58 protein-coding genes, 1 tRNA gene and 1 pseudogene (2 of these 60 cut by a window edge) are annotated in these 52,769 nt (G+C 70.0%); 37 read left to right on the top strand and 23 right to left on the bottom strand.

All coding sequences use genetic code 11. The features are described from left to right. The 3 genes from ACH4TL_RS39590 to ACH4TL_RS39580 all read right to left on the bottom strand — a co-directional run. Positions 1–1,122: the 5' portion of a mannosyltransferase family protein gene (locus ACH4TL_RS39590; RefSeq protein WP_398328223.1), read on the bottom strand. 105 nt of this gene lie to the left of the window's left edge; 1,122 of the gene's 1,227 nt are visible here — the first part of the coding sequence; it begins with the start codon at positions 1,120–1,122; its stop codon lies off the left edge, out of view. Between the two features lie 76 nt (positions 1,123–1,198). Further along, on the bottom strand, positions 1,199–1,618 hold the full coding sequence (locus ACH4TL_RS39585; protein ID WP_398328225.1) for a hypothetical protein: 420 nt from the start codon (positions 1,616–1,618) through the stop codon (positions 1,199–1,201). After that, positions 1,608–2,111, bottom strand: coding sequence for a SigE family RNA polymerase sigma factor (locus tag ACH4TL_RS39580; RefSeq protein WP_398328228.1), 504 nt, complete (start codon positions 2,109–2,111; stop codon positions 1,608–1,610). The genes ACH4TL_RS39585 and ACH4TL_RS39580 overlap by 11 nt, the downstream gene beginning before the upstream one ends. 218 nt (positions 2,112–2,329) lie before the next feature. On the opposite strand from ACH4TL_RS39580, the gene ACH4TL_RS39575 reads away from it, so the two are divergent. From ACH4TL_RS39575 to ACH4TL_RS39555, 5 genes are all read left to right on the top strand, one after another. Further along, positions 2,330–3,385, top strand: coding sequence for a teichoic acid biosynthesis protein C (locus ACH4TL_RS39575; protein WP_398328230.1), 1,056 nt, complete (start codon positions 2,330–2,332; stop codon positions 3,383–3,385). A 65-nt stretch (positions 3,386–3,450) separates the two neighbouring features. Next, positions 3,451–4,818 carry an FAD-binding oxidoreductase gene (locus ACH4TL_RS39570; RefSeq protein WP_398328233.1) on the top strand — a complete coding sequence of 456 codons (1,368 nt, stop codon included), beginning with the start codon at positions 3,451–3,453 and terminating at the stop codon, positions 4,816–4,818. 171 nt (positions 4,819–4,989) lie between these two features. Continuing rightward, a complete protein-coding gene (locus ACH4TL_RS39565) occupies positions 4,990–6,642 on the top strand; it encodes an RDD family protein (RefSeq protein WP_398328237.1) in 1,653 nt (550 codons plus the stop codon). An 87-nt stretch (positions 6,643–6,729) separates the two neighbouring features. After that, positions 6,730–7,314: an RDD family protein gene (locus ACH4TL_RS39560; protein ID WP_398328240.1), complete on the top strand. Its 585-nt coding sequence runs from the start codon at positions 6,730–6,732 to the stop codon at positions 7,312–7,314. Positions 7,315–7,387: 73 nt separating this feature from the next. Then, the gene (locus ACH4TL_RS39555) at positions 7,388–7,894 is read left to right on the top strand and encodes an RDD family protein (RefSeq protein ID WP_398328243.1); all 507 of its coding nucleotides are present in this window, start codon (positions 7,388–7,390) and stop codon (positions 7,892–7,894) included. On the opposite strand, the gene ACH4TL_RS39550 is transcribed toward ACH4TL_RS39555, so the two are convergent. Beyond that, a complete protein-coding gene (locus ACH4TL_RS39550; RefSeq protein ID WP_398328246.1) occupies positions 7,880–8,149 on the bottom strand; it encodes a hypothetical protein in 270 nt (89 codons plus the stop codon). The genes ACH4TL_RS39555 and ACH4TL_RS39550 overlap by 15 nt on opposite strands. A 330-nt stretch (positions 8,150–8,479) precedes the next feature. On the opposite strand from ACH4TL_RS39550, the gene ACH4TL_RS39545 reads away from it, so the two are divergent. Then, the gene (locus ACH4TL_RS39545; protein ID WP_398328249.1) at positions 8,480–10,867 is read left to right on the top strand and encodes an immune inhibitor A domain-containing protein; all 2,388 of its coding nucleotides are present in this window, start codon (positions 8,480–8,482) and stop codon (positions 10,865–10,867) included. 112 nt (positions 10,868–10,979) lie between these two features. After that, positions 10,980–11,291 (top strand): hypothetical protein, encoded by a 312-nt coding sequence (locus tag ACH4TL_RS39540; RefSeq protein WP_358633111.1) that lies wholly within the window; start codon positions 10,980–10,982, stop codon positions 11,289–11,291. Positions 11,292–11,347: 56 nt separating this feature from the next. On the opposite strand, the gene ACH4TL_RS39535 is transcribed toward ACH4TL_RS39540, so the two are convergent. Both ACH4TL_RS39535 and ACH4TL_RS39530 read right to left on the bottom strand, forming a co-directional pair. Next, entirely contained in the window at positions 11,348–11,932 is a 585-nt protein-coding gene (locus ACH4TL_RS39535) for a nicotinamidase (RefSeq protein WP_398328253.1), read from the bottom strand. Between the two features lie 100 nt (positions 11,933–12,032). Beyond that, positions 12,033–13,367, bottom strand: a complete 1,335-nt coding sequence (locus ACH4TL_RS39530) for a nicotinate phosphoribosyltransferase (RefSeq protein ID WP_398328256.1) — start codon at positions 13,365–13,367, stop codon at positions 12,033–12,035. Positions 13,368–13,448: 81 nt separating this feature from the next. Between ACH4TL_RS39530 and clpS the strand changes: the two genes are divergently transcribed. The 8 genes from clpS to ACH4TL_RS39490 all read left to right on the top strand — a co-directional run bounded on the left by clpS (position 13,449) and on the right by ACH4TL_RS39490 (position 19,049). After that, complete coding sequence (clpS, locus tag ACH4TL_RS39525; protein ID WP_063735273.1) at positions 13,449–13,760, top strand: ATP-dependent Clp protease adapter ClpS; 312 nt, start codon at positions 13,449–13,451, stop codon at positions 13,758–13,760. After that, a complete protein-coding gene (locus tag ACH4TL_RS39520; protein WP_398328258.1) occupies positions 13,760–14,377 on the top strand; it encodes a DUF2017 domain-containing protein in 618 nt (205 codons plus the stop codon). The genes clpS and ACH4TL_RS39520 overlap by 1 nt, the downstream gene beginning before the upstream one ends. 223 nt (positions 14,378–14,600) lie before the next feature. Beyond that, on the top strand, positions 14,601–16,007 hold the full coding sequence (locus tag ACH4TL_RS39515; RefSeq protein WP_398328261.1) for an amino acid permease: 1,407 nt from the start codon (positions 14,601–14,603) through the stop codon (positions 16,005–16,007). Between the two features lie 80 nt (positions 16,008–16,087). Continuing rightward, complete coding sequence (locus ACH4TL_RS39510) at positions 16,088–16,510, top strand: Mov34/MPN/PAD-1 family protein (RefSeq protein WP_398328264.1); 423 nt, start codon at positions 16,088–16,090, stop codon at positions 16,508–16,510. Between the two features lie 91 nt (positions 16,511–16,601). Then, positions 16,602–16,718, top strand: a complete 117-nt coding sequence (locus ACH4TL_RS39505; RefSeq protein ID WP_398328267.1) for a putative leader peptide — start codon at positions 16,602–16,604, stop codon at positions 16,716–16,718. 130 nt (positions 16,719–16,848) lie between these two features. Continuing rightward, positions 16,849–17,127, top strand: coding sequence for a MoaD/ThiS family protein (locus ACH4TL_RS39500; protein WP_398328270.1), 279 nt, complete (start codon positions 16,849–16,851; stop codon positions 17,125–17,127). Then, positions 17,127–18,077: a PLP-dependent cysteine synthase family protein gene (locus ACH4TL_RS39495; protein WP_398328273.1), complete on the top strand. Its 951-nt coding sequence runs from the start codon at positions 17,127–17,129 to the stop codon at positions 18,075–18,077. The genes ACH4TL_RS39500 and ACH4TL_RS39495 overlap by 1 nt, the downstream gene beginning before the upstream one ends. A gap of 219 nt (positions 18,078–18,296) precedes the next feature. Continuing rightward, the gene (locus ACH4TL_RS39490; protein ID WP_398328276.1) at positions 18,297–19,049 is read left to right on the top strand and encodes an MBL fold metallo-hydrolase; all 753 of its coding nucleotides are present in this window, start codon (positions 18,297–18,299) and stop codon (positions 19,047–19,049) included. Positions 19,050–19,131: 82 nt separating this feature from the next. Here ACH4TL_RS39490 and ACH4TL_RS39485 read toward each other — a convergent pair whose 3' ends face one another. Next, complete coding sequence (locus ACH4TL_RS39485; RefSeq protein WP_398328279.1) at positions 19,132–20,370, bottom strand: PTS transporter subunit EIIC; 1,239 nt, start codon at positions 20,368–20,370, stop codon at positions 19,132–19,134. Positions 20,371–20,584: 214 nt separating this feature from the next. Here ACH4TL_RS39485 and ACH4TL_RS39480 point away from each other — a divergent pair. From ACH4TL_RS39480 to rdgB, 4 genes and pseudogenes are all read left to right on the top strand, one after another. Further along, positions 20,585–20,860 (top strand): annotated as a pseudogene (locus ACH4TL_RS39480) (glucose PTS transporter subunit EIIB); the annotation flags it as partial. Positions 20,861–20,933: 73 nt separating this feature from the next. Further along, on the top strand, positions 20,934–21,659 hold the full coding sequence (rph, locus tag ACH4TL_RS39475) for a ribonuclease PH (RefSeq protein ID WP_398328282.1): 726 nt from the start codon (positions 20,934–20,936) through the stop codon (positions 21,657–21,659). A 64-nt stretch (positions 21,660–21,723) separates the two neighbouring features. Next, positions 21,724–22,128 carry a hypothetical protein gene (locus tag ACH4TL_RS39470; RefSeq protein WP_398328285.1) on the top strand — a complete coding sequence of 135 codons (405 nt, stop codon included), beginning with the start codon at positions 21,724–21,726 and terminating at the stop codon, positions 22,126–22,128. Positions 22,129–22,142: 14 nt separating this feature from the next. Further along, positions 22,143–22,784, top strand: coding sequence for an RdgB/HAM1 family non-canonical purine NTP pyrophosphatase (gene rdgB / locus ACH4TL_RS39465; protein ID WP_398328288.1), 642 nt, complete (start codon positions 22,143–22,145; stop codon positions 22,782–22,784). A gap of 64 nt (positions 22,785–22,848) precedes the next feature. Here rdgB and ACH4TL_RS39460 read toward each other — a convergent pair. The 3 genes from ACH4TL_RS39460 to ACH4TL_RS39450 form a co-directional block, all read right to left on the bottom strand. Next, positions 22,849–22,932 (bottom strand) — tRNA-Leu (locus ACH4TL_RS39460). Continuing rightward, positions 22,898–23,641, bottom strand: a complete 744-nt coding sequence (locus ACH4TL_RS39455; RefSeq protein WP_398328291.1) for an HNH endonuclease — start codon at positions 23,639–23,641, stop codon at positions 22,898–22,900. Before ACH4TL_RS39455 ends, ACH4TL_RS39460 begins: the two co-directional genes overlap by 35 nt. After that, positions 23,638–24,312, bottom strand: coding sequence for an HNH endonuclease signature motif containing protein (locus ACH4TL_RS39450; RefSeq protein WP_398328294.1), 675 nt, complete (start codon positions 24,310–24,312; stop codon positions 23,638–23,640). The genes ACH4TL_RS39455 and ACH4TL_RS39450 overlap by 4 nt, the downstream gene beginning before the upstream one ends. On the opposite strand from ACH4TL_RS39450, the gene ACH4TL_RS39445 reads away from it, so the two are divergent. Then, positions 24,307–24,507: an ABC-three component system middle component 6 gene (locus ACH4TL_RS39445; protein WP_398328297.1), complete on the top strand. Its 201-nt coding sequence runs from the start codon at positions 24,307–24,309 to the stop codon at positions 24,505–24,507. The genes ACH4TL_RS39450 and ACH4TL_RS39445 overlap by 6 nt on opposite strands. Further along, on the top strand, positions 24,485–26,227 hold the full coding sequence (locus ACH4TL_RS39440; protein WP_398328300.1) for an ABC-three component system protein: 1,743 nt from the start codon (positions 24,485–24,487) through the stop codon (positions 26,225–26,227). The genes ACH4TL_RS39445 and ACH4TL_RS39440 overlap by 23 nt, the downstream gene beginning before the upstream one ends. A gap of 201 nt (positions 26,228–26,428) precedes the next feature. Here the strand turns inward: ACH4TL_RS39440 and ACH4TL_RS39435 are convergent, their stop codons facing one another. From ACH4TL_RS39435 to ACH4TL_RS39415, 5 genes are all read right to left on the bottom strand, one after another. Continuing rightward, a complete protein-coding gene (locus ACH4TL_RS39435; RefSeq protein WP_398328303.1) occupies positions 26,429–27,034 on the bottom strand; it encodes a hypothetical protein in 606 nt (201 codons plus the stop codon). A gap of 68 nt (positions 27,035–27,102) precedes the next feature. Continuing rightward, positions 27,103–27,630, bottom strand: a complete 528-nt coding sequence (locus tag ACH4TL_RS39430; protein WP_398328539.1) for a transposase — start codon at positions 27,628–27,630, stop codon at positions 27,103–27,105. Further along, complete coding sequence (locus tag ACH4TL_RS39425) at positions 27,627–28,166, bottom strand: winged helix-turn-helix domain-containing protein (RefSeq protein ID WP_398328306.1); 540 nt, start codon at positions 28,164–28,166, stop codon at positions 27,627–27,629. Before ACH4TL_RS39425 ends, ACH4TL_RS39430 begins: the two co-directional genes overlap by 4 nt. Before the next feature lie 473 nt (positions 28,167–28,639). After that, positions 28,640–29,983 (bottom strand): hypothetical protein, encoded by a 1,344-nt coding sequence (locus tag ACH4TL_RS39420; protein WP_398328308.1) that lies wholly within the window; start codon positions 29,981–29,983, stop codon positions 28,640–28,642. A gap of 25 nt (positions 29,984–30,008) precedes the next feature. After that, positions 30,009–30,467 (bottom strand): hypothetical protein, encoded by a 459-nt coding sequence (locus tag ACH4TL_RS39415; protein ID WP_398328311.1) that lies wholly within the window; start codon positions 30,465–30,467, stop codon positions 30,009–30,011. 122 nt (positions 30,468–30,589) lie between these two features. Here ACH4TL_RS39415 and ACH4TL_RS39410 point away from each other — a divergent pair, with 122 nt between their 5' ends. The 3 genes from ACH4TL_RS39410 to ACH4TL_RS39400 are packed head-to-tail and all read left to right on the top strand — an operon-like array spanning position 30,590 to position 31,496. Next, the gene (locus tag ACH4TL_RS39410; protein ID WP_398328314.1) at positions 30,590–31,006 is read left to right on the top strand and encodes a hypothetical protein; all 417 of its coding nucleotides are present in this window, start codon (positions 30,590–30,592) and stop codon (positions 31,004–31,006) included. Further along, the gene (locus ACH4TL_RS39405) at positions 31,006–31,200 is read left to right on the top strand and encodes a hypothetical protein (protein ID WP_398328317.1); all 195 of its coding nucleotides are present in this window, start codon (positions 31,006–31,008) and stop codon (positions 31,198–31,200) included. The genes ACH4TL_RS39410 and ACH4TL_RS39405 overlap by 1 nt, the downstream gene beginning before the upstream one ends. Further along, entirely contained in the window at positions 31,197–31,496 is a 300-nt protein-coding gene (locus tag ACH4TL_RS39400) for a hypothetical protein (RefSeq protein ID WP_398328320.1), read from the top strand. Before ACH4TL_RS39405 ends, ACH4TL_RS39400 begins: the two co-directional genes overlap by 4 nt. Positions 31,497–31,666: 170 nt before the next feature. Here the strand turns inward: ACH4TL_RS39400 and bcp are convergent, their stop codons facing one another. Further along, a complete protein-coding gene (gene bcp, locus ACH4TL_RS39395; RefSeq protein ID WP_398328323.1) occupies positions 31,667–32,134 on the bottom strand; it encodes a thioredoxin-dependent thiol peroxidase in 468 nt (155 codons plus the stop codon). Positions 32,135–32,273: 139 nt separating this feature from the next. Here bcp and ACH4TL_RS39390 point away from each other — a divergent pair, with 139 nt between their 5' ends. Together ACH4TL_RS39390 and ACH4TL_RS39385 are read left to right on the top strand one after the other, a co-directional pair. Beyond that, positions 32,274–32,630, top strand: a complete 357-nt coding sequence (locus tag ACH4TL_RS39390) for a DUF3618 domain-containing protein (RefSeq protein WP_398328326.1) — start codon at positions 32,274–32,276, stop codon at positions 32,628–32,630. Between the two features lie 60 nt (positions 32,631–32,690). After that, positions 32,691–33,038 carry a GroES family chaperonin gene (locus ACH4TL_RS39385; protein ID WP_398328329.1) on the top strand — a complete coding sequence of 116 codons (348 nt, stop codon included), beginning with the start codon at positions 32,691–32,693 and terminating at the stop codon, positions 33,036–33,038. A 74-nt stretch (positions 33,039–33,112) separates the two neighbouring features. On the opposite strand, the gene ACH4TL_RS39380 is transcribed toward ACH4TL_RS39385, so the two are convergent. After that, a complete protein-coding gene (locus tag ACH4TL_RS39380) occupies positions 33,113–35,419 on the bottom strand; it encodes a transglycosylase domain-containing protein (RefSeq protein ID WP_398328332.1) in 2,307 nt (768 codons plus the stop codon). Positions 35,420–35,688: 269 nt separating this feature from the next. On the opposite strand from ACH4TL_RS39380, the gene ACH4TL_RS39375 reads away from it, so the two are divergent. The 4 genes from ACH4TL_RS39375 to ACH4TL_RS39360 are packed head-to-tail and all read left to right on the top strand — an operon-like array spanning position 35,689 to position 39,181. Then, complete coding sequence (locus ACH4TL_RS39375; RefSeq protein ID WP_398328335.1) at positions 35,689–36,489, top strand: ABC transporter permease; 801 nt, start codon at positions 35,689–35,691, stop codon at positions 36,487–36,489. A gap of 52 nt (positions 36,490–36,541) precedes the next feature. After that, positions 36,542–37,333 carry an ABC transporter permease gene (locus tag ACH4TL_RS39370; RefSeq protein WP_398328542.1) on the top strand — a complete coding sequence of 264 codons (792 nt, stop codon included), beginning with the start codon at positions 36,542–36,544 and terminating at the stop codon, positions 37,331–37,333. 6 nt (positions 37,334–37,339) lie between these two features. Further along, positions 37,340–38,359, top strand: a complete 1,020-nt coding sequence (locus tag ACH4TL_RS39365; protein WP_398328338.1) for an ATP-binding cassette domain-containing protein — start codon at positions 37,340–37,342, stop codon at positions 38,357–38,359. A gap of 9 nt (positions 38,360–38,368) precedes the next feature. Continuing rightward, complete coding sequence (locus tag ACH4TL_RS39360) at positions 38,369–39,181, top strand: DUF1707 domain-containing protein (protein ID WP_398328341.1); 813 nt, start codon at positions 38,369–38,371, stop codon at positions 39,179–39,181. Between the two features lie 4 nt (positions 39,182–39,185). On the opposite strand, the gene ACH4TL_RS39355 is transcribed toward ACH4TL_RS39360, so the two are convergent. Beyond that, entirely contained in the window at positions 39,186–40,493 is a 1,308-nt protein-coding gene (locus ACH4TL_RS39355; protein ID WP_398328344.1) for an SGNH/GDSL hydrolase family protein, read from the bottom strand. Between the two features lie 273 nt (positions 40,494–40,766). Between ACH4TL_RS39355 and ACH4TL_RS39350 the strand changes: the two genes are divergently transcribed. The 5 genes from ACH4TL_RS39350 to ACH4TL_RS39330 all read left to right on the top strand — a co-directional run bounded on the left by ACH4TL_RS39350 (position 40,767) and on the right by ACH4TL_RS39330 (position 45,182). After that, positions 40,767–42,113 (top strand): DUF445 domain-containing protein, encoded by a 1,347-nt coding sequence (locus ACH4TL_RS39350; RefSeq protein WP_398328347.1) that lies wholly within the window; start codon positions 40,767–40,769, stop codon positions 42,111–42,113. A gap of 105 nt (positions 42,114–42,218) precedes the next feature. Beyond that, entirely contained in the window at positions 42,219–42,977 is a 759-nt protein-coding gene (locus ACH4TL_RS39345; RefSeq protein WP_398328350.1) for a class E sortase, read from the top strand. Between the two features lie 51 nt (positions 42,978–43,028). Then, complete coding sequence (locus ACH4TL_RS39340; RefSeq protein WP_398328545.1) at positions 43,029–43,349, top strand: DUF6412 domain-containing protein; 321 nt, start codon at positions 43,029–43,031, stop codon at positions 43,347–43,349. Positions 43,350–43,468: 119 nt separating this feature from the next. Next, a complete protein-coding gene (locus ACH4TL_RS39335; protein ID WP_398328353.1) occupies positions 43,469–44,176 on the top strand; it encodes a YidC/Oxa1 family membrane protein insertase in 708 nt (235 codons plus the stop codon). A gap of 139 nt (positions 44,177–44,315) precedes the next feature. Then, positions 44,316–45,182 carry a fumarylacetoacetate hydrolase family protein gene (locus ACH4TL_RS39330; RefSeq protein ID WP_398328356.1) on the top strand — a complete coding sequence of 289 codons (867 nt, stop codon included), beginning with the start codon at positions 44,316–44,318 and terminating at the stop codon, positions 45,180–45,182. A 61-nt stretch (positions 45,183–45,243) separates the two neighbouring features. Here the strand turns inward: ACH4TL_RS39330 and ACH4TL_RS39325 are convergent, their stop codons facing one another. The 5 genes from ACH4TL_RS39325 to ACH4TL_RS39305 all read right to left on the bottom strand — a co-directional run bounded on the left by ACH4TL_RS39325 (position 45,244) and on the right by ACH4TL_RS39305 (position 50,910). Next, positions 45,244–47,232: a sulfatase gene (locus ACH4TL_RS39325; RefSeq protein WP_398328359.1), complete on the bottom strand. Its 1,989-nt coding sequence runs from the start codon at positions 47,230–47,232 to the stop codon at positions 45,244–45,246. 155 nt (positions 47,233–47,387) lie between these two features. Next, the gene (locus ACH4TL_RS39320) at positions 47,388–47,828 is read right to left on the bottom strand and encodes a GNAT family N-acetyltransferase (protein ID WP_398328362.1); all 441 of its coding nucleotides are present in this window, start codon (positions 47,826–47,828) and stop codon (positions 47,388–47,390) included. Positions 47,829–47,835: 7 nt separating this feature from the next. Further along, the gene (locus tag ACH4TL_RS39315; protein WP_398328365.1) at positions 47,836–49,233 is read right to left on the bottom strand and encodes a DHA2 family efflux MFS transporter permease subunit; all 1,398 of its coding nucleotides are present in this window, start codon (positions 49,231–49,233) and stop codon (positions 47,836–47,838) included. Between the two features lie 70 nt (positions 49,234–49,303). Continuing rightward, on the bottom strand, positions 49,304–49,801 hold the full coding sequence (locus tag ACH4TL_RS39310; protein ID WP_398328368.1) for a heme-degrading domain-containing protein: 498 nt from the start codon (positions 49,799–49,801) through the stop codon (positions 49,304–49,306). Beyond that, positions 49,798–50,910 carry a Gfo/Idh/MocA family oxidoreductase gene (locus ACH4TL_RS39305; protein WP_398328371.1) on the bottom strand — a complete coding sequence of 371 codons (1,113 nt, stop codon included), beginning with the start codon at positions 50,908–50,910 and terminating at the stop codon, positions 49,798–49,800. Before ACH4TL_RS39305 ends, ACH4TL_RS39310 begins: the two co-directional genes overlap by 4 nt. Before the next feature lie 67 nt (positions 50,911–50,977). Between ACH4TL_RS39305 and ACH4TL_RS39300 the strand changes: the two genes are divergently transcribed. Together ACH4TL_RS39300 and ACH4TL_RS39295 are read left to right on the top strand one after the other, a co-directional pair. Beyond that, a complete protein-coding gene (locus ACH4TL_RS39300) occupies positions 50,978–52,069 on the top strand; it encodes an ROK family protein (RefSeq protein WP_398328548.1) in 1,092 nt (363 codons plus the stop codon). A gap of 117 nt (positions 52,070–52,186) precedes the next feature. After that, on the top strand, positions 52,187–52,769 hold the start of the coding sequence (locus ACH4TL_RS39295) for a hypothetical protein (protein WP_398328374.1). Its footprint extends 782 nt past the window's final position; 583 of the gene's 1,365 nt are visible here — the first part of the coding sequence; its start codon is at positions 52,187–52,189; its stop codon lies beyond the right edge, outside the window.

The following is a 52,769-nucleotide window of genomic DNA, read 5'->3' as shown; positions in this document are numbered from 1 at the left end:
GCCCGCCACGCCGATCCACAGGGGCCACCACAGCAGGGTGGAGCGGGGGATGGACATGAACCAGTACGAGGTCCCCAGCGCCCACAGGGTGATGCCGATGTAGACGGCCTCGGCCCAGCGGCGCCGCCACAGCAGCACCCCGAGGACGACGAGCCCGAGAACCATGGCCAGCAGTTCGGCCTGGAACATGACGGCGTACCCGGATGTCTGCGTCTCGTCGAACGCCGCGGTCCAGGTGTGGGACCAGCCCTCCCAGGGGGTGTGGAAGGTGCGGAACCAGCCGCGCTCCTGGGCGTGCTTCCAGGCCATCCAGTCGCCGGTGTGCGCGTGCAGATACCAGGTGAATAAGGCGGCGGGCAGCGCGGGCAGCGCCAGCCAGGGCAGCGACCGCCAGTGCCCCCGCGACCGGGCCGCGGTGAGGAGGAAGTGGACGGCGATGGCGGCGGCGACGAAGAGGCCGCTGATCCGCACGGTGGTGGCCAGGGCGGTCAGCACGGCGGCCGCGGCCCAGCGGTGCCGCTGGGCGGCGAGCCAGCCGGGCAGGGCGAATGCGAGGAAGAGCGCCTCGGTGTAGCCGACGGCCAGGAAGATCGCGCACGGCGAGAGCAGGAAGAACAGCACGGTGCGCCGGTCGCCGTCCGGTCCCGGCAGATGCAGCCGGGCGATCCGGGCCAGCGCCAGGACGCCGACGGCCCCGGCGACGAAGGAGATCAGCAGTCCGGCGGCGGTCCAGTTCGGGACGACGGTGTGCAGGGCGCGCAGCAGCATCGGGTAGCCGGGGAAGAACGCCTCGCGGCTGTCCCACTTCTTGTCCCAGGGGCCGCTCTCGCCGGGGAAGTAGCCGTCGCGCGCTATGTGGAGGTAGTGCCCCCAGTCCCAGCGCTCGAACGGTTCGAGGAGGGCGGAGGGCTGGTGGGTGTCGCCGTTCCCGGGGAACAGCCAGCGGACGCAGTAGGCGGTGATCCAGAGGGATATTCGGGTCAGCAGATACAGCCACAGCACCTCGCGGTCGCCCGGGGCCAGCCGGGCGAGTCGCATGAGCCGCATCCGGGGCGAGGGCCGCTCGCGTGGCGCGGAGGACCACGTCGGGCTGTGGCGTGGCTCGGGCGGTGCGACTGTCATACCGGAATCTTTCGCGTCGTCGTGTACGGAGCCGCCCGGCGACAGCCGACGGGTCCCGAGGGGAGGAATCAGGAGGTCAGGGGGTGCTGTCTCCTGGGGGAGACGTCGCCGTGGGCGGGTACGTCACGCCGTGGGACGCATCTCTCGTGGAGCCCCCCGCCGACGGCGGCGGGGTGGCCACCCCGGACGACGGCTTGTCGGTCGACGGCCCGCCCGACGGCCCTCCCGACGACGAGTTGACGGGCGCCGGATGCCCGGTCGAGGGGTTGGTCGCCGGGGTGGCGGGCGACGGCGTACCCGGCAGGAGGGTCGCGGCGGCCGCGCCGCAGCCCGCGATGGCCAGGCAGGCTCCCGCCGCCAGCGCGGCGACGCGGCGCCGGTGCGCCCGCCTGCCGCGCTCGGCGATACGCGCGACGGGCGCCGCGGCGGCCCTGGCCTGCCCGGCGTCACCGGCCTGCCGGAACAGCGTCCGCAAGGGGTCCTGGCTATCGGACATCGGTGGCCTCCTCGATGTGCGGGTCCTGGAGGCGGTGGGCGAGCGCGGTGCGGCCGCGGACCAGGTGCGTCTTGACGGTGCTGGTGGACAGGCCGGTCTCCCCGGCGATCTGCTCGACGGTGAGGTCGCACAGGTAGTGCAGGGTGAGCGTGCGCCGCTGCTGGGGCGGCAGTTCGCGCAGCGCGTCGACCAGCACCACCTGGTCCGGACCCGGGCCCTCGACATGCGGCGGTGGCGAGCCGCCGCGGTTCCAGGCGTCCGCCGTGCGCCGCCGGAACCGCCACCGGCTCACCGCCAGCCGCCAGGCGACCGTACGGATCCACGCCTCGGGCTGACCGCCGCGGTCGAGCTGCCGCCGTCGGCTCCACCCCTTGACGAACGCCTCCTGCACGACGTCCTGAGCCTCGTGCAGATCGCCGAGCATCACGTACAGCTGCCCCGTGAGACGGGCGACCGCCTGGGCGTAGAACTCTTCGAACTCCTCGACGGTCACCTGTCACTCCCGGATGCGTGTCTTCGCCGGGTATACGCCCGCCGTCCGGCATCCGGTCTACCCCAACCCCGGAGAAAGAGAGTGATACAGCACACAATGCGCCGCGCATGCCAGAAAAAAGGAACACCAGCTCGGTTCGAGAAGCGCACCGTCTACACTCACGGCGTTCCTATGTCCACACCAACACGGTGTGTTCCCTTGGGAGTTGTTGAATTCACATGCAGACGGACAAGTACGCCGCGGGCCGGTTGACGAGACGTAGGTTCGCCCTGGCCGGTGGCGCGGTCGCCGCGGGCGCGCTCGGGGCGTTCGCGGTACGGCCCGCCGAGGCAACCGCCGCCGAGGCCGCTGAGGCTGCCGAGGCATCCGCCGGCGGCCGGTTCGACCTCTCGGTGCCCTCCACGCAGCTCATCCGCGAGAAGGCACCGCACAACAACACCGTGCTCCAGTCCTTCGCGTTCGACGACGTCAACGGGCACCTCTACACGATCCAGCTGATGCAGGGCGGCATCCGGCTCGGCGACGAATCCGCCCCCGTCTCCGGCGCCGACCGGGCCGCGCGCGGCGACATGTGCCTCACCCGGCTCTCCCTCACCGGCAGCGAGCTGGGCTACATGTACGTCAGGGGCTTCGGCCACGGCGTCGCGATCGGCTGCGAGCCCGTCGGCGCCACCGCCTACCTGTGGACCGAGTCGGACGCCAACCCCGAGTCCGGCTACGGGCGCGCCATCAGCCGCTTCCCCTTCAAGAGCGGCACCGTCCTCGACAGCGGCGCGTCCGGCCTGGCCACCCACCGCCCGGTGGCCGGTTCGACCAGCAACCAGCCCGCCGTCGACATGCTCAACAAGCGGCTGCTGCTGCGCTACCGCCAGGGCGGCGAGGCCCGCTACCGGCTGATGAGCCTGGCGGGGGTCACCGCGGGCGACTACACGCCGGTGTACGACGACATACCCCAGGCGGGGATCGAGGACGGCGAGGTCTTCCAGGGCTTCACGGTGCTCGGCGACTACGTGTACCAGCTCACCGGAACCGCGTACTCCGACGAGAACGGCCCCAACCCGCCCTCCGGCCACGGCAACGCCTACGTCTCCTGCGTCGATCTGCGCACCGGCGAGCTGGTCCAGCGCTCCCGCACCGAGGCCGGGTACTCGCTCGACTACCGCGAGCCCGAGGGCATGGCCGTCCAGCTCACCAGCCCGCGCAGGCTGTGCATGGGCTTCGCCTCCAACCTGACCGCCCCCCGCCAACTGAGCGTCTACTACAAGCCACAGTGAACGCGTCCTAACCCGGTCGCCGCGCCGATCTTCCCTGGCGCCCTGCCGAGTGCGAGCCTGGACGTATGACCGACCTCATCGAGTCGCTGCGGGAGGGCCTCCCCGAGGAGGCGGTGCTGACCGACCCCGATGTCACGGCGGCGTACGCACACGACATGGCGAGCTTCTGCGACGCGGGCGCGCCCGCCGCGGTCGTCCTCCCCCGCACCGTCGAACAGGTGCAGCACGTATGCCGTACGGCCACGGCGCTGCGCGTGCCCGTCGTCCCGCAGGGCGCGCGCACCGGCCTGTCGGGCGCGGCCAACGCGTCCGAGGGCTGCATCGTGCTGTCCCTGGTGAAGATGGACCGCATCCTGGAGATCAACCCGGTCGACCGGATCGCGGTCGTCGAACCGGGCGTGGTGAACGCGGCGCTGTCGCGCGCGGTGCTGGAGAAGGGGCTGTACTACCCGCCGGACCCCAGCAGCTGGGAGCAGTGCACCATCGGCGGCAACATCGGCACGGCGTCGGGCGGGCTGTGCTGCGTGAAGTACGGCGTGACCGCCGAGTACGTCCTCGGCCTGGACGTCGTCCTCGCCGACGGCCGACTGCTGTCCACCGGACGCCGCACCGCCAAGGGGGTCGCGGGCTACGACCTGACCCGCCTCTTCGTCGGCTCCGAGGGGAGCCTCGGCATCGTCGTACGGGCCGTCCTCGCGCTCAAGCCCGCCCCGCCCGAACAGCTCGTCCTGGCCGCCGAGTTCCCCTCCACCGCCGCCGCGTGCGACGCGATCTGCCGCATCATGGAGCGCGGCCACGTGCCGTCGCTGCTGGAGCTGATGGACCGTACGAGCGTGCGCGCCGTCAACGCCCTGGGCGACATGGGGCTGCCCGAGTCCACCGAGGCCCTGCTGATGGCCGCGTTCGACACCCCGGACCCGGCCTCCGACCTGGCCGCCGTGGGTGAGCTGTGCACGGCCGCCGGGGCGACCGAGGTGGTCCCGGCGGACGACGCGGCCGAGTCCGACCTGCTGCTCCAGGCCCGCCGCATGACGCTGACCGCGCTGGAGGCGGTCAAGGGCGTCACGATGATCGACGACGTGTGCGTGCCGCGCTCCCGCCTCGCCGAGATGATCGACGGTACGGCGGCGATCGCCGAGAAGTACGACCTCACGATCGGCGTCGTGGCCCACGCCGGGGACGGCAACACCCATCCGACGGTCTGCTTCGACCCCGCGGACCCGGACGAGTCGCGGCGGGCGCGCGAGTCGTTCGACGAGATCATGGCGCTCGGCCTCGCCCTGGGCGGCACGATCACGGGGGAGCACGGGGTGGGTGTGCTGAAGCGGGAGTGGCTCGCGCGCGAGCTGGGACCGGTGGGGGTGGAGTTGCAGCAGGGCATCAAGCAGGTCTTCGATCCGCTGGGGCTGCTCAACCCGGGCAAGCTGTTCTGATCCTGGTCTCCGGCACCGGCTTCCCGCATTGGCCGCCAAAAAGTTGCGAGGCGGTGCCACAGTAGATACGGGCTTCCGGCCCGTCTGATAGACCTTGACAGCGCGCTCCGGGTTGCACTGCGGCAGCGCAGCACAGCAGCACAGCGAGCACAGATCGGGACATCGGAGATCATGAGCGCCCCTTCCTCAGGATCCGCTGACGGCAGCTCCATTCCGGGTTTTTATCCGGATCCGTCCATTCCCAACTACATCCGGTACTGGAACGGTGCCGCCTGGGTGCCCGGCACCAGTCGGCCCGCCCCGGCCGAGGGCGAAGCCATGCCCGCCGCGCCGCCCGGAGTCACCCACACCCAGGTCACCAGCCCGGTGCCGGACGAGACCGGCCCGATGTTCCTGGACGAGGACCCGCAGCCGCTGCCCGCGGAGGAGGCGTCAGGTGGCGCCCTGCCCGAGGTGCGGCGGCGGGCCGAGATGGACGTACGGGAGACCGGCGCGGGCAGCGTCATGGGCACCGAACCGGTGCCGCCGGGCGGGACGGCCGCCCCGGTGGACTGGGACGATCCGCAGCGGCTGCACGGCACCCGCCCCGGAGCCGGGGCCGCCTGGCAGGCCGACGCGTCCCAGCAGTCCGGGTTCGGCGGTGAGCAGGACCGCCGGATCTCCTGGGGTTCGCCGGAGCCGGAGGAGCCGCGCGCGGCGGTGCCCGACCCGCGCGGCGCGCCGGACGGCCCGGTCGGCGACGGGAGTGGCCGTGGTGAAGGCGGTCGCGACCCCGGCACACTGATGATGCGCGGCGGCGCCACCGAGGGCACGGGCGGCGCGGGCGGTACGGACCGTACGGGCGACCCGGGCGACCGCAAGGATCGCGCCACCCACGCCCTCCCCGCCGTCTCCCGCAGCACCCCGGAGCCGCCCGCGGCCCCGGCCGAGTCCGGCGTGGCCGACGGCACGATGGCGATCCGCGCGCTGCGGCCGACGGGCCGCGACGAGGGCACGATGGCGTTCCGTGCGCTCGACCGCGACGCACCGCAGCAGGGACCCCAGCAGTCCCCGCCGCAACAGTCGCCCCAGCCGCAACAGCAGGTGCCCCAGCAATACGCGCCCCAGCAGCAGCAACCGCCGCAAGCGCCCCAGCAGCCTTTCGGCGGTATCCCGGCCCAGCCGGCCCACGGCGGCGCGGGCGGCTGGCAGCAGCAGGTGCACCACCTCGCCCAGCAGCAGCCGCAGCAGCCCCAGCAGCCGCAGCAGCCCCCGGCTCCCCAGCAGGGCGCGCCCGAGAGCGTCATCCCGTGGAAGCCGCCGGTCGACAACCCGTTCCTCCAGGCCGCCCAGGCCCAGGGGCGGCCCGCCGGGCTCGGCCGCCGCTTCTCCGCCCGGCTGATCGACATGGTCGTGCTGCTCGGCATCACCGGCGCGGCCGGGTTCCCGCTGTGGGGCAAGGCCGTGGACCACATCGACGAGAAGGTCGAGACGGCCAAACAGTCGGGCGAGACCGTCACCGTCTACTTCCTCGACGGCACCACCAGCGGCTATCTGGCCATCGTGCTGGGTGTGCTGCTGCTCGGCGGGATCCTCTTGGAGGCGCTGCCGACCGCCCTGTGGGGCCGTACCCTCGGCAAGCAGCTGTGCGGGGTCCGGGTCCTGGACATCGAGGAGCACGACACCCCGTCGTTCGGCGCCGCCCTGCGCCGCTGGCTGGTGTACGGGGTGCTGGGCGTGCTGGTGATCGGCGTGGTGAACGTGGTGTGGTGCCTGGTCGACCGCCCCTGGCGGCAGTGCTGGCACGACAAGGTCGCCCGCACCTTCGTCGCCACGGCGGGCTGACCGGGCCGATCCTCGGACGGAGTATCCGGATCGCCCGAACGGGGCGATCCGGATGCGATCGCCCCCGATCGGCGGTCGACTCGGGCCATGAGCACCGACCAGCCGCCGCCCGGGGACGAGCCCCGCGACCGGGACCCGTTCGCCAAGCCGCAGCCGCAGCCGCCGCCCCGGGCGAACGGCTCTCCCTACGGTGACCACGGCGGCGATGCCGATCCGCTCGCGGGCATGCCCCCGCTCGCCCACCGCGGCCGCCGCCTCGTCGCCCGGATCATCGACGGGCTGATCATCGGCATCCCGCTCGGCCTGATCATGGCGTTGATCTGGGGCACCTACTACCCGATGGGCAACGGCAGCGACGCCCGCTCGTCGCTGTTCACGCTCGTCTACGTCCTCGTGTACTTCATCTACGAGGGGCTGATGCTGACCCATTACGGCCAGACCGTCGGCAAGAAGGCGATGAAGATCCGGGTGGCCATCCTGGAGACCGGTGAGCCCCCGGTGGGCCGGCCCGGCTGGGCGCGCGCCGCCACCTATTCGCTCCCCGAGATCGTGCCCTGCTGCGGCTTTGTCTTCTGGCTGGTCAACGTCTTGTGGTGCACCTGGGACCGGCCGTACCGGCAGTGTCTGCACGACAAGGTGGCCAGGACGGTCGTCGTCTCGACCGTGCCCTGAGCCCCACGGAGGCCCCACGGAAGCCCTGAGCCCGCCGAAGGGCGCCCGATGCGCTGCTGATGTAATCGTGGGCATGAGCCCCGACCAGCTGTCGTCGCCCCCGTACCCCGACCTCGCCGGGATGCCCCCGCTGGCCACGCCCGGTCAGCGCTTCGCGGCCCGGCTGATCGACGGCCTCGTGCTCGGCGTCATCTGGACGGTGGCGCTCAGCATGACGGGCGCGCTCCAGTACGGCATGGAGCACCCGGGCCAGCAGGATCTGCGCAAGGTGATGGCCGCCCTGGTCATCACGATGGGGGTCTACTTCGCTTACGAGGGCACGATGCTGGCCCGCAGCGGTCAGACCCTCGGCAAGAAGGCGATGCGCATCCGCGTGGCGATGCTCTCGGACGGGAACATTCCGGGCCGCCAGGGCTGGGTGCGCGCAGCGGTCTACACGCTGCCGGGCCTGCTGATCCCCGTGCTCATCGGCACGCTGTTCTGGCTGCTCAACGTGGTGTGGCAGCTGTGGGACCGGCCGTTCCAGCGCTGCCTGCACGACAAGGCGGCGCGGACCGTCGTGGTGTCAGCCGTGCAGTGAGTGCTCCCGCGGGGACTCGGCGGCCACCGCGGACCCGGCCAGCGGGCGGTGGCTGTGCACCGTACGCCCCGGGCGGCGGGCCGGGCGGGACACCGGCACGGTGAGGGCTACCAGCAGCCCGAGTGCGAGACCGGCCACGGTCACCAGGCCGACCCCGAGGCCCGATCGGGTTTCGGACAGCAGCAGCATGGCCAGCGTCGACAGGACGACGGTGGCCGAACCGTAGGCGAGCTGGGCAGAAGTCGGACGCGGCATGGCGGGATCCGTCCTCAGGGGGCATCGATATGCGGGGGCAGGAATCGGGCTGATGTGCGCCGTCAAAAGACTCTACGGTGCTGGATGCCCGGTGGGGAGCGGAGCTAAGCGTGACCTCACCCACGGCGGGGGTGCACGGGGGGCGCACGGAATCACCCGCGCGTGCAACCGCGTTTTCCCCTGCCCTGGCGCCGCCACCGCGGGTGTCCGGTAACCGGTACACCGCGGACCGGGAAACGTAACGACCCCTCAGGCCCAAGTCAAGGACTGTCTTTTCGCTTGCCTCTCCGGTCAAATGTGCGGCACCGGTGTGTGGAAGGGGAGGAACAAGTGAACAGTCAACGGAGGCCGGTCAGATCGGCCGCTGTGGCCACGGTGATAGCCGCGCTCGGCGCGGCCGCGCTGTCGACGGGCATCGCCACCGCGGACGCGCCGTCTACGCGTGTCGAACGCCATGACCCGGCGCCCGCGAAGACGGATGTCGAGCATGATCTGGCGGGCCCGTTCAGCAAGCAGCAGGAGGCGCAGCGCCAGGACGCGCTGCGCCAGGTCATATCCGGGGACAAGGAGGCCACCCGGCGCGGCGCGTCGCAGGTGGTGAAGCTCGGCAAGGGCAAGTACGTCGAGCTGGCCCGGGAGAAGACCGACAAGATCTTCACCGTGCTGGTCGAGTTCGGCGACAAGGTCGACGACACCACGATGTACGACCCGGACGGCGCCGACGGTCCCCAGCCGCCGGTGAAGAAGTACGGCGGCGACCCGGGCCCGGCGCACAACACGATCGCCGAGCCGGACCGCTCGGTCGACAACAGCACCGCCTGGCAGAAGGACTACGACCGGAAGCACTTCCAGGACCTCTACTTCTCCAAGGAGAAGGGCAAGGAGTCCCTGAAGAAGTACTACGAGAAGCAGTCCTCGGGCCGCTACTCGGTCGACGGCGAGGTCTCCGACTGGGTCAAGGTCGGCTGGAACGAGGCCCGTTACGGCTCCAACTACTGCGGCGACACCAACTGCGCCAACGCCTGGGACCTGATCCGCGACGGCGTCAACCAGTGGGCCAAGGACCAGAAGGCGGCCGGCCGCACCGACGCGCAGATCAAGGCGGACCTGGCCCAGTACGACCAGTGGGACCGCTACGACTTCGACGGCGACGGCAACTTCAACGAGCCCGACGGCTACATCGACCACTTCCAGATCGTGCACGCCGGTGAGGACGAGTCCGCGGGCGGCGGCGCCCAGGGCGAGAACGCGATCTGGGCGCACCGCTGGTACGCGTACGGCTCCGACGCCGGGGCAACCGGACCCGGCGCCAACAAGGCGGGCGGCACCCAGATCGGCGACACCGGCATCTGGGTCGGCGACTACACGATGCAGCCGGAGAACGGCGGGCTCGGCGTCTACGCCCATGAGTACGGCCACGACCTGGGCCTGCCGGACGAGTACGACACCACGGGCAAGGGCGAATCCTCCGTCGCCTACTGGTCGCTGATGTCCGCGGGCTCGTGGCTGGGCACCGGCGAGGACGCCATCGGCGACCTCCCGGGCGACATGTCCGCCTGGGACAAGCTCCAGCTGGGCTGGCTCAACTACGGCACCGCGAAGGCCGGTACGAAGTCCCGGCACACCCTCGGGGTCGCCGAGTACAACACCAAGAACAAGCAGGCGCTGGTCGTCAACCTCCCCGACAAGGCCGTCACCACCGAGATCACCGCACCCGCCGAGGGCGCGAAGCAGTGGTGGAGCGGCATGGGCGACGACCTGAAGAACACCCTCACCCGGTCGGTCGACCTCACCGGCGCCACCAAGGCGAACCTGGACCTCCAGGGCTGGTGGGACATCGAGGAGAACTTCGACTACCTCTACACCGAGGTCTCCACGGACGGCGGCGCCAACTGGACGCCGGTCGACGGCACCGCGGACGGCAAGGCCATCCCGCGCGACGCGGGCGACAAGCCCGCGCTGACCGGCACCTCGGGGGCGTACCGGAAGCTCTCCTTCCCGCTGGACGCCTACGCCGGTAAGAAGATCGACCTCCGCTTCCGCTACCAGACGGACAGCGGCGTCGCGCAGAAGGGCTTCACCGCCGACGCCCTCACCCTCACCGCGGACGGCAAGCCGGTCCTCACCGACGGCGCCGAGGGCGACGACAACGGCTGGACGGCGGACGGCTTCTCGCGCGTCGGCGCGTCCTTCACCAAGGACTACCCGCAGTACTACCTCGCCGAGAACCGGCAGTACGTCAGCTACGACAAGACGCTCAAGGTCGGCCCGTACAACTTCGGCTGGGCCTCCACCCGCCCCTCCTGGGTCGAGCACTTCCCGTACCAGAACGGTCTGCTGATCTGGCAGTGGGACACCTCGCAGCCGGACAACAACACCGGCGTCCACCCCGGCACCGGCCTGATCCTCCCGGTCGACGCGCACGCCACCCCGGAGAAGTGGGCGGACGGCACGCTGATGCGCAACCGCATACAGGCGTACGACTCCACCTTCAGCTGGTACCGGACCGACGGCTTCACCCTCCACAAGGACGGGAAGGCCGCCAAGATCAAGGGCAAGTGGGGCGCCCCGGTCTTCGACGACCGTAAGGGCACGTACTGGGACAAAACCAACCCCACCGCGGGGGTGAAGGTTGCTGACACCAACACCCGTATCGCGATCCTCTGGGAGCGCCCGGACGGCCAGTCGATGACCGTCCAGGTGGGCCCGTCGTCATAACCGCAGGTCAAAGCCGTGACGGCCGTCACCCACTAGCGGGCGACGGCCGTTCGCGTTTAGATGCCCCTAGACCTTCTTATTGACACGACGTCTCACGGGGGACTTGAACCGTATGGCCGACGGAGGATTCACGAAGCTGCCGGGCGGCAGCGTGGTGGTGGCGCTGACCCTGCCCCGCCCGCTGGGTGAGGGCGGCGTGCGCGTCCTGGTCCACGCCGCGAACCGGGCGCGCGCCCTGACCAGGCTGCGCAACCTGGGGCTTCGCGCCGTGTACCTGCGCGGCAACAGCGCGCCACCGACACCCGACGAGGTGACGGCGGTGCTCCATCACCCCGACGGCCTCATCTGGCGCACGTCCCCCGACATCGGCGGCGAGCTGTGGCACGGCATCGCCGCCCTCCTGCGCCCCGCGGCGACGGCCTGACGCACCCGGACGCATCCGGGGGCGTCAGGCGCGCCTGACGGGCCCTGGGCGCCCCGTCAGGCCACCGGCTGCCCGCTCAGCCGGACGCCCGCGTCCCGCAGCTCCTCCAGGGCGCGCTCGGTGGTGGCCGGGGCCACCCCCACGGTCAGCCCCAGCAGGACGTGCGTCACGAATCCCTCACGCCGCGCGTCCAGCGCCGTGGCCCGCACACAGTGGTCCGTGGCGATCCCGGCCACGTCCACCTCCGTCACGCCCCGCTCCCGCAGCCACGCCGCGAGCGGGGTGCCGTGCTCGTCGACGCCCTCGAAGCCGCTGTACGCGGCGGCGTACGCGCCCTTGTCGAAGACGGCGTCGATCGCGCCGGAGGCCACCGCGGGCGCGAAATTGGGGTGGAAGCCCACGCCCTCGGTGCCCGCGACGCAGTGCGGCGGCCAGGTGCGCTCGTAGTCCGGGTGCTCGGAGAAGTGACCGCCCGGGTCGATGTGGCGGTCGCGGCTGGCCACGATGTGGCGGTAGCCGGGCGACGCCTCCCCGATGTAGTCGGTGATCGCGGCGGCGATGTCCGCGCCGCCGGTCACCGCGAGGCTTCCGCCCTCGCAGAAGTCGTTCTGGATGTCGACGACGATCAGTGCCCGGTGCATCACGCACGCCTTCCGGCTCGGCCCGAGGTGGGCGCGGCAGTGGTCACAACAGCGGTCGTGCGGGTCGCCGTCGACGCCATGGTCGTCATGGACGTACCCCTCACGCCCGCAAGTACTCCGTCGGCAGGACCGGCTCGCCCTGCGACAGCTGCGTCGCGGACAGCGGCAGCCCCGCCCGCGCCGCAGCATGGCGGTCGCGTGCCGCGTCCAGCGGCTCCCGGGCCACGATCTCGCCGCCGCGCACCAGCTCGACCAGCAGCGTGCGGTCGGCCAGGGCCTCGGGTACGGGCCCGCTGCCGACCACCTCGGCCTCGGCCACCCCGTCCGCGTCCAGCCGCCGGGCCGCCCACTTGCGGCCGCCGATGGAGGTCTTCGCGCCCATGGACTTCTTCGCCACCGGGACCAGCGGCGCGTCCGGGCCGGCGGACTCGGCGCGGGCGACCAGCTTGTAGACCATCGAGCAGGTCGGATGGCCGCTGCCGGTCACCAGCCGGGTGCCGACCCCGTACGCGTCCACGGGGGCCGCGGCGAGCGAGGCGATCGCGTACTCGTCCAGATCGCTGGTGACGACGATCTTCGTGCCCTTGGCGCCCAGGTCGTCCAGCTGCTGCCGCACCCGGTGGGCGAGCAGCAGCAGGTCGCCGGAGTCGATCCGGACGGCGCCCAGATCCGTCCCGGCGATCTCCACCGCGGCGCGCACGGCCTCGGCGACGTCGAAGGTGTCCACCAGCAGCGTGGTGTCGCTGCCGAGCGAGTCGACCTGGGCGACGAAGGCGTCGCGCTCGCTGTCGTGCAGCAGGGTGAAGGCGTGGGCGCTGGTGCCGACGGTGGGGATGTTGTAGCGGAATCCGGCCGCGAGGTCCGAGGTGGTGGCGAAGCCGCCGACGTACGCGGCCCGGGCGGCGGCCACGGCGGCCAGCTCATGGGTGCGGCGCGCGCCCATCTCGATCAGCGGGCGGCCGCCGGCCGCCACCGACATCCGGGACGCGGCGGCGGCGACCGCCGAGTCGTGGTTGAGGATGGAGAGGATCACCGTCTCCAGCAGCACCGCCTCGGCGAAGGTGCCCTCCACCCGCATGATCGGCGAGCCGGGGAAGTAGACCTCACCCTCCTGGTAGCCCCAGATGTCGCCGCGGAACCGGAAGTCGGCGAGCCAGGCGAGCGTCGGCTCGTCCACGATCCGGTGCTGGGCGAGGAAGTCCAGGACGCCGCCGTCGAAGCGGAAGTTCTCGACGGCGTCGAGGACCCGGCCGGTGCCCGCGACGACGCCGTAGCGGCGCCCCTCGGGCAGGCGCCGGGTGAAGACCTCGAAGACCGAGCGCCGGTCGGCGGTACCGGCGCGCAGCGCCGCCTGAAGCATCGTGAGTTCGTACCGGTCGGTGAACAGCGCAGTCGACGGCACGTCCACCGGCAGTCCCAAGTCCGCAGTGTCCATGTCGATGATGTTACCTCGCATACTCGTCAGAGTGACGAGATCTGGGTGCCGGTTTAGGCGACTGCCCCTACCGGTGGCAGCATTGGGGGTGTGAGTGTCAGTCCCGTGGAGATCGAACGTCCTGAAGCCAGCGAGGCGCCGATGGAGGTGCCCGAGCCGGACGTTCCCTGGGTGACGGTGGTCCACAACGACCCCGTCAATCTCATGAGCTATGTCACGTACGTGTTCCAGAGCTACTTCGGCTACTCCAAGGACAAGGCGCACAAGCTGATGCTCGACGTTCACCACAAGGGGCGCGCGATCGTCTCCAGCGGCAGTCGTGAGGAAATGGAGCGCGACGTGCAGGCGATGCACGGTTACGGGCTGTGGGCGACCCTGACGCAGGAGCGCTGATGGCGGGCCGATTCGAGCCGCTGCCCGGCGGCGGTGCCGCCGTCGCCCTGGACGAGGTGGAGATCTCCATCCTGCGCAGCCTCGCCGTGCAGCTCGCGGAGCTGATCGGCCCCGGCGACCAGCCGGCCGGGGCGGAGGACCCGCTGGACGCGCTGTTCGCCGAGGGGCCCACCAAGCCGCCGAGCGATCCGGCGCTGGCCCGGCTGTTCCCGGACGCCTATGTGGCGCCGGACCAGGAGCTGAGCGGGGACGAGGAGAAGGAGGCGCACGCCGCCTCCGCGGAGTTCCGCCGGTACACCGAGAACGACCTGCGGGCCCGCAAGCGCGACGACGCCCTGGCGATGGTGCGCGACCTGGACTCGCTGGCTGCCGGGTCCACCGGGCCGGCCGCCAAGGACCAGGCGGTGCTGGAACTGGCCCCGCAGAAGTCCCGGCAGTGGCTCGGCGCCCTCAACGACCTGCGGCTGGCGATCGGGACCCGGCTGGAGGTCACCGACGACGATGACGGCGGCGAGCTGCTCGGGCTCCCCGACTCCGATCCGCGGAAGCCGATGGTGATGGCGTACTTCTGGCTGGGGGGTCTTCAGGAGACGCTCATCGAAACGCTGATGGCCTGACCCTTATGGCATGATTGCTTCCGCTTGTGATCACTGAGTGTTCGTTTAGAGAGTGCTCAACTCCGGATAACGATCGCATCACCGCGTCTGCTCGCTTTGTTGTGCGCGACGCCCTTTGTCCACTTCTCCCTGTGGTGTGCCTCACATTCAGCTGAGTGGATCAGTGCCGCCGTCGTGGTAAATCTTCACGATCGCCAGCCGCACAGGGAGAAAGGCACACCACATGACCTCAGCGGCGCCCGAAGAGGGCTACGAGCGCGGCCTGGGCAGTCGCCAGGTACAGATGATCGCCATCGGCGGTGCCATCGGTGTCGGTCTGTTCATGGGGGCCGGGGCCAACATCGCGAAGGCGGGCCCGAGCATCATCCTGATGTACGCCCTCGCGGGCGTCATCATCTTCTTCATCATGCGAGCGCTCGGAGAGCTGCTCCTGTACCGCCCCGTCTCGGGCTCCTTCGCGGAGTACGCCCGCGAGTTCCTCGGCCCGTTCTTCGGTTACGTCACCGGCTGGACCTACTGGCTCATGTGGGTCGTCACCGGAATGGCCGAGCTGACCGCCGCGGCCATCTACATCCACTTCTGGTTCCCCTCGATCCCCCAATGGGTCAGCGCCCTGGTCTTCCTGGTGCTGCTCTTCGGCGTCAACCTGATCTCGGTGAAGATCTTCGGCGAGGTCGAGTTCTGGTTCTCGATGGTCAAGGTCACCGCGATCATCGGCATGATCGTCATCGGCCTCGGCGTGCTGACCCTCGGCTTCTCGGAGGCCGGTGACACCGCGGCCGTCTCCAACCTGTGGTCGCACGGCGGCTTCTTCCCGAACGGCATAGGCGACAGCCTGATGACGCTCCAGGGCGTCATGTTCGCCTACCTCGCCGTCGAGCTGGTCGGCATCACCGCGGGCGAGTCCCAGGACCCCGAGAAGACCCTGCCCAAGGCGATCAACACCCTGCCGTTCCGCATCATCGTCTTCTACGTCGGCGCCCTGCTGGTCATCCTCTCGGTCGTGAAGTGGACCGAGTTCTCGGCGGGCGAGAGCCCCTTCGTGCACGCCTTCTCGGTGATCGGCATCCCCCTGGCGGCGGGCATCGTCAACTTCGTCGTGCTCACCGCGGCCCTGTCCTCCTGCAACTCCGGCATGTACTCCACCGGCCGTATGCTGCGCGACCTGGCCGCCAACAGTGAAGCGCCGGGCGTCTTCGGCAAGCTCAACGCCCGCAAGACCCCGTTCGCCGGTATCGCCCTCTCCGCCTTCCTCATGGGCATCGGCGTGATACTGAACTACACCGTTCCGGACAAGGTCTTCACCTATGTCACCTCGGTCGCCACGGTCGCGGGCATCTGGGCCTGGGCGATGATCCTGATCAGCCACATCCGCTACCGCAGCGCCGTCGTGGCGGGCCGGCTGCCCGCCTCGTCCTTCCCGGCGCCCGGCGGCACGGTCTTCAGCTGGGTGGCGCTGGTCTTCCTCACCGGTGTCACCGGGCTCATCGCGTACGACAAGGAGACCCGCATCTGCCTCTACGTCGGGGCCGTGTGGGCGGTGATCATGGTGGTCGGCTGGTTCGTGCTCAAGAGCCGCAAGCCCGAGGTCACCGACTCGGAGCGCAAGCCCGAGTTCGCCCGGGACTGAGGCTTCCGCCCCTTGGGCGCATCGTCTCAGCAGGCGGGCTCCGGACTGATGTCCGGAGCCCGCCTCCTATTGTGTCGTCCATGCTGACCATCACCCAGGCCCTCCACGACCAGATCGTCGCCCACGCCCGGGCCGACCACCCCGACGAGGCGTGCGGCGTGATCGCGGGCCCGGCCGGGAGCGGCCGCCCCGAGCGGTTCATCCCGATGCTGAACGCGGCCCGCTCTCCCACGTTCTACGAGTTCGACTCGACCGATCTGCTCAAGCTCTACCGCGAGATGGACGACCGCGATGAAGAGCCGGTCGTGATCTATCACTCGCACACCGCCACCGAGGCGTACCCCTCCCGTACGGACATCACCTACGCCAATGAGCCCGGCGCGCACTATGTGCTGGTGTCCACCGCCGACTGCGGCAACGACGAGGGGCCCTTCCAGTTCCGTTCGTTCCGGATCGTCGACGGCGAGGTCACCGAGGAAGAAGTCGAGATCATCCCGGGTTGACCCGCTCTGTCGTCCCGTATCGCGGATGTTACCCGTCCGTATAACGGGACGCACTTCCGGGGGTCGGATCGGGAATCGATACGATGAGTTCATGGTTTCCGATGACGTGAGCGAGAAGGCGCCGGGCATGCTGCTCGTGGCGCGGCTCCACGTCGATCTGTGCCGGCTCGCCAGCGCGATGTGTCCGCGCCGCGTCGAGGCCGCCTGAGCGCGCGCACTCGACGCCCGACGCCCGACCCGAAGCACGCCCGACGCCCGTCCGAAGCCTTCCGCCGACGCCCCCGCCCGGTCCGATCCGGTCGGGGAAGTCCACCCCGCCCTCCCACAGGAGATTGAGAATGGCCATCGAGGTCCGCATCCCGACCATCCTCCGCACCTACACCGACGGCCAGAAGGCGGTCGAGGGCAGCGGGGCCACGGTCGCCGAGCTGTTCGCCGACCTGGAGTCCCGCCACACCGGCATCCAGGAGCGCCTGGTCGACGGCGGTGAGCTGCGCCGCTTCGTCAACGTCTACCTGAACGACGAGGACGTCCGCTTCCTCGACGGCATCACCACCAAGCTCTCGGACGGCGACAGCGTGACGATCCTCCCGGCCGTCGCGGGCGGAATGTACTGATGCGGTACGACAGCCCCCTGGCAGCGGTCGGCAACACGCCGCTCGTCCGGCTGCCACGGCTCTCGCCCTCCCCGGAGGTCCGGGTCTGGGCGAAGCTGGAGGACCGCAACCCGACCGGCTCGATCAAGGACCGCCCCGCGCTCCATATGATCGAACAGGCCGAGAAGGACGGCCGGTTGACGCCCGGCTGCACCATCCTGGAGCCGACCTCCGGCAACACCGGCATCTCGCTCGCCATGGCGGCCAAGCTCAAGGGCTACCGCATCGTGTGCGTCATGCCGGAGAACACCAGCGAGGAGCGGCGCCAGCTGCTCGCCATGTGGGGCGCGGAGATCATCTCCTCGCCCGCGGCGGGCGGCTCCAACACCGCCGTCCGGGTGGCCAAGGAACTGAGTGCCGAGCACCCCGACTGGGTGATGCTCTACCAGTACGGGAACCCGGACAACGCGGGCGCCCACTACGCCACCACCGGCCCCGAGATCCTGGCCGACCTGCCCTCCGTCACCCACTTCGTGGCGGGCCTCGGCACCACCGGCACCCTGATGGGCGTCGGCCGCTTCCTGCGCGAGAACAAGCCCGACGTACGGATCGTCGCCGCTGAGCCGCGCTACGACGACGTCGTATACGGACTGCGCAACCTGGATGAGGGCTTCGTCCCCGAGCTGTACGACGAATCCGTCCTCACCACCCGCTTCTCCGTCGGCTCCGAGGACGCGGTGGCCCGTACCCGTGAACTCCTCGCCGAAGAAGGCATCTTCGCGGGCGTCTCCACCGGCGCCGCGCTGCACGCCGCCCTCGGCGTGGCCCGCAAGGCGGTCAAGGCGGGCGAGAGCGCCGACATCGTCTTCGTCGTCGCCGACGGTGGCTGGAAGTACCTGTCGACCGGCGTCTACACCGCGGCCACCACCGAGGAGGCGGTCGAGACCCTGCACGGCCAGCTCTGGGCGTAGACACCGTCCGGCACGCCGGGGTTACTCGGCGGTACCGGGTGCGGGGCAGACGACGGGAGCCCGGGGCTCCGTCCTGGTGATTCCGCCCACAACGCGGGCCTGTGGAGGAGCTACCAGGGCTTTAGCGCCTTACGCTCGTGGGCACCCCGTTTGACCCCCGCACCCGCCGCCTCGCCCATGGCCCTCGGCATGGGGACCCCTCAAGGAGGTTCCTGCTCCATGAAGCTCACCGTCGTCGGATGCTCCGGGTCGTTCCCGTCCGCGGAATCGGCCTGCTCGAGCTACCTCGTAGAGGCCGACGGCTTCCGGCTGCTCCTCGACATGGGCAATGGCGCCCTTGGCGAGTTGCAGCGCCACTGCGGTCTCTACGACCTCGACGCCGTGATCCTCTCCCACCTCCACCCCGACCACTGCATCGACATGTGCGCCTACTTCGTCGCCCGCTACTACCGGCACGACGGAGGCCGCGCCGAGGCGATCCCGGTCTACGGGCCGGAGGACACCGAACGCCGGCTGGTCCAGGCGTACGACGACGTGCCCGACGAGAAGTCGATGCAGGAGGTCTTCGACTTCCGCACCCTGACCCCGGGCACCTTCGACCTGGGCCCCTTCACGATCCGCACCGCCCGGGTCTGCCACCCGGTGGAGGCGTTCGGCTTCCGCATCGAGCACGACGGCCGCGCCCTGGTCTACTCCGGTGACACCGGCCCCTGCGAGGCCCTGACCGACCTGGCCCGGGGCGCCGACCTCTTCCTCTGCGAGGCGGCCTTCACCCACGGCAAGGAAGACATCCCGGAGCTGCACCTCAACGGCCGCCAGGCCGGTGAGCACGCGCACGCCGCGGGCGCCGGGGCCCTGGTCCTCACCCACATCCCGCCGTGGACCGACCCGCAGCTGAACCAGCGCGACGCCGAGGCCGTCTTCGACGGCCCGGTGACCCTGGCGCGCGCGGGCGCCGTCTACGAAGTGTGAGCCCCTGAGCCTTGACACGAGGACGGGCCGGATCTGCCCCGCAGATCCGGCCCGTCCCGTCGTACGCCCTACTTCTTCTGCCCTACTTCTTCGCGGCGCTCGTCGCGGCCGCGGCGTCGTCGAGGGAATCCTCGGGTTCTCGTCCCGGCGTCGGGATGTTGAACTTCGTGATCACGAAGCGGAACACCACGTAGTAGACGACAGCGAACGCCAGCCCGATCGGGATGATCATCCAGGCCTTCTCGCTGTGCGACCACCCCAGCAGATAGTCGAAGAGCCCGCCCGAGAACGTGAAGCCGCTGCGTATCCCGAGCGCCCAGGTCAGCGCCATGGACACGCCGGTCAGCACGGCGTGGATCCCGTACAGCACCGGCGCGATGAACATGAACGAGAACTCGATCGGCTCCGTCACGCCCGTCACGAAGGCGGTCAGCGAGACCGAGATCATCATGCCCATCACGGCCTTGCGGCGCTCCGGGCGCGCACAGTGCGCGATCGCGAGACCGGCGGCGGGCAGGGCGAACATCATGATCGGGAAGAAGCCGGTCATGAACATTCCGGCCGACGGGTCGTCGTGGAAGTAGCGCGCGATGTCGCCGTGCCAGGTCTGGCCGCCGGAGCTGAAGTCGCCGAACTGGAACCAGGCGAACGAGTTCAGCAGCATGTGCATGCCGACGGGGATCAGCAGCCGGTTCACGACGCCGAAGATGCCGGAGCCGATGGCGCCATTGGCCGAAAGCCACTCGGAGAAGCTGTTGAGGCCGTCACCGATCGGCCCCCACAGAAAGCCGAAGACGACGCCGTACAGCACGCCCGCGAAGGACATCAGGATCGGGATGAAGCGGCGGCCGCTGAAGAAGCCCAGCCAGTCCGGCAGCCGGGTGCGGTGGTACTTCTCCCACAGCACCGCGGCGGTGATCCCGACCACGATGCCGCCGAGCACGCCCGGGTCCTGCGGCTTGCCGGTGACATCGCTGACGAAGCCGGTCAGGACGTTCTTGTAGACGAGGAACCCGACGAGGGCCGCGAACGCCGTGGTGCCGTCCGACTTCTTCGCGAAGCCGATGGCGACGCCGAGGCAGAACAGCAGGGCCAGGTTGTCGAAGAGCGCGCCGCCCGCGTGGGCGAAGATCTCCGCGAGCTTGTTCCAGCCGAGCCCCGCCTTGCCGAAGACGTCGTCCTGGCCCAGTCGGCTCAGGATGCCCGCGGCGGGCAGGGCGGCGACGGGCAGCTGGAGGCTGCGTCCGATCTTCTGCATACCCTTGATCAGACCGGCGCCCCGCTTCTGGGCGGGGGCCGCCGAGGCGGTGGCCGTACTCATCCGATTCCTCCTGGTGAGGCGGGCGCTCGGGGAACAGGGGACGGCCCGCGATATGGTCTACACCACAAGTGGTGTAGACCTGTTGTAGCACGTGAGGATCAGATAAAGGAATCTATCGTTCCAATGTGGTCTGAACCACTGGCGATCCTGCGCGGCCGGGCCCGCGTGGTTACCGTAGGAAGGCCGTTCATCCGGTCATCCGAAGGGCCGAGACAACAGGACAACACAGGACAGCTCAGGACAACAGGGAGTGGACATGGCCAGCAAGGCTGAGAAGATCGTCGCGGGGCTCGGCGGCGTCGACAACATCGTCGAGGTCGAGGGCTGCATCACCCGGCTCCGCACCGAGGTCAAGGACCCCTCCCTGGTCGACGAGGCCGCCCTGAAGGCCACCGGAGCCCATGGCGTGGTGAAGATGGGCACCGCGATCCAGGTCGTCATCGGCACCGACGCGGACCCGATCGCCGCCGACATAGAAGACCTCATGTGATTCACGGCCTGAAGCCGCCCGGCCCCGCTCCTCTCCGGACCGGGGCCGTCCGTGTTGCCGATAGGCTCATCCCATGTCTCGTATCGACGGCCGTACGCCCGACCAGCTCCGCCCCGTGACCATCGAACGCGGATGGAGCAAGCACGCCGAGGGCTCCGTCCTCGTCTCCTTCGGCGACACCCGCGTCCTGTGCACCGCGAGCGTCACCGAGGGCGTCCCGCGCTGGCGCAAGGGGAGCGGCGAGGGCTGGGTCACCGGCGAGTACGCGATGCTGCCGCGCGCCACCAACACCCGCGGCGACCGCGAATCCGTCCGCGGCAAGATCGGCGGCCGCACCCACGAGATCTCCCGACTCATCGGCCGCTCGCTGCGCGCCGTGGTCGACTTCAAGGCCCTCGGCGAGAACACCGTCGTCCTCGACTGCGACGTCCTCCAGGCCGACGGCGGCACCCGCACCGCCGCCATCACCGGCGCCTACGTCGCCCTCGCCGACGCCATCACCTGGGCCCAGGGCAAGAAGCTGATCAAGGCCGGACGGCAGCCCCTCACCGGGACCGTCTCGGCCGTCAGCGTCGGCATCGTCGGCGGCGTCCCGCTGCTCGACCTGTGCTACGAGGAAGACGTCCGCGCCGAGACCGACATGAACGTCGTCTGCACCGGCGACGGCCGCTTCGTCGAGGTCCAGGGCACCGCCGAGGGCGAGCCCTTCGCCCGCGAGGAGCTGAACAGCCTGCTCGACCTCGCCGTCGGCGGCTGCGTCGAGCTCGCGGGCAACCAGCGGGCGGCGCTTGGCGTTTAGTCAGATGACGGGCGCGCGCGACAACCGCGCGCGCCCGCGTCCGACCCCAGGGGGAGATGTGTCCATGACGCCGCGCCGGAACCGCAGCGACCGCCACCGATTCGCCGCCGCCACCACGCTCGCCGCCGTCGCCCTGCTGGTGCCGCTGACCACCGGCTGCGACGCCGTGGACAAGGCCCTCGACTGCGGCCGCCTCGCGGTCGAGATATCCAACGACGTGGACAACCTCCAGGACGCCGTCACCGGCGCCGCCGTCGACCCCACCAAGGCCGACAAGGTCCTCGACGCCCTCGACCAGGACATCGACAAGGTCGGCGACCGCACCGACAACACGGACGTCAGCAAGGCCCTTGCCGACCTCCGCAAGGCCGTGGACAACGTCCAGACCTCCGTCGACAGCGGCAAGCACCCCGACCTGACCCCGGTCAGGGACGCCACCGCCGAACTGACCAATGTCTGCACGCCCTGATCTAATCGACAGCTATGCAGCCACAGCACACCGCAGCGGCGGACAGCGCACACCCCCGCCGCCTGATCCTGGCCACCCGCAACGCCTACAAGATCACCGAGCTGCGCTCGATCCTGGGCGATGCCGGGCTCGACGTCGAACTCGTCGGCGCCGACGCCTATCCGGAGGTCCCGGACGTCAAGGAGACCGGCGTCACCTTCGCCGAGAACGCCCTCCTCAAGGCCCACGCCCTCGCCCAGGCCACCGGCCACCCGGCCATCGCCGACGACTCGGGCCTGTGCGTCGACGTCCTCGGCGGCGCCCCCGGCATCTTCTCCGCCCGCTGGTCCGGCCGCCACGGCGACGACCGCGCCAACCTCGACCTGCTGCTCGGCCAGCTCCGCGACGTCCCCGACGAGCACCGCGCCGCCCACTTCGAATGCGCCGCGGCCCTCGCCCTCCCCGACGGCACCGAACGCGTCGTCTCCGGCCGCCTCACCGGCACCCTCCGCCACGCCCCCACCGGCGGCGGCGGCTTCGGCTACGACCCCATCCTCCAGCCCCACGGCGACACCCGCACCTGCGCCGAACTCACCCCGGACGAGAAGAACGCCATCAGCCACCGAGGCCAGGCGTTCCGCGCGATCGTGCCGGTGGTGCGGGAGCTGTTGGGGTAGGTGCCGCGTTGCGGCTACGCACAACGGCCTGCGATTCGAGTGATGAATCGCAGGCCGTATGCGGTGCGGCGGAAGGGATTCGAACCCTCAAGCCCTGTCACGGGCCACAGATCCTAAGTCTGCTGCGTCGCCGTTGCGCCACCGCCGCTCGCTTCCGACCATGGTAGCGGGCTGGCCTCTGAACGGTCACTTCGCGTCGACGCTGCGCGACGGCCACCCCGGCACCAGGTATTCGTGGCCGCGTGACAGTCGGGACAGAGCAGTCGGAGGTTCTCGGGCCGATCGTCGCTCCAGTCGCCGTTGATGTGGTCCACCTCCAACGTCATCGGCCGCCCGTGCCAGAGGGGCCCCGTCCCGCATTCCACGCACCGCTCGGGCACGCCGATGTCCCTGAGGGCTCGCCGCAGCAGCACTGTCTTCGTGCGCCGCTCGCCGCTGTGCCGGACCAGGATCTGCTCGGGCGCCTTCCTGGGTGTCGTGCCGGGCTTTCCGCGTTGGTGTGCCTGTCCCAGAAAGTGTGCGGTGTCGATGCCTTCCTCGGCCGTCCAGAGGCGGAACAGAGAGCGTGAGCGTGCGTTGTCTGGCCGGCTGAGCTGCCGTAAGGCGCCGGCTATGGATGTGGATTCGGCGACGACAAGGCGAAGCTCCTCCCCAGCCGGACGCGTCTTGGTACCACGGCGTCCGGAGGGCGCAAAGTGCGAGATGTCGATGTCGAAGTGATCGAAACGCTGGTAGAGGTAGCGACGCAGGCGACCATAGGGCCGAGTGCCGAAGAAGGCGATGACTTGGTCCATGTCGGAACAGCTCTCGGCGGCCTTGGCCAGGAGCTCCCGCGTGTAGTGGACGCGATGGCTCATACAGCTGCGCCGACATTGGTGGCGCGAGACCGTCGCCCCTTGCCGCGCCCTCGGTAGCTGTCCGTCGCCGAGTGGCAGTTCGGGCACAGGAGACGCAGGTTGGTGGGGCGGTTGTTGCGCCAGTCGCCATCGATGTGGTCTACCTCAAGCGGTAGTCGGCCGCCACGCCAGCATGGTCCGGTTCCACACAGCGCGCAGCGCTCGATCACGCCGAGCGCCAGCATTGCCCGCTTCAGTCGCTCGCCGGGCACGCGGCGGGCATGAGCGGGGGCCACCGCCACCAGTAACTCTTCCGGAGTGCGGCGTCGACGGTTGTCCTTCATCGCGTCGGTGCGACGCTGCGAGACAAAGTGCGACGTATCGATGCCGTATGCCTTGATCCGACGGCTGATGTTGGTGTGATGGCCACCCACCAATTCGATGCCGAGGTACCGCAACACGTCGTACACGCTCGTCGATGCCGCCACGGCGGGTTCGAGGACATCTCGTGTCCAGCGGCCACCCTCTCGTTCGAAGTGCGACGTGTCGATGTCCAATCTCTTGATGCGCTCGTGGATGTAGCGGCGGGTCGCGCTTTCGGGGGCGACCCCGAGTTTGGCCAAGGCCTCCGACAGCGTCGTCGAGGATTCTGCGACTTCGGCAAGGCGGTCGGGGCGCAGATCCTCATGCAACTTGAAGAGCCGCGCACTGTGAGTCAGGCCTGGGCGCGACTCAAGACATGGCGGATTGAGAATGAACACTTTTCTGCGGTGTCGTTCGAATGGTTCGTCCTAGCGCTGGATATGCTGTTTAGCTTGGGCGCGGTGGAGCTTCGCCAGGACTTGCTTGTACCGAGGAGGAACCATGCTGCATCAGCTCACCGCTGATGACCCGCGGTTCAAAACCGCATCGTTCAGCGGCGGAATGAACTTGATCGTGGCCGAAAAAAGGACCTCCTCTACTGAGACTGACAGTCGCAATAGTGCTGGTAAATCAAGTCTAATTGAGCTTATCCACTTCCTTCTGGGTGCACGCGTAGACAAGCGTTCTCTAGTAAGTGACAAGAATCTTCGGAATGTAAATTTCTGGCTGAAGATGGATTGGCCTGGTCATGGCGTCCTTGCTGTGGGACGCAGGGCTAATCGGCCTAACGTTGTACAACTTGATCAGGACATTCGCCCTCGTAGGCAAGAGGAGATGTTCCCGGTTGAGGGCTCGGCAGAAGTCTCGCTTGATGAGTGGAACAAGCTGATCGAGAAGGATCTCTTTGGCGTCCGCACAGATGCTTCTGGCGTGAGTGGTCGCACCATGTTGTCCTTCTTGGCGAGGCGGACGTCCGCGCATGGCTTCAATCAACCAACCGAGAGTTTTTCCAAGCAAAGGAAAGCTGACGCAGCAACCAACCTGGCCTATCTTCTGGGTTTGGATTATCAGCTTGCGGATGAATATCGCAAACTTGCCGCGCAGAAGGCTACCCGTACGCAGTTGCGTAAGGCAGTCAATGATCCGGTATGGGGTCGTATTGTCGGTTCAACAGCAGATCTGCGCGGTCAGATTACCCTCGCTGAAGCGCAATTGCGCCGCCTGGAAGGCCAGATTTCAAATTTCCAAGTGGTTCCAGAGTACGAGCGTGTCAAGCAGGAAGCGGACGGACTAGCTCGGCGAATTAAGCAGCTTGCACAGGAAGACGTCATTGACCAAAGCAACCTCGAAGAATTGCAGCAGGCTGTCACGGAGGCCAGTGATGTTGCAGTGGATTACCTGGAATCGGCCTACCGTGAACTAGGTATTCTGTTGGGTGATCAGGTCAGGCAACGTTTTGACGATGTCCAAACCTTTCATCAATCTGTGGTGCGCAACCGCCGTGTATTCCTTGAAGCTGAAATCGAGACCCTAACAAGTCGGTTGGTTGAGCGGCGAGATGAGCGAGCTAGGCTTGGCGAGCAGCAAGCTCAGCTTTTGCGTATGTTGAATGAAGGCGGCGCTCTCGAAGCTCTGACGGCCCTTCAGCAGGCTTTGGCTCGCGAACAGGCGAATGTCGAGGCGCTTCGCCACAGATATGAGGCTGCTCAAGCGCTGGAAGCAAGCGCCCGACAAATCACCGCCCAACGTTTGCAACAACAGCAGGCTGTCGCAACTGATCTTAATGAGCGACGTGAGCAGCAAGCAGAGGCGACTCTGCTATTCTCGCGGTTTGCGCGAGAGTTGTACGGTGAGCGAGAGGCCTACCTGCGCATTGAGGCAGGTCGCGAAAATCTCCAAATCACGCCGTACATTCGCAGCGACAATAGTCGTGGGATCGGGAACATGGTGATTTTCTGTTTCGATCTCGCAATTGCTGTTCTAGCGCATCGGCACGGGCGTGGCCCGGATTTCCTTGTGCATGATAGTCATCTCTTCGATGGTGTTGACGAGCGGCAATTAGCTAAGGCCTTCGCGCTAGCTGTCGAGGTGAGCGCAGAAGAGGGAATGCAGTATATTGCGACGATCAACTCTGATGACCTTGCTAAGGCCGTTCGTTTGGGGTTCGATGCTTCTCCGTTTGTGCGCGAACCACGTCTGACGGATGATTTGGAGGATGGGGGTCTTTTCGGATTCCGCTTCTGAGCGAATACGGCAGTTACTGACCTTCAAAGCGTGATGTCGTTATGGTGTGCGGACCAGCCAGGTTCCTGTGTGGCAGCCGTCGAGCACGTCACTGCGGTACTGGAGCTGGAGTAACCCCCGCCGGGTCACGGTGATCAGATCCTCTGGATCGGTGAAGGCGCGGTTGGGCTGGGTGGTATGCCTCAACACCGGTCAGATGCCCTATTTCAACCCCCGCCTTTCGAGTTCGGCGTCGTAGAGCTCGGCGTATATGTCGTCCGGGTCGTGGAGTGTCTCGGGCCAGTCCAGGTCCGCGGTTGAACTGGTGGGGACCGGGATACCTAGCTCGACGAGCAGTTCCGCCACCTCAGCGCTGAAGTATTCGGACACTTCGGCGAATTCCTGCTCAGGGACACTGAAGTAGTCCTCCACGATTGCCTCGGTAAAGGTCTTCCCTCCCATGAGCACGAAACTGCCCTCACTGTCTCGGTGGACGATCCGCGGCGGCTGGTCTGTTGGCTCGTCCGGATGCACCCAGTATCCGTAGCAGGCACCGTCCTCGTGCTTGGCTACGACCTTGAGGTATTGAGCCATCTGACGGTCGGCTACGCCGCTGGCGGTGGTGGGTGCGGCGGGGGCTCGCTCATCGCGGTAGCTCTGTTCGAGTAGAGGGTCGTTCTCTCCCGGCTCCAGGAACATGATGCCGAACTGCTCGTAAAATGCCTGGCGTTTCTCCCACTGCGCAATCAGCAGCGTCCGCAGATCGTCCGGTATCGGGCGTCCGCCCAGGCGTTCACGGGAGAAGTTTTCCAGTCTCTCATTGAACAAGGGGCCTCTTCCTGATCATCAAGCAGCGCAATGATGGTGAGACTACCGACCTTGGAGGCGTGGTGTTGTCATGGTGACTGGCCTGGGAGGCCTGTGCCGGTGAGGCAACCGTCGAGGACGTCGGGGCGGTACTGGAGTTGGCGTAGTCCCCGGCGGACAGTGGTGATCAGGTCGTCAGGTTCGGCGAAGGCCCGGTTGGCCAAAGCGGTGTGCCGCGGCGCGGACCAGATGCCCTCGACGGGGTTGAGATCGGGTGCGTAGGGCGGAAGTTGGAAGACCGTGAGCCAGTCACGGTGCGCGATATACCGGCGCATCCCTGCCGTGAGGTGGGTGTTGAGATTGTCCCAGACCAGCACGATGGGGCCGCCGAGCTGATCGTGGGCTGTCTGGATCAGGTCGCGGTAGTCCTTCCAGGAGAAGCTCTTGCGCCCGTCGGGACGTGCGTCGGGACAGGGCCGGTAGATTAGCCGGGAGCGTTCGCCGGGCTTGTAGCAGACCAGCGCGGCGACGGATAAGCGGCGGCGGGAGCGGCCCCGGACACGGATGACGGGGGTATGGCCGCGGCGGGACCAGGTGCGGATGGTGGGCGGCGTCATCGAGAATCCGGCTTCGTCCTCGAAGACGAGCCAGGCGTCGAGCGCCGCCACGGACCTTCCACCTGCGGCCAGGTCTCCTTCCTCCAGCCGGCCACCGCCGTCTCGTCTCGCTCGATGGCACGGCGGGCGGGCACCTGGCAGGTCCAGCCATGCTGTCTGAGCAGGGCGGCGACGCCCTGGATGGTGTAGCTCTTGTGGAACCGACGCCCGATCAGGGTCTTGATCCGCGACAGGGTCCAGGTCTGGTCAGGCCAGCCGTGCGCGACCGGGCCCTTGAGCAGCTCCCGCTCGAGCACGGCGAACAGTTCGTCGCTGAGCAGCGGCAGCGACGCCGGCCCCTTCGAGGCCAGGGCTCTTGGCCCGCGCTGTGACCAGGCCTTGCGCCAACGCTGTACCGACCGGACACTGACTCGCAGGTCGTGCGCGATATCCGCGTTCTCGTCGTCGTGCTGGAAGCGCTCGGCCGCCTCCATCCGCAACTTCTCCCGGAAGGCTCGCCGTTCGTCGGTCAGCCCGCCGCCTTGCGCGTACCTCATGCACTCGGCATACCGCAGGGATCACAGACCGTCAGCCCTACCGACATCACGCTTTGAAGGTCAGTACTCGCTCGCGGAGGTCGGTGGAGCGGCTTTGGGCTGCAGCTGCTTTGGGGCGAGAGATCATGGCCCCGTAAGCTTGCGGCACGTCGGGCAGTCTGTGAGCCTTCCCGCTAAAGCACGACGTTGGGGCCATGCCCTTGGAGGCTCGCCCAAAGTGGCTGCATAAAGCCGTGGAGCCGCCCCCAGCCACGACGTGTCTCTTCTCTGACGTCAGGCGGCTGCTTGGTGTGGGCGAGGCACGGACGGCGGTCGGGCTGGAGCGCAGGACCCGCCGGGCCGCGCGCGGTGAGTGGAGCGAGCCGTCTTGGATGAAGGCAAGGTGGTAACTCACTGCTTGCGCAGGGTCTGCCACCAGTCGTCCCGAGGTGCTGGTGCCTTCGGGCTCTTGGCTGAGGGCACCCTTCGTTGCGTCAGGTTCCGAGTATGTCGATGAGGTGGTCATCCAGGTCCGCGACGAACTTTTCGTGGCGCCAGGGTCGCAGGGCCTTGCGTGCCTGGCGGAGGCGAAGCGCGGGCACGCGTCCGCCGGTGGTGGCTGCGGTGGTGATGCAGTCGTGCAAGAGGTCCACGGCTGTTTCTGGGGCGTTGAGGCGGATGCAGGCCAGGGCCTGATCGGTTGTGACGATGGTCCGCTGTACGCGCTCACGCGGTGCGAGCAGGGCCTTTGCGCTGCTGGCGAAGACGTCGTGGGCGACCGCCGCGTCTCCTACGTGCAGCTCGCACAGGCCCTCGAAGCCCCGCAGGTGATCAGCGCTGAAGCTCGTAGGCACCGGATCGCCGTCCGCGTCGCGTTCGACGTCGTACCAGGCCAGCGCCAGCGCGGACTGCGCATGCCGTTCGGCGTCCGAGCGGGCGGCGATCTCGGCTTGCAGCGCATGCGCTCGGGCACGGACACGGATGCTGTCGCCCGTGCGGGCATCGCGCACCGCGGCGTCGACCAGCTCACGGGCCGCGCCGATGCCGGGGGTTGAGTAGAGCGTGACCAGGGCGTGGCTCATGTGAACGATGGCTCGGTGCCACGTGGTGTCGAGCAGTCCTGCCGACTCTGTTGCGGCCGTGTACAGAGCGCGGGACGCCTGGTCGTCACGGGTCTCGAACGCCAACCGTCCGGCGAGGGTGTACGCCTGAGTGGCGACCGTGCGCAACCCTGGCAGCAGGGGCTCGGGCGGTCCGCCGGCCAGGAGCCGTCGGCAGGACTCGGTGACGGGGGCGAGCAGGAGCTGCAGTCGGGCGAACGGGAGCGATCCTACGTGCGCGTTGACGTCTTCGACCGCCATTCGCAGGCTGTCGAGGAGCGTGTCGTCTGCGAGTCCCGGATTGGCGAGCGCGGCTGCCATGGACACCCGGGTGGTGGGACCGAGCAGGGCGAGGAGGCCAGCCCCGTTATCGGTGGCTGTGCGGACCAGGAGGGTGCGTAGTTCGTGGAGCCGGGCCTCTGCTTCGCCCAGGTGCGCGAGGGCGTCGAGCAGTTCGGCGAAGTCGCTGCCGGGCCCGAGTGAGATGTGACCGTCAGCGCCTCGGGCGTAGAGGTGCGCCAGCAGGAGCTGGTATCGCTCGCTGGGCAGGATGGGGCTCGTTGTGCTCTCCCACCGGGCGACGGATCGCTGCACGCTCGGGACGGATGGGGCGAGGGGCTGACCGAGACGGCGCGCCGTCGCGATGAGCGCCCGCGCGGTGTCGGCCAGAGACCAGCCCCGTGCTTTTCGGAGGGACTTGAGGGCTGCCGCACCGAGGAGGGTTTCGCACGTGCTCATGCCCTCATCATGCCGGTGACTCACGTCACACGGGCACGATCAGGTGTGGTTTCCCCTGTTCGGCACCGTAGTTGAGGGTCTGCCACGTACCCGCCGTCCTCTGAGAGCCTATGAGGGGAAACCCGATCACCATCTCGGAGTGGTCGACCATCCACCGGTTCCGCGCGTGGAAGGCCGGGCTGCCCAGCTCTGCCGCATGCAGCTCGACGACCTCCGTGATGCGGCCGCGGCTGCGGGCGATGGCCTGCTGCGCCTCAGTGGGCTGCTGCCGGACGGTGCCGGGGACGACGATGGTGATGGGCGCCTGGGTGTTCTGTGCCAGCCACACCAGGGACAGGCTGTCGATGCCCTTGGCGCCGCCGATGTAGAAGCGTGTCTCAGCGTTGGCGAACGGGGCGAGGTAGCCGGTGAACAGCTCGACATAGCTGTCGAGATCACGATGCCCGGTCGACCGGGTACCGGTGATGGCCACAGCCCGAGTCATGATCCACTCCATGTCATAGGTTGTCATATCCAGTAGTACGCGCTTTTGCGGTGGCATCGATGCATGGACACATCCAGCCATCCCGACCTCGCGCACCCCAGCACGTCTCCGGGAGCAGCGACATGACGACCGGAACTGTTCCATGGACGCCGCCGCGCGGCAGCGACGTTGCGATGGTCAAGGTCGGCCCGCACTGGGACGTGCTGCGCGCCCCTGCTGAGATCGGTGAACGCGCGCTGGGGTTACTCGGTGACGCGTCCGGTGCCGTGATCGCCGACTACGGATTGATGTACTGGCTCATCCCGGCGGGGCATGCTCAGGGCTGGCGACGTATCCGGGAGGGAATCCACGCGCTGGGTGCCCACGGCGCCGAGGTTACGTACGTTGGCGTACCGCCCGCGCACTGGCGGGGCGGTCCGCGTCTGCACTGGCGGGTTCCGGTGGGGCCCGACCGATACCTCACCGACGTGGCCCGGCTCCGTGAGGCTCTCGTGCGGGCGGTTGCCGCTGAACTCGCCGAGGAGGCGACGGCCCGGTGATGCCTCAGGTCTGTGCCCGCTGCCAGAAGACCACCAGCCAGCCGGTCGTGGTCGCGATCGGGTACGGCGCGAGTGCTGGCGGCGGCACCGTCTATGCCTGCCCGGGCAAGTGCGCCGACTACTTCCCCGAGCAACGCGACCCGTTCGAGCGGACTCTCCCTGCCCGCGACGTCGACGTCAGGCGGCAGGGATGATCGCGGCCGAGATCGACCCGGCCACGCTCAGCCGCGAACAGCTCCGGGGCTGGGCCTGTGTGCTCTGTGGCGCGCTGCTCACCGTCGACCGGCCGCTGGGCACCGTCACGATCGGCCATGGGGTGACCCGGACGACGTACGAGGTGTGGGCGTGCGCCCCCGCCTGCGGCGAGGCCACGCCTTGGGGCCGGTTCCTTGACCACGCCGTGGACTGCGCCGACTGCCGGGCGGAGCGGCGGTGCGCCGCCGGGAACGGGCTGCGCCACGCGATGCGGGAGGCCCGCCGCGACCCATGAGCGGCTACTTGAGCGGTGCCCTGGGCCTGGTCGCAGCTCTGGCTGGCCGTCGCCGTTGATGTCAGAAGGTGATGGCAAACGCCCCGGACCGTGATCGGTCCGGGGCGTTTCGGCGGCTGGTGCCCCCGGCGGGAGGTGAACCTGCGACACCCGCTTTAGGAGGGCGGGGGTCAGAGGCCCAGGTCCTTGATGATTTTGGCTACGTGGCCGGTGGCCTTGACGTTGTAGAGGGCGCGTTCGACCTTGCCCTGTTCGTCGACGATGACGGTGGAGCGGATGACGCCGGTGACCGTCTTGCCGTAGAGCTTCTTCTCGCCGAAGGCGCCGTAGGACTCCAGGGTCTCCTTGGAGGGGTCGCCGAGGAGGGTGACCTTGAGGGATTCCTGGTCGCGGAACTTGGCGAGCTTCTCCGGCTTGTCGGGGGAGATGCCGATGACGTCGTAGCCGTGGCCGGTGAGGAAGTCGAGCTGGTCGGTGAAGTCGCACGCCTGCTTGGTGCAGCCGGGGGTGAGGGCGGCGGGGTAGAAGTAGACGATGACCTTGCGGCCCGCGTGGTCGGCGAGCGAGACCTGCTTGCCGTCCGCGTCGGGGAGGGTGAAGGCGGGGGCGGTGTCGCCGGGCTGAAGTCGCTCGCTCATGGTCGGTGCTCCTCGGGGTATCGGGTGGTCCGTGACGACATTAGCCAGCATCTTCGCCGGGGGTGCCGTGGGGCGGGGGAGGGGGGAAGCTGACAGACTGTCCATCACGAATCATCGGGACGACAACGGAGGCAGCGCGGTGTCGGATGCCAGGACCCCTGCGCAGATCGAGGCGGACATCGTCCGGCGGCGGCAGGAGCTCGCCGTGACGCTCGACGAGATCGGGGTGCGGGTGCATCCGAAGACGATCATGGGCGACGCGAAGGCGAAGGCGGCGTCGGCCGTGGACCGGACGGCGGGGCGGGCGTACGTGTCCGCGAACCGGATGGTCACCAGCGTGCGCGGGCAGCTGGTCACCGAGGACGGTGCGCCGCGGATGGAGCGGATCGTGCCGGTCGCGCTCGTCGTGGTGGGGCTGGTCGGGCTGCTGGCGGTGTCGTCGCGCGGCGGAAGCGGCGGAAGCGGCCGCCGTAAGGGCTGCAAGCGGCGCCGGTGAGGGTTCTAGGGCATTCCTGCTGCCCTGTGGCGCCGATGGGCCGTTCGGGCGGGTACGGTCATGACCGTGAGTGCGAACACGTCCCATGACAAGCTGCCCATCCGGATGCTGCACGACCGTGTGCTGGTCCGTACCGACATTCCGGAGGGTGAGCGCCGGTCCACCGGCGGTATCGTCATCCCCGCGACCGCGGCGGTCGGCAAGCGGCTGGCCTGGGCAGAGGTGGTCGCGGTCGGGCAGAGCGTGCGGACGGTGGAGCCGGGCGACCGGGTGCTCTACGACCCGGAGGACCGGGCGGAGGTGGAGGTCCGAGGGGTCGCCTACGTGCTGATGCGCGAGCGCGATCTGCACGCCGTCGCCGCCGAGCGGCTGGAGGGCGCGGAGGACTCCACGGGGCTCTATCTGTAGAGGCTGGACGGGATGTGAAGAGGGTGGTGACGGACTCCGTCACCACCCTCTGTCATGTCTGCCGGGAGCCGGGCTCAGCCGCCGTCGGCGCCGCCGATGTCCCCGCCCGGGTCACCCGGCCCGCCGGGGCCGCCGTCGGTCGGCGGGCCGGTCGGGAAGTCCGGGGGCGGGCTCTGCGTGGGCTCCTCCGTGGTGGGCTCGGTCGGCGGGTCGAACGTCGGGAACGTCGGGGCCTGGGTGGGGGCCGTGGGCTCCGTGCTGGGCGGTGTGGTGGGGATCTGCGGAGCGGACGTCGGGGCCTCGGTCGGGACGGGCGGCAGATCGGGGGTGTCGATGCCGTCCTCCAGCTTCAGGTCGAATTCGGCCGGGGGCTTGCCGTCCAGCGCCCCGGAGACGTAGTCGGCCCAGATCTCGGCGGGGTAGCCGCCGCCGTTGATCCGGTCCAGCCCGGTGGCCCCGTACAGCGGCTTCTGGACGCCGGTGTTCGAGTCCTGGCCCATGACGGCCACGACGGTCGCCAGGTCCGGGGTGTAGCCCGCGAACCAGGCGGCCTTGTCCTCCTCGGCGGTGCCGGTCTTACCGGCGGCCGGGCGCTCGGCGCCCTGGGCGGCGGTGCCGGTGCCGCCGTCGACGACGCTCTGGAGTATCGACGTGGTGGTGTCGGCCGCGCTCCGGGGGATGGCCTGCCGCTCCGCCCGGTCCGGCAGCGTGACCTGGGCCCCGTCCTTGGTGACCTGGGCGACCAGGCTGTACTGCCCGTGCTTGCCGTGGTTGGCGAGGGTCGCGTACGCCTCGGTCATGTCGAGCACGCTGGCGGTGGCGGGGCCGAGCGCGATGGACGGGGAGGCGTGCAGGTCGGGGGTGTTCCTGGGGATGCCGAGTTCGAGGGCGGTCCGCTTGACCTTGGCGGGGCCGACGTCCTCGGCCATCTGCGCGTACACCGAGTTCACGGAGTTGTCGGTGGCCGTGGTGACGTCGATGTCGCCGTAGTCGACGTCGTCCTCGTTGGCGGGCGAGTAGCCGGTGGGGCCGTCGGGACCGATCACCTCGCGCTTGTTGTCGCCGTTGTAGAGGGTGTCCGGGGTGATGGTCTGGCCGTCCTGGGTGGTGGATCCGTTGGCCACCGCCGAGGTGAAGACGAATGGCTTGAAAGTGGATCCCACTTGGTAGTCACGGCGGGTCGCGTTGTTGACGAACTGCTTGGTGTAGTCGATTCCGCCGTAGAGGGCGACGACCTTCCCGGTCTTGGGGTCGATCGAGGCGCCGCCTGCCCGGACGTAGCGGTCGACCTTGCGTTCGTCGCTGAGCTTGCTCATCAGCCGGTCGCGCACGGCCTTCGCGAAGGCGTCCTGCTTGCTCTTGTCGATCGTGGTGGTGATCCGGTAGCCGCCCCGGGCCAGGGTCTGCTCGTCGATGATGCCGTTGCTGGTGAGGTAGTCCTCGACCGCTTCGACGAGGTAGCCGCGCTGCCCGGACATTCCGGAGGGGGCCTTGGCCTCGGTGGGCTCCGGGAAGGTCATCTTGTTGCGCTCGGCGCGGCCGAGCCAGTGCTTCTTGACCATGCCGTCGAGGACGTAGTTCCAGCGGGCCTCGGCGCGCCCCTTGTTCTGCGGGTGGGCGATGATGTCGTACGAGCTGGGGGCGTTGAGCAGGGTGGCCAGGTAGGCGCTCTGCGCGGTGTTCAGCTGGTCGATGTTCTTGCCGTAGTACGCCTGGGCGGCGGCCTGGATGCCGTAGGCGTTGCGGCCGAAGTAGCTGGTGTTGAGGTAGCCCTCGAGGATCTTGTCCTTGCTCACCTCGCGGTCCAGCTTGATCGCGATGAAGAACTCCTTGGCCTTGCGGCTGACCGTCTGTTCCTGGTCCAGGTAGTAGTTCTTCACGTACTGCTGGGTGATGGTCGAGCCGGACTGCTTGCCCTTGCCGGTGGCGGTGTTCCAGGCGGCTCGGACCATGGCCTCGGGGTTGATCGCGGACTCGCTGTAGAAGTCCCGGTCCTCGGCGGCGAGCACCGCGTGCTGGGTCCGCTTGGGCACCTGGCTGAGCTGGACGTTCTCCCGGTTGACCTTGCCCTCGCGGGCGAGCGGGGAGCCGTCGGAGTACAGGAAGACGTTGCTCTGGGCGATGGCGGCCTTGTTGGCCGCGGGGATGTCCACGAGCAGATAGCCGGAGACCAGGGCGCCCGCGACGAGCAGGAGGAACAGCAGCGAGCTGCCGAGCACCGTCCGCCAGGTGGGGAGCAGCCGACGCCAGCCGGTGCGCGGCGGGCGGCCCTTTCTGCCCATGGTGCCGCCCTTGCCGGAGCTGCCGTCCATGCCGTTGTGGCTGCTCGGGTCGCCCACGCCGGTGGCGCCGCCGTGGATCAGTTGGGGCTCGTCGCTCATGTCTCCTGAGACTCCTCGGCCGCCGTCGAGGGTTGCGCCGCGGCGGAATCGTGCACGGTCGGGCGATTCGCGTCGTACGCCCCATAAAACACTGTCGCATCATCCGTTCCGGGTCAGGGTCCTGGCGCGCATCCGTGACTGGTCTGTGACCGGCCGAACGAGTGATTCCCCTCACACCATCCGGTGAAAAATGAGTGGCTGTGTCGTCTGCCCGCGAACTAGGCTCCCAAGCTTTGGTGCCGTGCGGACGGGGGAGGGGGAACGGGCTGATGCGGCTCTACGCGGCCGTCGCGCTGAGCAGCTTCAAACGCTACGCGACCTACCGAGTCGCCACCGTGGCAGGGGTGTTCACCAACACTGTTTTCGGCTTCATCGTGGCGTACACGTACGCCGCGCTGTGGGACGAACGACCGCATCTCGGCGGGTACGACCTCTCCCAGGCCCTCACTTTCGTCTGGTTGGGGCAGGCGCTGCTGGCGACCGTTGCGCTGTTCGGCGGCGGCTTTCAGGACGAGCTCCAGGAGCGCATCCGTTCCGGTGACATCGCCGTCGATCTCTACCGTCCGGTCGACCTCCAGCTGTGGTGGCTGGTCTCGGATCTGGGCCGGGCCGCCTTCCAGCTGCTGGGGCGCGGCATCGTGCCCATGGTGTGCGGTGCGCTGGCGTTCGAACTCAGCTTGCCCGGCTCCCCGTTGACCTGGCTGTGGTTCCTGTTGTCGGTGCTGCTCGCGGTGTGCGTGGGGTTCGCGGTGCGCTATCTGGTGGCGCTCGCCGCGTTCTGGCTGCTGGACGGCACGGGGCTGAGTCTGATGAGCGGGCTGCTGTGCATGTTCTTCTCCGGGATGGTGCTTCCGCTGAACGTGTTCCCCGGGCGGCTCGGCGAGGTCGCGCAGGCGCTGCCGTGGGCGGCGATGCTCCAGGTGCCGGCGGATGTCTTCCTGGGGCACCACCGCGGGGCCGGGGTGGCGGGGGCGCTGGCCTTCCAGGCGGGGTGGGCGGTGGTGCTGTTCGCGGCGGGGCGAGCGCTCCAGACGGTCGCGACCCGGAAGGTGGTGGTCCAGGGTGGCTGAGCCGGAGGCGGCACGGGCGCGCGAGGCATTCGGGGAGCGCGCGTATCAGGGGATGCGCGCCTATGCGCTGATCGTCGCCATGTGGGTGCGCTCCACGATGGCGTACCGCACCTCGTTCCTGATCATGGCGTTCGGGAACCTCGCCGTGAACGCGCTGGACTTCGTCGCGATCGCGCTGATGTTCTCGCACATCGACACGCTCGGCGGCTTCACCCTGGCTGAGGTCGCCTTCCTGTACGGCACGTCCAGCACCGCCTTCGGGCTGGCCGATCTGACGCTCGGCAGCATGGAGCGGGTCGGGCGGCGCATCCGCGACGGCACGCTGGACACCCTGCTGGTGCGGCCGGTGCCGATCCTCGCCCAGGTCGCCGCCGACCGCTTCGCGCTGCGCAGGCTGGGCCGGATCACGCAGGGGGCGCTGCTGCTCGGCTGGTCGCTGACCCGGCTGGACATCGGCTGGACGGCCGACCGGGTGCTGCTGGTGCCGCTGATGCTGCTGAGCGGGGCGGTGATCTTCGGGGCGGTGTTCGTGCTGGGCGGGGCGTTCCAGTTCTGGGCCAAGGACGCCTCCGAGGTGCAGAACTCGTTCACGTACGGCGGGACGACGATGCTCCAGTACCCGCCGACGCTCTTCGCCGAGGAGCTGCTGCGCGGTGTCACGTATGTGATCCCGCTGGCCTTCGTCAACTGGCTGCCCGCGCTGTATGTGCTGGGCCGCCCGAATCCGCTGGGCCTGCCCGGCTGGATCGGCTTCGCCGCGCCGCTGGTCGCGCTCGGCTTCGCGGCGCTCGCGGGGCTGGTCTGGCGGGCGGGGCTGCGCGCGTATCAGAGCACGGGGAGCTGAGGAACCATGGATGACTTCATCGAACTCGTCGACCTCCAGAAGGTGTTCGAGGTGCGGCGCCGGGCCGGGCTGCTGCGCCGGGAGCGGCGCGAGGTGCGCGCGGTGGACGGCATCAGCTTCCGGGTGCGGCGCGGGGAGATGGTCGGCTACATCGGCCCGAACGGCGCCGGGAAGTCCACCACGATCAAGATGCTGACCGGCATCCTGGTGCCCAGCGGCGGGCGGCTGCGGGTCGCCGGGATCGATCCGGCCCGGGAGCGGACGCGGCTGGCACGCCGCATCGGGGTGGTCTTCGGGCAGCGCACGACCCTGTGGTGGGATCTGCCGCTGCGCGACTCGTACGCGCTGGTGCGGCGGATGTACCGGATTCCCGACGACCGCTACCGGGAGAACCTGGACCGCTGTGTCGAACTGCTGGACCTGGGCGACCTGCTGGACGTGCCGGTCCGTCAGCTCTCACTCGGCCAGCGGATGCGCGGCGACATCGCGGCCGCTCTGCTGCACGACCCCGAGGTGCTGTATCTGGACGAGCCGACGATCGGTCTCGACGTGGTCAGCAAGGCGAAGGTGCGGGGCTTCCTGCGCGAGGTGAACGCGGAGCACGGCACCACGGTGCTGCTGACCACCCACGATCTGACCGATATCGAACAATTGTGCAAGCGGGTGATGGTCATCGACCACGGCCGGCTGGTGTACGACGGCGGTCTTGACGGGCTGCACGCGGTGGGCGGGAGCGAACGCACCCTGGTGGTGGACCTGGAGCGGGAGCTGCCGCCGATCGACGTCCCCGGCGCGCGGACCGTGCGGGTCGAGGGGCCGCGGCAGTGGCTGGCGTTCCCAGCCGCCGCGAGCGCGGCGCCCCTCGTCGCGGCGGTGGCCGACGGATATCCGCTGGTGGACCTGTCGGTGCGGGAGCCGGAGATCGAGGATGTGATCGCCCGCATGCTGTACCCCGAGCGGGAGGCTGAAGAGGGCGCGGAAGAGGGGGCGTCGTATGGGGCGGTCAGGGCGGTCGGTCCGCATTAGTCTGTCCGTATGACAATTGAGGGATCTTCCCAGGGAGCGGCCCCCGATCTTCCGGGCGGGTCCCCGGTGCGCGCCTCCGACGCCGTCGAGATGCGCGCCTCCGACGCCGAGCGCGAGCGCATCGCCGAGGTGCTGCGGGACGCCGTCGCCGAAGGCCGCCTGGACATGGAGGAGTTCGAGGAGCGGCTGGAGGCGGCCTACACGGCGCGCACCCACGCCCAGCTGGAGCCGCTGGTACGGGACCTCCCGGCGTCCGGCGCGGCGGCCGCCGCCGACCCCCTGCCCGCGCCCACCGCCGCCCCGGACGGCTGGGCCGAGCGGATCGGCGGCGCCCCGACGTCGAGGATGGGCGTCGCGGTCATGGGCGGCTTCGGCCGCAAGGGCACCTGGACCGTGCCCCGCGCCTTCACCGCCGTCGCCCTCATGGGCGGCGGCGAGATCGATCTGCGGGAGGCCCGCTTCGAGGGCCGCGAGGTCGTGATCCGCTGCTTCGCTTTCATGGGCGGGATCGAGGTCATCGTGCCGCCGGACCTGGAGACGCACGTCAGCGGCATCGGCATCATGGGCGGCTTCGACCACGGAGGCTCGGCCGACGGTGACCCCACCGGCCCGCGGGTGACCATCACGGGCGTGGCGGTCTTCGGCGGGGTCAATGTCCAGCGCAAGCTCCGCAAGGAGGAGCAGAAGCGGCTCAAGGCGGAGCGCCGCCGGGAGAAGGAGGCGCGTCGGGAGGAGCTGCGCGCCGCGCGCCGTGAGCGCCGTGCGGAGCTGGGGGAGCGGCAGGCCGAGCGCCGCGCCCGCAGGCACGACCTCGGCCACTAGAGGCTTACAGCTCGGCGGCCGCGCTCCCCCGGAGGTAGTCGAGGGGGAGCGCCCGGGCCATCGCCCGGTAGCCCTCGTCGCTCGGGTGCAGATGGTCGCCCGAGTCGTACGCCGGGCGCATCCGCAGTGGCTGCGCCGGATCGCGCAGCGCCTTGTCGAAGTCCACGACCTCGTCGAAGACCTTCCCGGCCCGGATCTGGGCGTTGACCCGCTCGCGCACGGAGTCCAGCAGCGGGGTGTAGCCGCGGTGGCCGTAGAACGGCGACAGGGTGGCCCCTATGACCCGCATGCCCCGGGCGTGCGCCTGCTCGGTCAGCCGCCGCAGCCCGTCCACGATCTTGTCGGGGTCGGTCTGATGGGGGATGCGCAGGACGTCGTTGATGCCCAGCTCGATGATCACGGCCTTGACGTTCGTACGGTCCAGCACGTCCCGTCCGAAGCGGGAGAGGCCGCTGGGGTTGTTCGGCGGGAACTGGGTGCCGTCGGTCAGCACCCGGTTGCCGCTGATGCCCTGGTTGAGCACGCCGAGGCGGGGCGCGCCGGGCTCGGTGCGCAGCCGCTCGGCGAGGAAGTCGGTCCACCGGTGGTTGGCCCCGGCGGTGGAGGTGATGCCGTCGGTGATCGAGTCGCCGAGCACCGCGACGGCGCCCTGGGCCTCCTTGGACCACACGTCGACGCCGCTCAGATAGCGCCAGAACGGACTCTGTTCGGTGTACGCGGCGCCCGCCGTGTCCTCCGTACGGTCACCGCGCGCCAGGTACGAGGTCTGGCGGGCGTGCGGGTGGTACGTCACCGAGCCCGACGCCTGCGGGGCGTAGGTGGTGACCAGCAGGTCGGCGGCGGTCGGGATGTTCATGCGCACCGGGTCGCTGGTGGCGGCCTGGCCGGGCGGGATGGTCACCCAGGAGCGGTTGTCGAAGGTGAGCCTCCGCATGGTGTCCGCGGCGGCCGTCGGGTTGCTGGGGGCGGCCGCCAGGGCCAGCGAGGCATGCGTGATCGTCAGCGGGCGGGCGCTGTAGAGGTTGGAGAGCTGGATGCGGGCGCCGGTGCCGCCGATGCTGGTGTGGACGACGTTCCGTATCGACATGCCGGACAGGCCGCGCAGCGTGTTCGGCTCGGCCGCGGCGGCGGACGCCGCCCAGGTGCCCACCCAGGACCCCGACGACGCCGGTGCCGCCGAGTTACGGGTACCCTGCGCGGACTCGTTCAGCTCCCGGTCCCGGCCGCCGACCCCGACGAATATCGCGGTCGAGACGAGGACCACCACAGCCGCCAGCGCAGCGAACACGGCATAGGCCGTGCGTCTGGGCATGGGGGGCACGCTCATGGGCGGAGGTCTCCTCGGGCAACGGAGCCCGAGGCTCCGAATGTGAACGGGAACGGCGAGCGACGCTGCTTCGCCGATGCGGTCCGGTCGGTCCTCCATGATCCCATGTCCGGACAGAGGTCCGCCTGTCGGCCTGCCCCCGGTTGGACGGGGTCGCTCGACCAGACAGACGACGGGAACTCGCCGTTCGTTCCCCTCAGGGACGAGTGAGACAGGAACGAGACAATACCGAGGGGACGGCTCGATCGGGTGGAGCGTATGAACCGGACAACGACGGATGAAACGGGGCCCGAAGGGGCGCCGCCGCCCGGCGCGAGGGCGGCCGCCGGTGGTGTCGTCGCGTTCGCCGACACCCCCCTCGACGAGGAGCGGCGGCGCGGTGTGCGCCGGATGAAGACCATCGCCACGGGCATGCTGCTCGCCGTCGCGCTGGTGTACGCGCTCGCCAAGTGGGCGCAGGGTTCCGGCGCCGGGGCCTGGGCCGGGTATGTGGCCGCGGCCGCCGAGGCGGGCATGGTCGGCGCGCTCGCCGACTGGTTCGCCGTCACCGCCCTGTTCCGGCGGCCGATGGGGCTGCCCATCCCGCACACCGCCATCATCCCCACCAAGAAGGACCAGCTCGGCACGACCCTGGGCGACTTCGTCGGCGAGAACTTCCTCTCCGGCGACGTCGTACGGATGCGGCTGCGCGCCGTCGGCATCGGCAGCCGCCTCGGCACCTGGCTGGCCGAACCCGCGCACGCCGACCGGGTGACGGCCGAGTTGGCGACCGCGCTGCGCGGCGCGCTCACCGTGCTGCGCGACTCCGACGTACAGGCCGTGGTCGGCGAGGCGATCACACGGCGCGCGGACGCCCAGGAGATCGCGCCGGGGCTCGGCAAGCTGCTGGAGCGGATCGTCGCGGACGGCGGCCACCACCGGGCCGTTGACCTGGTGTGCGTCCACGCCCACGACTGGCTGGTCGAGCACAACGAGTCGGTGATGGACGCGGTGACCGGCGGCGCGCCCGGCTGGACGCCGCGGTTCGTGGACCGCAAGGTCGGCGAGCGCGTCTACCGGGAACTGCTGCGGTTCGTCCGTGAGATGCGCGACATGCCGGACCATCCGGCGCGCGGCGCCGTGGACCGCTTCCTGTCCGACTTCGCCGGTGACCTCCAGTCGGACAGTGACACCCGGAGCCGGGTCGAACGGCTCAAGGGCGAGGTGCTGGGCCGCGGCGAGGTGCAGGACCTCATCGCCTCCACCTGGGCCTCGGTCCGTTCGATGATCGTCGCGGCCGCCGAGGACGAGCGCAGCGAGCTGCGGCTGCGGGCCCGGGCGGCGATCCTGTCGCTGGGCACGCGGATGGTGACGGACCCTCGGATGCGGGGCAAGATCGACGGCTGGCTGGAGGACGCGGCCGTCTATGTGGTGACGACCTATCGGAACGAGATCACCTCGCTGATCACCGAGACGGTCGCCGGCTGGGACGCGGAGCACACCTCCCGGAAGATCGAGGCCCACATCGGCCGCGACCTCCAGTTCATCCGGATCAACGGCACCGTGGTGGGCGCGCTCGCGGGGCTCGTCATCTACACCATCTCGCGGGCGCTGGGCGGCGGCTGACGGGACGTGTGTCTGGCAGGTGCGCGCCGCAGGGCTTATGGTGCCCCTCCCGGTGGCCTGGGTGGGGAGGTCGGTGTGCGACGGCGGCGCCCAGAAAAAGGACAGGTGCTGGCCCGGGTTCTGTGGACCGGCGGCGAGATCGCCGTCACGATCGGAATCGTCGTGCTCCTGCTGGTCGTCCACGAGCTGTGGTGGACCAACCGGGAGGCGCGGGAGGGCGCGAAGCGCCAAGTGGCGGAGCTGGAGCGGCAGTGGGGCACCGACGATCCCACGGTGCCCACGTCCGGCACCGGCCAGGACGGTACGGAACCCGGGGACACCTCGGGTACGGGCGGTGCGCGCCGTGAGAAGGACGGCGAGGTGACCGTGACCTCGCAGGACGGGACCCCGCGCCGCGACCGGACGTACGCGGTGATCCGCATCCCGCGCATCGGGCTCACGGCCCCGCTCGCCGAGGGCATCAGCAAGCCGCACGTCCTCAACAAGGGGTACGTGGGCCACTACCCGGGAACCGCCCAGCCCGGGCAGCCGGGCAACATGGCGCTCGCTGGCCACCGCAATACCCACGGGGAGCCGTTCCGCCACCTCGACGAGGTGCGCCCGGGGGACAAGGTGAGCATCGAGACCGCCGCCGCCCGCTATACGTACGTCGTCGAGCGCATCCTGCCGCGCACCTCGCCTTCCGACGGCACGGTGATCGCGAAGGTGCCGTACAGCTCGGTCCATCCGCGCTACCGCTACACCGAGCCCGGCTCCTACCTCACGCTGACCACCTGCACCCCCGAATACACCTCCCGCTACCGCCTGGTGGTGTGGGCCAAGCTGACGCTGGCCGCGCCGCGCGTTGTCGGTGGTGCCCCTTAGAGTGGTTGTGGCTGAGTGGAGAGGGGGAGCCGCATGACGCATCGCATCGGCATGACGCATCGCATCGAGACGCTGCGCCTGCACCTGGGCGTGCTCCTCTTCCTGCTGACCGGCGCCCTGCTCACCCAGACCGGGCTGATCAGCGCCGTCGCCCTCGCCGCCACCACCGCTGCCACCGCCGCCGTCGCGGCAGCGCTGCTGACCTGCGCGCTGCTCGCCGCCCGGGCCCGGGTGCCCGCGCCCGCTGGGCGCATACGCACCGCGATACGGGACCGGGAGCGCCGCACCGCGTTCCTGCCGCAGCGGGACCCCGATGCCGCGGGCCGACCCAGGCCCCGGGCGCCCGGCCGTCGCCTCCCGACGGCCGCGTAGGCGCACGCACCCGCAGCATCCCGCAGCACCACCCTGCCGCCGCGCCCACGCCGCTCGTCACGCCGGTCCGTTTTTTCCTCGGTCCATCCGGCCCATGACGAGACCCGTGGAGGGCTCCCATGTCTGTTTTCGCATCCCTCGGCACCCTGCTGACCACCCTGGCCGACCGGCTCGATCCGCTCTTCGGGGCCTCGGCGACCGCCGCCGCGATCGTCGTGTTCACCCTGTGTGTCCGGGCCGCGCTCCATCCGCTCGCCAGGGCGGCGGCGCGCGGCGAGAAGACGCGCGCCGCGCTGGCGCCGAAGATCGCCGAGCTGAGCCGCAAGCACAAGAACGACCCCGAGCGGCTGCGCCGCGCCATGGCCGACCTCCAGGCCAAGGAGGGGGCGTCCCCGCTGGCGGGCTGTCTGCCGACCCTGATCCAGCTGCCGGTGTTCTTCGTGATGTACCACGTGTTCTCCACCGGCAGCGGCGCCGGGGACCTGCTCGATCACACGCTGGCCGGTGCCCCGCTCGACGGCCGCTGGGGCGGGGCGTTCGCGGGGCAGGAGGGGCTGGTCTACCTCGGCCTGTTCACGCTGATCGCGGCCGTCGCGACCTGGACGTATGTCCGCACCCGCAGGGCGGCCCGCGACGCGGTGGCGGCCCCCGGCACGTCCGGTGCGGCCGGGGCGCCCGGTGCGGCCGGGGTGGCGCGGGTGCTGCCGCTGCTGTCGTTCGGCACGCTCGTCACCGCCGCCGTGGTGCCGCTGGCCGCCGCGCTCTACCTCGCGACCAGCACCACCTGGACCGCGGTGGAGCGGGTCCTGCTGCTGCGAGGGCGGTGACCAGGGGAGACGGAGGGCGAGGCCCCGGTCCAGTCCGTGAACGGGGTCTTGCGGGGCGCATGAGGCTCATGCAGGATCGAGCGGCCAGAGGCCATGGTGTAGCCCCTGGCCACCGTCCTGACCCCAGGGAGTTGTGAGGATGAAGCTGCTGCGTGTCGGACCGGCCGGGGCGGAACGCCCTGCCCTCCTCGACCAGAACGGCACCCTCCGCGACCTGTCCGGCCTGGTCCCGGACATCGACGGGACGCTGCTCGCCGACGAGGCGGCGCTCGCCCGGATTCGCGCGGCGGCCGAGGCCGAGGGCGCCGACGCGCTGCCGGTGATCCAGGACGGCGGCGTACGGGTCGGCCCTCCGCTGGGCCGCATCGGCAAGATCGTGTGCATCGGGCTGAACTACCACGATCACGCCGCCGAGACCGGCGCCGCCATCCCCGAGGAGCCGATCCTCTTCATGAAGGCCCCCGACACGGTCATCGGCCCCGATGACACGGTGCTGGTGCCGCGCGGCAGCGTGAAGACCGACTGGGAGGTGGAGCTGGCCATCGTCATCGGCCGCACCGCCCGCTACCTCGACTCCGACGAGGCCGCCCTCGCCGCCGTCGCGGGCTACGCGGTCGCGCACGACGTCTCCGAGCGGGAATTCCAGATCGAGCGCGGCGGCCAGTGGGACAAGGGCAAGAACTGCGAGACGTTCAACCCGCTGGGCCCCTGGCTGGTCACCGCCGACGAGGTCCCCGACCCGCAGGCCCTCGGCCTGCGGCTGTGGGTCAATGGCGAGATCAAGCAGAACGGCACGACGGCCGAGCAGATCTTCGGCGTCGCCCATGTGGTGCGCTACCTCAGCCAGTTCATGACCCTCTACCCGGGCGATGTCATCAACACCGGCACCCCGGCGGGCGTCGCCATGGGCCGCCCCGAGCCCAAGCCGTATCTGCGGGCCGGGGACGTGGTGGAGCTGGAGATCGACGGGCTGGGCCGCCAGCGCCAGGAGTTCAAGGACGCCTGAGCCGTACGCCGGACGTTCGGCGCGGCCCCCGGACGCCACCGGCGTACGGGGGCCGCTGGGCTTACTTGAGCGCCCGCTTCGCCTGCTGGGGCGTGGCGCTCGGCGTCGAGCCGTACGCCTTCAGGAAGCGGTCGCGGAAGTGGTTCATCTTCCACACCGGGGTGTCCGCGCGGGGCATCAGCCCGTCCGCCCAGTTCCAGTCGGCGATGCGCTTCAGCACCTTCGGGTCGTGGGCGACGATGGACACCGGCACGTCCCGGCTCGCGTGGTTGCCGCTGACCCGGGCCAGCGGCTGGTGGTCGCCGAGGAAGACCAGCACGGTGTTCTTGTTGCCGTACTTGATCACGTAGTTGATGAGGGTGTTCACCGAGTACTGCACGGACTTGCCGTATTCCTGCTTCACCTTGGTGGAGTCGGTGAACACGTCCTCGGGCCGCTTGCCCGCCTTCTCGATGCCCTTGTAGACCGAGCCGTTGCCGACCTTGCTCCACGGGATGGTCTTCGGGATGGGCGCCCAGGGCTGGTGGCTGGAGGTCAGGATGTTCAGCGCCATCAGCGGCTTGTCGTGCTTCCTGCCGTGCTCCAGCTGCTCGAACGCCTTCAGCGCGTACTGGTCGGGCATGGTCGACCAGCTGAACTTCGGGCCCTTGTAGCCCAGCTCGCGCGAGTCGTAGACGTGGTCGAGACCGTAGTACTTGCCCTCCGGCCAGCTCTTCTGGACGCCCGGCATGATGCCGACCGTCCGCCAGGCGCCGGTGCGCTGGAAGGCGCGAGTGATGGACAGGTGGTCGCCCGCGGTGACGGTGCGGTAGCGGTTCTGGTTGTCGATCCACAGGCCGGTCAGGAAGGTGGAGTGGCCCAGCCAGCTGTTGCCGCCGTACGTCGCCGAGGTGAGCCAGCCGCTCTTGGCGGCGAACCCGGCCTTGTCCAGACGGCCGGTTGCCTTCTTGAGCGCCGAGTCGACGCCGGGCGCGATGGCCGGGTCCTCGATCGCGCTGCGGCCGTAGCTCTCGATGAAGGTGATCATCATGTCCTTGCCGCGCAGCCCGGTCAGCAGCTGATCACCGGGGGTGTCGCCGTAGGTGTCGAAGGCGGCGATCTTCTTGAACTCCTTCTCGTCCTTGATCGTCTTCTCCACCCGCTCGGCCCGGTCCTGGACCAGCGCTGAGGTGCTGCGGGACGCCACCGGCAGCCCCGCGACCTGCGCGCCGACCGACGCGCACACGACCCAGACGGTCCCGGCCACGAGGGTCGTGCGGGTCGCCACGACGCTGTTGCGCGCCATGACGTTGCCGATCCGGAGGACCGCCAGCGTCATCAGGGCGAGCAGGGCGAGGGCGAGCAGCGCGATACCGACCACGGCGGCCGCGGCTGCCGTCTGGCCGACCGAGTCCTCCAGGTACGACTGGGCGTCGTCGAACAGGATCCAGTCGAGCACCACGTTGAAGCCGCGGCCCAGGAACTCGTTGAAGCCCATGTCCAGCATGTTGAGGATGGCCAGCGCGCCGAGGAACAGCCCGGCCAGCACCGCCACCACTCTCCGGGCCACGGTCGGCAGGAGCAGCAGCAGACCGGCCCCGAAGATCAGCTCCACGGGTATGCGGGTGAAGTGGTCGACCGTGAGGAGTTCGAGCTTCGTCGGCAGCAGCAGGGCGACGAAGACCAGGGCGACGGACAGCCCGGTGACCGTCCACGACAGGGCACGCGCCGCGACGGGATACCGCCCCCGCCAGCCCCCGCGCCCGGCGACGGCCTGGTCCGGTCCGGGCCCGTCGTCGTCGGTGCCGTCACCGGCGGTGGCGGCACCCAGCAGCTCGCCCGGTGCGTCGTCGTCTTCGGCGGCTTTGCCGTCGGCGTTGTCCTTGTCGTCGTCGCCGTCGTCCTCGGTGCCGTTCTCGGTGCCGCCCTTGCCTTCGGAGTCGCCCTCGGGGTTTCTGCCCGGGTCCTCGGCGTTGGCATCCGGCTTTCGCTCCGGCGGGCGGTCTACGAGGGTTTCGCCCTCCTCCGGGGCAGCCTTGTCGGCGTCGTCCTTGTCCGGCTGCTGGCGCATCCCGAAGGTCCTTCCATGCGTGGCCCGGTGGTGACACGGCGGACCAGACTCGGGCATCGAGGGCCGCCGTTATCCCGTACGGTCCGGCGGCCGGAAGTGTTCAGTCTCCACGCTGCTCTGACCCGCACCAACGGCGAGGGTATGTACTGGCTGACTCATTCGAGACGCGCGGTGAAGACGCCGCGCTGGTACTTCGGAGCGAAGACCAGATGTGCGTGCAGGGTGTAGACGGCCGCCCGCGCCGCGTGCCCGAGCAGCCCGGCGGCCAGGCCGCGGCGGCGCGCCGCGGTGGTGACGAACAGCCGGGCGACCGCGGCGAGCCCTTCGGCCGGGGCGCCGATGGCGTCCGCGAGGGCGGGATCGGTCCGGGTGAGCATCACATGGCCGAGCACGGCTGAGCCCTGTACGGCCGAGCCCCGTACCGCGGGCCCTTCGGTCGCGACCCAGGCGCCGAGCATCCCGTCCGGCGTCAGCCAGCCCTCGGGGTCGTCGGGCCAGTGGACCGGGTAGCGGTCGGCGCGCTGCACGGTCGCGAGCGCGGTGACGCAAGCGGCCAGGTCCTGGCCGGTTCGGGGGCGTACCGTCGCTTCGGGCACCGCTGGATCATGGCATGGCGCGGTCGACGCTGCGCAGGGTTATCAGGGCCCCGGCCAGGAAGGCCAGGCCCGCGATGACCAGGGCCGTGCGCAGTCCGGCCAGGGTGTCCGCGGCGGCCAGGGCGCCGAGGAGGGCGACGCCGATGACGCCGCCGGTCTGGCGGGCCGCGTTGATCACGCCGGAGGCGAGTCCGGCCTGCTCGCCGGGGACGCCGTCGGTGACGGCCGTCGTCGCGGCGGGCATGGTGAACGACATCCCGAAGCCGGTGGCCATCAGCGGCAGCACCAGCAGCGGATACGGAACGTGCGCCGCCGCGGCGAGCAGTCCGGCCAGCGCGAGCAGCCCCGCGCCGCCCGTGACCAGGCCGATCAGCAGCGTCGGCCGCGGGCTGCCGACGCGGGCGGTGAAGCGTCCGGACAGCCAGGAACCGGCCGCCACCACGCCCATCTGCGGCAGCAGCGCGAGCCCGGCGAGCAGCGCGGAGTAGTGCAGGGCCTGCTGGAAGTAGAGGTTGACGACGAACAGTTCGCCGTAGAAGCCGAGGTTGATCAGCAGGCCGACCGCCGTGCCCCCGGCGAAGGTGGGCGTACGGAACAGCCCGAGCGGCAGCATCGGCGCGCGCACGCTCCGTTCGACGGCGACGAACCCGGCGGCCGCCAGGACGAACACCAGCGCACCGACCGCCACCAGCGCGTTCACCCCGGAGCGGCCGCCCTCGATCATGGCGAGCGCCAGCGCGGTGAGCGCCGTGACGCCGGTGAGCTGCCCGGCCGCGTCCAGCCCCTTGCCGGTCTGCGGGCGCGGTGACGGTACGTACCGTGCGGTGAGTGCCATCGCGGCAAGACCGATGGGCACGTTGACGAAGAACACCCACCGCCAGCCCACCGCGGCGACCAGGACGCCGCCGAGGAGCGGGCCGCCCGCCGCGGCCACCCCGGCGATGCCGCCCCACACCCCGACGGCGCGGGCGCGCGTCGTCCGGTCGGTGTACGCGGCCCGCAGCAGCGCCAGCGAGGCCGGTACCGACAGGGCCGCGCCCGCCCCCTGCGCCACCCGCGCGAGCACCAGCACCGGTACGCCGGGGGCCAGCCCGCAGCCGAACGACGCCGCCACGAACAGCCCCAGCCCGGCCTGGAACACCCGCCGGGCGCCGAAGCGGTCCGCGAGCGCGCCGCCGGACAGCAGCCCGGCCGCCAGCACCAGCAGATAGCCGTCGACGACCCACTGGAGGCCGTTCACACCCGCGCGCAGATCGGCCCGCAGGGCAGGCAGGGCGACGTTCACGATCGTGCTGTCGAGGATGACCATGAAGTAGCCCGTACACACCGCGACCAGCGCGAACGACAGGACGCGCGCCGGTTCGCGAGCGGTGGATATGTCCGGGGTGCCGGTTTTCGTCGCCATGGACTTCACCGTAGGCGCGGGAAACTTCGGTGCCCGGCGAAGCGAGCCCGCTGTGAAGCGAGGGCGCCGTTCAGGAAGGCAGGAACCGTTCCAGCGCGTCCACCACCAGCGCGTGGTCCTCCGCCTGCGGCAGACCGCTGACAGCGACCGTGCCGACGACGCCCGTGCCCGTCACATGGAGCGGGAAGGCGCCGCCGTGCGCGGCGTAGCGGTCGGGGTCGAGCCGCGAGGACTCCTCGAAGGTCGTGCCCTTCGCCCGGAAGCGGGTGCCGACGAGGTAGGAGGAGGCCGCGTAGCGGTCGACGACCCGGCACTTGCGCTCCAGCCAGGCGTCGTTGTCGGCCGTGGTGCCGGGCAGGGCGCGATGGAAGAGGCGCTGGCCGTTGCGGCGCACGCCGATGGTGACGGCCGCGCCGCGCGCCTCGGCCAGCTCGGCGATCAGGCAGCCGAGGCGCCAGGCGTCGTCATGGGAGAGGGAGGGCAGGCGCAGTTGCCGGTCCTGCTCCTCCAGCCGCGCGACGAGGGCGGCGAGGTCGGCGAGGTCCGAGTCCGGGGTGGGGGTGCTCACGCGGCGCCCCCGACGCCGTTCCCGATACGGACCGTACGGCCCTCCGTCGCCGACACCCGGGCCGCCTCCAGCACCCGCAGCGCCGCGGCCGCCTCGGCCGCGGTGACCGGCGGCGGGGTGCCCTCGCGCAGTGCGGTGGCGATGGCGGCGTAGTACGCGGGGTAGTCGCCGGGGGCGGTCGGCACGGCCCGCCCGCCGCCGGTCAGCGGCGACTCGCCCGCGCCCAGCCGCCCCCACGCGGACTCGGGCTCGGCGCCCCAGGCCCCGGACTCCGTGGGGCGCAGCCCCTCGCGGAGGGCCGCTTCCTGCGGGTCGAGGCCGTACTTCACATAGCCCGCCTCGCTGCCCAGCACCCGGAAGCGCGGGCCGAGCTGGGCGGTGATCGCGCTCATCCACAGCTGCGAGCGGACGCCGTTCGCGTGGTGGACGGCGATGAACGTGTCGTCGTCGGCCTCCGCCCCGGCGCGGCGCACGTCGACCTCGGCGTAGACGGAGACGGCCGGGCCGAAGAGGGTGAGCGCCTGGTCGACCAGATGGCTGCCCAGGTCGTACAGCAGCCCGCCGATCTCGGCCGGGTCGCCGGACTCCCGCCAGCCGCCCTTGGTCTGCGGCCGCCACCGCTCGAAGCGCGACTCGAAGCGCAGCACGTCGCCGAGCGCGCCGTCGGCGAGGAGCTTGCGCAGGGTCAGGAAGTCGTTGTCCCAGCGGCGGTTCTGGAAGACGCTCAGCAGCAGTCCGCGCGACGCGGCGAGCGCGGCCAGCTCCTCCGCCTCAGCGGCGGTCCCGGCCAGCGGCTTGTCCACGACGACCGGCAGCCCGGCTTCGAGCGCGGCGCGCGCGAGCGGGACGTGGGTGCGGTTGGGGGAGGCGATGACGATCAGGTCCAGCTCACCGGCCCGGGCCCACAGCTCGTTGGCGGACGCGGCGATCCGCACGCCCGGGTGCTCGTCGCGGGCCTGCTGCTGCCGCTCGGGGCTGGCGGTGACGACGGTGTCGAGGGCGAGGCCGTCGGCGGCGGCGATCAGGGGCGCGTGGAAGACGGATCCCGCGAGCCCGTAGCCGATCAGCCCGGCCCGGAGCGTGCTGGTGTCCCTGCTGTTGGCATCCATGCCGCCACTTTGACAACAGTGTTGCGAAAGCGCAAGCGATGGTCACAATGGGGGTGTGAACAGCACGATGTCGAGGGCGGCGGCCGGGCCCGGAGCCAATCTGTCCGCCCTGCGCAGCCATAACGCCGCCCTCGTCCTGCGCCTGTTGCGGGATGCGGGCGAGGACGGCGTCAGCAGGCTGGAGCTGGCCGACCGCACCGGCCTCACCCCGCAGGCCGTCAGCAAGATCACCGCGCGGCTGCGGGCCGAGGGCCTGGCGGCCGAGGCGGGCCATCGCGCCTCGACCGGCGGCAAGCCGCGCACCGTCCTGCGCCTGGTCCCGGACGCCCGCCACGCGATCGGCCTGCACCTGGACCGCGACGAGCTGACGGCCGTCCTGGTCGACCTCGCGGGCACCCCGGTGGCTCTCCGTACGGCACGCTTCGACTTCGGCGCGGAGGCGGAGACGGCACTGACGGCGGCCGCGTCGGAGGTCGGGGCGCTGATCGCCGACGCGCCCGGGGGCGGGCTGCTCGGGGTGGGGGTCGCCGCTCCAGGGCCGCTCGACCACGGCTCCGGCGTACTCCACCGGGTCACCGGCTTCCCGCAGTGGGACGGGCTGCCGCTGCGCGACGCGCTCGCCGAACGGCTCGGCCTGCCCGTCGTCCTCGACAAGGACACCAACGCCGCCGCCCTCGGCCTCGCGGCCCCGGCCGTCCCCGCCGACTCGTTCGCGTATCTGCACCTGGGCACCGGCCTCGGCGCCGGGCTCGTGCTCGACGGCGGCGTGTACCGGGGTGCGCGGACGGACGCGGGGGAGTTCGGGCACCAGGTCGTCCAGCTCGACGGGCCGCGCTGCGGCTGCGGCAACTACGGCTGTCTCGAAGCGCTGTGCCTGGCCGCCGTCGCCCGCGGCGCCCGGACGCAGGCGGCCCGGCTGCTCGGCGTCGGCGCGGCCAACCTCGTACGGCTCCTCGACATCGACCGGGTGCTGCTCGGCGGCCGGATCGTGCTGGCCGCCCCCGAGTCGTACGTACGCGGCGTGGCCGCCGTGCTCGCCGAGGACGCCGCCCGCACCAACCGCCCCACGGTCCCGGTCGATGTCGTACGCGGCGGGGCGCGGGCGGTGGTCGAGGGCGCGGCGCAGCTCGTGCTCGCCCCGCTCTTCGCATTGGGCTGATCGAGGGTTTGTTGACGGCCAGTCGGGGTCAATCGGCGGCCCGCGCGGTGTGTCGGCGTGCGGACGCGGAATGTGCCGGAGTGCTCGGGGATACGCCGCTGCCAGCAGAGGTCACCCATGCGACTGCCCACCGTCCTGTCCCTCCGCGCCGCCCGCTCCCTCCGTACCGCCCTGCCCGCGGCCGCGCTCGCGCTCACCCCGGCCCTGTACGGGGTGAGCGCGCACGCCGCCGCGGCCGAACCCGCACCGACCTGCGGGGACGAGACCGCCTCCGACTTCCCCGTCGAGACCCGGCTGCACGGCGGCCCCGACCACTACGCGCGGGGCGGGGGATGGCAGGAGTGGCACCTGGAACTGCGCAACACCACGAACGCCGAGTGCCGGGCCGTCCACCCCGTCGCGGTCCTCGTCGACCAGGGCCATGCGCTGCGGCCCCGTCAGATCCAGTTGGAGTTCCTGGATCCGTACGCCGACGGCGGCACCTGGCGGGACGTGTCCTTCCAGACGACCGACGAGGACGAGAACATCGGGGTGTTCGAGAAGGACTTCAAGGGGTTCACCGTGGCGGCCGGGAAGACGGTCGACGTCCAGATACGCTCCCGCTTCACCTCTGACGCCCCCTTGGGCCCGGTCACGGCCAACGCCATCGCCGTACAGCGGCGCGCGGACGACGGGAACTGGGTCGGGGAGTCCAACGACT

It is taken from the genome of Streptomyces sp. NPDC021115, from assembly GCF_044333065.1.
GTDB lineage: Bacteria > Actinomycetota > Actinomycetes > Streptomycetales > Streptomycetaceae > Streptomyces.
The sequence above is the reverse complement of the archived record's forward strand: the minus strand, read 5'-3'. Positions and strand labels throughout refer to the sequence as shown.

Excerpts from the sequence above, each read along its gene's own strand:
- ACH4TL_RS39425 (WP_398328306.1), bottom strand. The coding sequence starts at position 28,166 with ATGAGGTACGCGCAAGGCGGCGGGCTGACCGACGAACGGCGAGCCTTC.
- ACH4TL_RS39540 (WP_358633111.1), top strand. The coding sequence starts at position 10,980 with ATGGCCGACGGAGGATTCACGAAGCTGCCGGGCGGCAGCGTGGTGGTG.
- ACH4TL_RS39355 (WP_398328344.1), bottom strand. The coding sequence starts at position 40,493 with ATGCCCAGACGCACGGCCTATGCCGTGTTCGCTGCGCTGGCGGCTGTG.
- ACH4TL_RS39440 (WP_398328300.1), top strand. The coding sequence starts at position 24,485 with ATGCTGCATCAGCTCACCGCTGATGACCCGCGGTTCAAAACCGCATCG.
- ACH4TL_RS39375 (WP_398328335.1), top strand. The coding sequence starts at position 35,689 with ATGCGGCTCTACGCGGCCGTCGCGCTGAGCAGCTTCAAACGCTACGCG.
- ACH4TL_RS39445 (WP_398328297.1), top strand. The coding sequence starts at position 24,307 with ATGCAACTTGAAGAGCCGCGCACTGTGAGTCAGGCCTGGGCGCGACTC.
- ACH4TL_RS39410 (WP_398328314.1), top strand. The coding sequence starts at position 30,590 with ATGACGACCGGAACTGTTCCATGGACGCCGCCGCGCGGCAGCGACGTT.
- ACH4TL_RS39400 (WP_398328320.1), top strand. The coding sequence starts at position 31,197 with ATGATCGCGGCCGAGATCGACCCGGCCACGCTCAGCCGCGAACAGCTC.
- ACH4TL_RS39585 (WP_398328225.1), bottom strand. The coding sequence starts at position 1,618 with ATGTCCGATAGCCAGGACCCCTTGCGGACGCTGTTCCGGCAGGCCGGT.
- ACH4TL_RS39315 (WP_398328365.1), bottom strand. The coding sequence starts at position 49,233 with ATGGCGACGAAAACCGGCACCCCGGACATATCCACCGCTCGCGAACCG.
- ACH4TL_RS39505 (WP_398328267.1), top strand. The coding sequence starts at position 16,602 with ATGGTTTCCGATGACGTGAGCGAGAAGGCGCCGGGCATGCTGCTCGTG.
- ACH4TL_RS39325 (WP_398328359.1), bottom strand. The coding sequence starts at position 47,232 with ATGCGCCAGCAGCCGGACAAGGACGACGCCGACAAGGCTGCCCCGGAG.
- ACH4TL_RS39495 (WP_398328273.1), top strand. The coding sequence starts at position 17,127 with ATGCGGTACGACAGCCCCCTGGCAGCGGTCGGCAACACGCCGCTCGTC.
- ACH4TL_RS39350 (WP_398328347.1), top strand. The coding sequence starts at position 40,767 with ATGAACCGGACAACGACGGATGAAACGGGGCCCGAAGGGGCGCCGCCG.
- rdgB (WP_398328288.1), top strand. The coding sequence starts at position 22,143 with ATGCAGCCACAGCACACCGCAGCGGCGGACAGCGCACACCCCCGCCGC.
- ACH4TL_RS39380 (WP_398328332.1), bottom strand. The coding sequence starts at position 35,419 with ATGAGCGACGAGCCCCAACTGATCCACGGCGGCGCCACCGGCGTGGGC.
- ACH4TL_RS39485 (WP_398328279.1), bottom strand. The coding sequence starts at position 20,370 with ATGAGTACGGCCACCGCCTCGGCGGCCCCCGCCCAGAAGCGGGGCGCC.
- ACH4TL_RS39490 (WP_398328276.1), top strand. The coding sequence starts at position 18,297 with ATGAAGCTCACCGTCGTCGGATGCTCCGGGTCGTTCCCGTCCGCGGAA.
- ACH4TL_RS39470 (WP_398328285.1), top strand. The coding sequence starts at position 21,724 with ATGACGCCGCGCCGGAACCGCAGCGACCGCCACCGATTCGCCGCCGCC.
- ACH4TL_RS39405 (WP_398328317.1), top strand. The coding sequence starts at position 31,006 with ATGCCTCAGGTCTGTGCCCGCTGCCAGAAGACCACCAGCCAGCCGGTC.
- ACH4TL_RS39560 (WP_398328240.1), top strand. The coding sequence starts at position 6,730 with ATGAGCACCGACCAGCCGCCGCCCGGGGACGAGCCCCGCGACCGGGAC.
- ACH4TL_RS39420 (WP_398328308.1), bottom strand. The coding sequence starts at position 29,983 with ATGAGCACGTGCGAAACCCTCCTCGGTGCGGCAGCCCTCAAGTCCCTC.
- ACH4TL_RS39385 (WP_398328329.1), top strand. The coding sequence starts at position 32,691 with ATGACCGTGAGTGCGAACACGTCCCATGACAAGCTGCCCATCCGGATG.
- ACH4TL_RS39555 (WP_398328243.1), top strand. The coding sequence starts at position 7,388 with ATGAGCCCCGACCAGCTGTCGTCGCCCCCGTACCCCGACCTCGCCGGG.
- ACH4TL_RS39360 (WP_398328341.1), top strand. The coding sequence starts at position 38,369 with ATGACAATTGAGGGATCTTCCCAGGGAGCGGCCCCCGATCTTCCGGGC.
- ACH4TL_RS39500 (WP_398328270.1), top strand. The coding sequence starts at position 16,849 with ATGGCCATCGAGGTCCGCATCCCGACCATCCTCCGCACCTACACCGAC.
- bcp (WP_398328323.1), bottom strand. The coding sequence starts at position 32,134 with ATGAGCGAGCGACTTCAGCCCGGCGACACCGCCCCCGCCTTCACCCTC.
- ACH4TL_RS39535 (WP_398328253.1), bottom strand. The coding sequence starts at position 11,932 with ATGCACCGGGCACTGATCGTCGTCGACATCCAGAACGACTTCTGCGAG.
- ACH4TL_RS39415 (WP_398328311.1), bottom strand. The coding sequence starts at position 30,467 with ATGACTCGGGCTGTGGCCATCACCGGTACCCGGTCGACCGGGCATCGT.
- rph (WP_398328282.1), top strand. The coding sequence starts at position 20,934 with ATGTCTCGTATCGACGGCCGTACGCCCGACCAGCTCCGCCCCGTGACC.
- ACH4TL_RS39455 (WP_398328291.1), bottom strand. The coding sequence starts at position 23,641 with ATGAGCCATCGCGTCCACTACACGCGGGAGCTCCTGGCCAAGGCCGCC.
- ACH4TL_RS39510 (WP_398328264.1), top strand. The coding sequence starts at position 16,088 with ATGCTGACCATCACCCAGGCCCTCCACGACCAGATCGTCGCCCACGCC.
- ACH4TL_RS39330 (WP_398328356.1), top strand. The coding sequence starts at position 44,316 with ATGAAGCTGCTGCGTGTCGGACCGGCCGGGGCGGAACGCCCTGCCCTC.
- ACH4TL_RS39430 (WP_398328539.1), bottom strand. The coding sequence starts at position 27,630 with ATGACGCCGCCCACCATCCGCACCTGGTCCCGCCGCGGCCATACCCCC.
- ACH4TL_RS39365 (WP_398328338.1), top strand. The coding sequence starts at position 37,340 with ATGGATGACTTCATCGAACTCGTCGACCTCCAGAAGGTGTTCGAGGTG.
- ACH4TL_RS39565 (WP_398328237.1), top strand. The coding sequence starts at position 4,990 with ATGAGCGCCCCTTCCTCAGGATCCGCTGACGGCAGCTCCATTCCGGGT.
- ACH4TL_RS39570 (WP_398328233.1), top strand. The coding sequence starts at position 3,451 with ATGACCGACCTCATCGAGTCGCTGCGGGAGGGCCTCCCCGAGGAGGCG.
- ACH4TL_RS39335 (WP_398328353.1), top strand. The coding sequence starts at position 43,469 with ATGTCTGTTTTCGCATCCCTCGGCACCCTGCTGACCACCCTGGCCGAC.
- ACH4TL_RS39370 (WP_398328542.1), top strand. The coding sequence starts at position 36,542 with ATGCGCGCCTATGCGCTGATCGTCGCCATGTGGGTGCGCTCCACGATG.
- ACH4TL_RS39305 (WP_398328371.1), bottom strand. The coding sequence starts at position 50,910 with ATGGATGCCAACAGCAGGGACACCAGCACGCTCCGGGCCGGGCTGATC.
- ACH4TL_RS39340 (WP_398328545.1), top strand. The coding sequence starts at position 43,029 with ATGACGCATCGCATCGAGACGCTGCGCCTGCACCTGGGCGTGCTCCTC.
- ACH4TL_RS39515 (WP_398328261.1), top strand. The coding sequence starts at position 14,601 with ATGACCTCAGCGGCGCCCGAAGAGGGCTACGAGCGCGGCCTGGGCAGT.
- ACH4TL_RS39550 (WP_398328246.1), bottom strand. The coding sequence starts at position 8,149 with ATGCCGCGTCCGACTTCTGCCCAGCTCGCCTACGGTTCGGCCACCGTC.
- ACH4TL_RS39530 (WP_398328256.1), bottom strand. The coding sequence starts at position 13,367 with ATGGACACTGCGGACTTGGGACTGCCGGTGGACGTGCCGTCGACTGCG.
- ACH4TL_RS39300 (WP_398328548.1), top strand. The coding sequence starts at position 50,978 with ATGTCGAGGGCGGCGGCCGGGCCCGGAGCCAATCTGTCCGCCCTGCGC.
- ACH4TL_RS39575 (WP_398328230.1), top strand. The coding sequence starts at position 2,330 with ATGCAGACGGACAAGTACGCCGCGGGCCGGTTGACGAGACGTAGGTTC.
- ACH4TL_RS39520 (WP_398328258.1), top strand. The coding sequence starts at position 13,760 with ATGGCGGGCCGATTCGAGCCGCTGCCCGGCGGCGGTGCCGCCGTCGCC.